Annotated in this window: 51 protein-coding genes (1 of these 51 only partly in view); 35 read left to right on the top strand and 16 right to left on the bottom strand. The window is 51.3% G+C overall.

Annotation, left to right across the window (positions count from 1 at the left end):
- Positions 1-527 precede the first annotated feature (527 nt).
- Positions 528-737, top strand: a complete 210-nt coding sequence (locus tag ACETPC_RS15360; protein ID WP_336142266.1) for a CsbD family protein — start codon at positions 528-530, stop codon at positions 735-737.
- Between the two features lie 139 nt (positions 738-876).
- Here ACETPC_RS15360 and zur read toward each other — a convergent pair whose 3' ends face one another.
- On the bottom strand, positions 877-1,392 hold the full coding sequence (zur, locus tag ACETPC_RS15365; RefSeq protein WP_380182740.1) for a zinc uptake transcriptional repressor Zur: 516 nt from the start codon (positions 1,390-1,392) through the stop codon (positions 877-879).
- 436 nt (positions 1,393-1,828) lie between these two features.
- Between zur and ACETPC_RS15370 the strand changes: the two genes are divergently transcribed.
- The 3 genes from ACETPC_RS15370 (at position 1,829) to pspG (ending at position 4,623) form a co-directional block, all read left to right on the top strand.
- Entirely contained in the window at positions 1,829-3,073 is a 1,245-nt protein-coding gene (locus ACETPC_RS15370; protein WP_380182741.1) for a conjugal transfer protein TraF, read from the top strand.
- A 104-nt stretch (positions 3,074-3,177) separates the two neighbouring features.
- Positions 3,178-4,173 carry a tRNA dihydrouridine(20/20a) synthase DusA gene (gene dusA / locus ACETPC_RS15375; RefSeq protein WP_380182743.1) on the top strand — a complete coding sequence of 332 codons (996 nt, stop codon included), beginning with the start codon at positions 3,178-3,180 and terminating at the stop codon, positions 4,171-4,173.
- 219 nt (positions 4,174-4,392) lie between these two features.
- Positions 4,393-4,623 (top strand): envelope stress response protein PspG, encoded by a 231-nt coding sequence (pspG, locus tag ACETPC_RS15380; RefSeq protein ID WP_380182744.1) that lies wholly within the window; start codon positions 4,393-4,395, stop codon positions 4,621-4,623.
- A gap of 257 nt (positions 4,624-4,880) precedes the next feature.
- Here the strand turns inward: pspG and ACETPC_RS15385 are convergent, their stop codons facing one another.
- Positions 4,881-5,861: a quinone oxidoreductase gene (locus ACETPC_RS15385; RefSeq protein ID WP_380182746.1), complete on the bottom strand. Its 981-nt coding sequence runs from the start codon at positions 5,859-5,861 to the stop codon at positions 4,881-4,883.
- A gap of 92 nt (positions 5,862-5,953) precedes the next feature.
- Between ACETPC_RS15385 and dnaB the strand changes: the two genes are divergently transcribed.
- From dnaB to ACETPC_RS15425, 8 genes are all read left to right on the top strand, one after another.
- Entirely contained in the window at positions 5,954-7,369 is a 1,416-nt protein-coding gene (gene dnaB, locus ACETPC_RS15390; protein WP_336142283.1) for a replicative DNA helicase, read from the top strand.
- An 82-nt stretch (positions 7,370-7,451) separates the two neighbouring features.
- The gene (locus ACETPC_RS15395; protein WP_380182749.1) at positions 7,452-7,949 is read left to right on the top strand and encodes an Lrp/AsnC family transcriptional regulator; all 498 of its coding nucleotides are present in this window, start codon (positions 7,452-7,454) and stop codon (positions 7,947-7,949) included.
- A gap of 197 nt (positions 7,950-8,146) precedes the next feature.
- Positions 8,147-8,761 (top strand): YitT family protein, encoded by a 615-nt coding sequence (locus ACETPC_RS15400; RefSeq protein WP_380182751.1) that lies wholly within the window; start codon positions 8,147-8,149, stop codon positions 8,759-8,761.
- Positions 8,762-8,797: 36 nt separating this feature from the next.
- Positions 8,798-9,991 carry an amino acid aminotransferase gene (locus tag ACETPC_RS15405; RefSeq protein ID WP_380182753.1) on the top strand — a complete coding sequence of 398 codons (1,194 nt, stop codon included), beginning with the start codon at positions 8,798-8,800 and terminating at the stop codon, positions 9,989-9,991.
- Positions 9,992-10,117: 126 nt separating this feature from the next.
- Positions 10,118-10,855 (top strand): AzlC family ABC transporter permease, encoded by a 738-nt coding sequence (locus ACETPC_RS15410; protein WP_380182755.1) that lies wholly within the window; start codon positions 10,118-10,120, stop codon positions 10,853-10,855.
- The gene (locus ACETPC_RS15415; protein WP_380182757.1) at positions 10,852-11,142 is read left to right on the top strand and encodes an AzlD family protein; all 291 of its coding nucleotides are present in this window, start codon (positions 10,852-10,854) and stop codon (positions 11,140-11,142) included. The genes ACETPC_RS15410 and ACETPC_RS15415 overlap by 4 nt, the downstream gene beginning before the upstream one ends.
- An 89-nt stretch (positions 11,143-11,231) precedes the next feature.
- Complete coding sequence (locus ACETPC_RS15420; RefSeq protein WP_380182759.1) at positions 11,232-11,648, top strand: secondary thiamine-phosphate synthase enzyme YjbQ; 417 nt, start codon at positions 11,232-11,234, stop codon at positions 11,646-11,648.
- 1 nt (position 11,649) lies between these two features.
- Positions 11,650-11,979, top strand: coding sequence for an MmcQ/YjbR family DNA-binding protein (locus ACETPC_RS15425; RefSeq protein WP_380182761.1), 330 nt, complete (start codon positions 11,650-11,652; stop codon positions 11,977-11,979).
- Positions 11,980-12,036: 57 nt separating this feature from the next.
- Here ACETPC_RS15425 and ACETPC_RS15430 read toward each other — a convergent pair whose 3' ends face one another.
- A complete protein-coding gene (locus ACETPC_RS15430) occupies positions 12,037-13,089 on the bottom strand; it encodes an NAD(P)-dependent alcohol dehydrogenase (protein ID WP_380182763.1) in 1,053 nt (350 codons plus the stop codon).
- A 254-nt stretch (positions 13,090-13,343) separates the two neighbouring features.
- Entirely contained in the window at positions 13,344-16,175 is a 2,832-nt protein-coding gene (gene uvrA / locus ACETPC_RS15435) for an excinuclease ABC subunit UvrA (RefSeq protein ID WP_380182765.1), read from the bottom strand.
- A 310-nt stretch (positions 16,176-16,485) separates the two neighbouring features.
- Here uvrA and ACETPC_RS15440 point away from each other — a divergent pair, with 310 nt between their 5' ends.
- The 6 genes from ACETPC_RS15440 (at position 16,486) to avs4 (ending at position 27,254) form a co-directional block, all read left to right on the top strand.
- On the top strand, positions 16,486-17,022 hold the full coding sequence (locus ACETPC_RS15440) for a single-stranded DNA-binding protein (RefSeq protein WP_380182767.1): 537 nt from the start codon (positions 16,486-16,488) through the stop codon (positions 17,020-17,022).
- A 158-nt stretch (positions 17,023-17,180) separates the two neighbouring features.
- Positions 17,181-18,428 (top strand): tyrosine-type recombinase/integrase, encoded by a 1,248-nt coding sequence (locus tag ACETPC_RS15445; protein ID WP_380182769.1) that lies wholly within the window; start codon positions 17,181-17,183, stop codon positions 18,426-18,428.
- Positions 18,415-19,953 carry a site-specific integrase gene (locus ACETPC_RS15450; protein WP_380182771.1) on the top strand — a complete coding sequence of 513 codons (1,539 nt, stop codon included), beginning with the start codon at positions 18,415-18,417 and terminating at the stop codon, positions 19,951-19,953. The genes ACETPC_RS15445 and ACETPC_RS15450 overlap by 14 nt, the downstream gene beginning before the upstream one ends.
- 16 nt (positions 19,954-19,969) lie before the next feature.
- Positions 19,970-22,003: an integrase gene (locus tag ACETPC_RS15455; protein ID WP_033544382.1), complete on the top strand. Its 2,034-nt coding sequence runs from the start codon at positions 19,970-19,972 to the stop codon at positions 22,001-22,003.
- A complete protein-coding gene (locus ACETPC_RS15460) occupies positions 21,996-22,415 on the top strand; it encodes a hypothetical protein (protein WP_001062122.1) in 420 nt (139 codons plus the stop codon). Before ACETPC_RS15455 ends, ACETPC_RS15460 begins: the two co-directional genes overlap by 8 nt.
- 75 nt (positions 22,416-22,490) lie before the next feature.
- Positions 22,491-27,254 (top strand): AVAST type 4 anti-phage nuclease Avs4, encoded by a 4,764-nt coding sequence (gene avs4 / locus ACETPC_RS15465; RefSeq protein WP_380182774.1) that lies wholly within the window; start codon positions 22,491-22,493, stop codon positions 27,252-27,254.
- Between the two features lie 538 nt (positions 27,255-27,792).
- Here the strand turns inward: avs4 and ACETPC_RS15470 are convergent.
- A complete protein-coding gene (locus tag ACETPC_RS15470) occupies positions 27,793-28,614 on the bottom strand; it encodes an abortive infection system antitoxin AbiGi family protein (RefSeq protein WP_380182776.1) in 822 nt (273 codons plus the stop codon).
- Between the two features lie 757 nt (positions 28,615-29,371).
- Here ACETPC_RS15470 and ACETPC_RS15475 point away from each other — a divergent pair.
- Complete coding sequence (locus ACETPC_RS15475; protein ID WP_380183045.1) at positions 29,372-30,286, top strand: alpha/beta fold hydrolase; 915 nt, start codon at positions 29,372-29,374, stop codon at positions 30,284-30,286.
- Here the strand turns inward: ACETPC_RS15475 and ACETPC_RS15480 are convergent.
- Positions 30,278-31,036 carry an SDR family NAD(P)-dependent oxidoreductase gene (locus tag ACETPC_RS15480; RefSeq protein WP_380182778.1) on the bottom strand — a complete coding sequence of 253 codons (759 nt, stop codon included), beginning with the start codon at positions 31,034-31,036 and terminating at the stop codon, positions 30,278-30,280. The two genes, ACETPC_RS15475 and ACETPC_RS15480, sit on opposite strands and share 9 nt — an antisense overlap.
- Positions 31,037-31,410: 374 nt before the next feature.
- Between ACETPC_RS15480 and cspA the strand changes: the two genes are divergently transcribed.
- Positions 31,411-31,623 carry an RNA chaperone/antiterminator CspA gene (cspA, locus tag ACETPC_RS15485; protein ID WP_336142317.1) on the top strand — a complete coding sequence of 71 codons (213 nt, stop codon included), beginning with the start codon at positions 31,411-31,413 and terminating at the stop codon, positions 31,621-31,623.
- A gap of 240 nt (positions 31,624-31,863) precedes the next feature.
- Here cspA and ACETPC_RS15490 read toward each other — a convergent pair whose 3' ends face one another.
- Positions 31,864-32,397, bottom strand: coding sequence for a hypothetical protein (locus tag ACETPC_RS15490; RefSeq protein ID WP_380182780.1), 534 nt, complete (start codon positions 32,395-32,397; stop codon positions 31,864-31,866).
- Positions 32,398-32,551: 154 nt separating this feature from the next.
- On the opposite strand from ACETPC_RS15490, the gene ACETPC_RS15495 reads away from it, so the two are divergent.
- Both ACETPC_RS15495 and ACETPC_RS15500 read left to right on the top strand, forming a co-directional pair.
- The gene (locus tag ACETPC_RS15495) at positions 32,552-33,274 is read left to right on the top strand and encodes a response regulator transcription factor (protein ID WP_380182782.1); all 723 of its coding nucleotides are present in this window, start codon (positions 32,552-32,554) and stop codon (positions 33,272-33,274) included.
- The gene (locus tag ACETPC_RS15500; RefSeq protein ID WP_380182784.1) at positions 33,271-34,617 is read left to right on the top strand and encodes an ATP-binding protein; all 1,347 of its coding nucleotides are present in this window, start codon (positions 33,271-33,273) and stop codon (positions 34,615-34,617) included. The genes ACETPC_RS15495 and ACETPC_RS15500 overlap by 4 nt, the downstream gene beginning before the upstream one ends.
- Here ACETPC_RS15500 and ACETPC_RS15505 read toward each other — a convergent pair.
- Complete coding sequence (locus ACETPC_RS15505; RefSeq protein WP_380182786.1) at positions 34,601-36,535, bottom strand: TonB-dependent receptor domain-containing protein; 1,935 nt, start codon at positions 36,533-36,535, stop codon at positions 34,601-34,603. The genes ACETPC_RS15500 and ACETPC_RS15505 overlap by 17 nt on opposite strands.
- Positions 36,536-36,613: 78 nt before the next feature.
- The gene (locus ACETPC_RS15510; protein ID WP_380182788.1) at positions 36,614-37,372 is read right to left on the bottom strand and encodes a class I SAM-dependent methyltransferase; all 759 of its coding nucleotides are present in this window, start codon (positions 37,370-37,372) and stop codon (positions 36,614-36,616) included.
- 96 nt (positions 37,373-37,468) lie between these two features.
- Between ACETPC_RS15510 and ACETPC_RS15515 the strand changes: the two genes are divergently transcribed.
- Complete coding sequence (locus ACETPC_RS15515) at positions 37,469-38,290, top strand: helix-turn-helix transcriptional regulator (RefSeq protein ID WP_380182790.1); 822 nt, start codon at positions 37,469-37,471, stop codon at positions 38,288-38,290.
- Between the two features lie 28 nt (positions 38,291-38,318).
- Here ACETPC_RS15515 and ACETPC_RS15520 read toward each other — a convergent pair whose 3' ends face one another.
- Together ACETPC_RS15520 and ACETPC_RS15525 are read right to left on the bottom strand one after the other, a co-directional pair.
- Positions 38,319-38,699: a DUF4440 domain-containing protein gene (locus tag ACETPC_RS15520; RefSeq protein WP_380182791.1), complete on the bottom strand. Its 381-nt coding sequence runs from the start codon at positions 38,697-38,699 to the stop codon at positions 38,319-38,321.
- On the bottom strand, positions 38,696-40,051 hold the full coding sequence (locus ACETPC_RS15525) for an MFS transporter (protein WP_380182793.1): 1,356 nt from the start codon (positions 40,049-40,051) through the stop codon (positions 38,696-38,698). Before ACETPC_RS15525 ends, ACETPC_RS15520 begins: the two co-directional genes overlap by 4 nt.
- Before the next feature lie 106 nt (positions 40,052-40,157).
- On the opposite strand from ACETPC_RS15525, the gene ACETPC_RS15530 reads away from it, so the two are divergent.
- Positions 40,158-41,045, top strand: a complete 888-nt coding sequence (locus ACETPC_RS15530; RefSeq protein WP_380182795.1) for a LysR family transcriptional regulator — start codon at positions 40,158-40,160, stop codon at positions 41,043-41,045.
- Positions 41,046-41,047: 2 nt separating this feature from the next.
- On the opposite strand, the gene ACETPC_RS15535 is transcribed toward ACETPC_RS15530, so the two are convergent.
- Both ACETPC_RS15535 and gstA read right to left on the bottom strand, forming a co-directional pair.
- Positions 41,048-41,515 carry an OsmC family protein gene (locus ACETPC_RS15535; protein WP_380182797.1) on the bottom strand — a complete coding sequence of 156 codons (468 nt, stop codon included), beginning with the start codon at positions 41,513-41,515 and terminating at the stop codon, positions 41,048-41,050.
- A gap of 253 nt (positions 41,516-41,768) precedes the next feature.
- Positions 41,769-42,371, bottom strand: coding sequence for a glutathione transferase GstA (gene gstA, locus ACETPC_RS15540; protein WP_380182799.1), 603 nt, complete (start codon positions 42,369-42,371; stop codon positions 41,769-41,771).
- A gap of 280 nt (positions 42,372-42,651) precedes the next feature.
- On the opposite strand from gstA, the gene ACETPC_RS15545 reads away from it, so the two are divergent.
- Genes ACETPC_RS15545 through ACETPC_RS15565 form a run of 5 tightly spaced genes read left to right on the top strand, consistent with a single transcriptional unit; the run spans position 42,652 to position 47,942 of the window.
- A complete protein-coding gene (locus tag ACETPC_RS15545) occupies positions 42,652-43,053 on the top strand; it encodes an ExbD/TolR family protein (protein ID WP_380182801.1) in 402 nt (133 codons plus the stop codon).
- 1 nt (position 43,054) lies between these two features.
- Positions 43,055-43,771, top strand: a complete 717-nt coding sequence (locus tag ACETPC_RS15550) for an energy transducer TonB (RefSeq protein ID WP_380182803.1) — start codon at positions 43,055-43,057, stop codon at positions 43,769-43,771.
- Between the two features lie 31 nt (positions 43,772-43,802).
- Positions 43,803-46,046 (top strand): TonB-dependent receptor family protein, encoded by a 2,244-nt coding sequence (locus ACETPC_RS15555; protein WP_380182805.1) that lies wholly within the window; start codon positions 43,803-43,805, stop codon positions 46,044-46,046.
- A 17-nt stretch (positions 46,047-46,063) separates the two neighbouring features.
- On the top strand, positions 46,064-46,702 hold the full coding sequence (locus tag ACETPC_RS15560; RefSeq protein ID WP_380182807.1) for a MotA/TolQ/ExbB proton channel family protein: 639 nt from the start codon (positions 46,064-46,066) through the stop codon (positions 46,700-46,702).
- Positions 46,695-47,942, top strand: a complete 1,248-nt coding sequence (locus ACETPC_RS15565) for a phospholipase D-like domain-containing protein (protein WP_380183047.1) — start codon at positions 46,695-46,697, stop codon at positions 47,940-47,942. The genes ACETPC_RS15560 and ACETPC_RS15565 overlap by 8 nt, the downstream gene beginning before the upstream one ends.
- Before the next feature lie 212 nt (positions 47,943-48,154).
- Here ACETPC_RS15565 and ACETPC_RS15570 read toward each other — a convergent pair whose 3' ends face one another.
- On the bottom strand, positions 48,155-48,364 hold the full coding sequence (locus ACETPC_RS15570; RefSeq protein WP_380182809.1) for a hypothetical protein: 210 nt from the start codon (positions 48,362-48,364) through the stop codon (positions 48,155-48,157).
- A 422-nt stretch (positions 48,365-48,786) separates the two neighbouring features.
- Between ACETPC_RS15570 and ACETPC_RS15575 the strand changes: the two genes are divergently transcribed.
- The 3 genes from ACETPC_RS15575 (at position 48,787) to ACETPC_RS15585 (ending at position 51,032) form a co-directional block, all read left to right on the top strand.
- Positions 48,787-49,719: a carbon-nitrogen hydrolase family protein gene (locus ACETPC_RS15575; protein ID WP_380182811.1), complete on the top strand. Its 933-nt coding sequence runs from the start codon at positions 48,787-48,789 to the stop codon at positions 49,717-49,719.
- A 76-nt stretch (positions 49,720-49,795) separates the two neighbouring features.
- A complete protein-coding gene (locus ACETPC_RS15580) occupies positions 49,796-50,500 on the top strand; it encodes an alpha/beta fold hydrolase (RefSeq protein ID WP_380182813.1) in 705 nt (234 codons plus the stop codon).
- A gap of 100 nt (positions 50,501-50,600) precedes the next feature.
- Positions 50,601-51,032 carry a DUF3828 domain-containing protein gene (locus tag ACETPC_RS15585; RefSeq protein ID WP_380182815.1) on the top strand — a complete coding sequence of 144 codons (432 nt, stop codon included), beginning with the start codon at positions 50,601-50,603 and terminating at the stop codon, positions 51,030-51,032.
- A gap of 42 nt (positions 51,033-51,074) precedes the next feature.
- Here the strand turns inward: ACETPC_RS15585 and ACETPC_RS15590 are convergent, their stop codons facing one another.
- Positions 51,075-52,010, bottom strand: a complete 936-nt coding sequence (locus tag ACETPC_RS15590; protein WP_380182817.1) for a VirK/YbjX family protein — start codon at positions 52,008-52,010, stop codon at positions 51,075-51,077.
- A gap of 1,401 nt (positions 52,011-53,411) precedes the next feature.
- Entirely contained in the window at positions 53,412-53,807 is a 396-nt protein-coding gene (locus tag ACETPC_RS15595) for a transposase (protein WP_380182819.1), read from the bottom strand.
- Positions 53,808-54,348: 541 nt separating this feature from the next.
- Here ACETPC_RS15595 and ACETPC_RS15600 point away from each other — a divergent pair.
- The 3 genes from ACETPC_RS15600 to ACETPC_RS15610 all read left to right on the top strand — a co-directional run.
- Positions 54,349-55,605: a polysaccharide biosynthesis C-terminal domain-containing protein gene (locus ACETPC_RS15600; RefSeq protein WP_380182821.1), complete on the top strand. Its 1,257-nt coding sequence runs from the start codon at positions 54,349-54,351 to the stop codon at positions 55,603-55,605.
- Positions 55,606-55,613: 8 nt separating this feature from the next.
- Positions 55,614-56,564: an ATP-grasp fold amidoligase family protein gene (locus ACETPC_RS15605; protein ID WP_380182823.1), complete on the top strand. Its 951-nt coding sequence runs from the start codon at positions 55,614-55,616 to the stop codon at positions 56,562-56,564.
- A 327-nt stretch (positions 56,565-56,891) separates the two neighbouring features.
- A protein-coding gene (locus tag ACETPC_RS15610) for an ATP-grasp fold amidoligase family protein (RefSeq protein WP_380182824.1) crosses the window boundary here: on the top strand, positions 56,892-57,671 show its 5' portion. 174 nt of this gene lie beyond the right edge of the window; 780 of the gene's 954 nt are visible here — the first part of the coding sequence; it begins with the start codon at positions 56,892-56,894; its stop codon lies beyond the right edge, outside the window.

Here is a 57,671-nt window from a genome sequence, read left to right on the forward strand (position 1 = left end):
CGTCGGCGTAATCCGTAACGGTAGCTGGCTGTAAACAGCGTATTTTTTGCGCCGTCGTTCTGACGGCGCAACCGCTCAAACTTTCTCCGCACACTACCGGCGCTGTTAAAGGTTTTTTGTTCCTTTGGCCTGATGCCTTTCTGTTTATTGCCGCCTCTTATCAGGTACAGGTCAGTCGTTGCAGGTATTTCGCTGCTTCTCAGCGGGCTGAGACAACGCTTTTATGCTGTTGCGTCCGGTGCAGAGCCTTTTATCAGAAATTTCTGGCATAAAGCCGTTTCTCTGTACGGTTAACCTATATAATTTATTGTTTTTTCTAAAAAATATTTTTACCTGCTCGCGATTTTTTCCGTTAAAAAACCGGCACCGCTTCGCTTTTTCCAGAAAAAGCGAAGCGCCGACGTGCAGATTCGCCATCTTCTACTACAATTATCTGTACGTTACGCACTTGAGCAGCGTTTTATATTGCTGCCAGCGGTTCTGCTGTAACGATAAGCTGTTATCACCTAAGGTTAAGGAGAAACAAGATGAATAAAGACGAAGCCGGCGGTAACTGGAAACAGTTAAAGGGTAAAGTGAAAGAGAAATGGGGCAAGTTGACCGACGACGACATGACGGTCGTGGAAGGTAAACGCGATCAGCTGGTCGGTAAAATTCAGGAGCGTTATGGTTACACCAAAGACCAGGCTGAGAAAGAGCTGGGCGACTGGGAAACCACTAATAAGCACCGTTTCTGATCCGTTAGTATTCGGTATAAACAGGCAAGCCGATCCCTGATACCGAAAAGCTATCAACTGCAAAGGCAGCGCAAACCGCGCTGCCTTTGTTTTTTGGGCTTTTGCCACGCCGCTTAAATTTTCTTTAAGCCTGACGACATTAACGCCCGCGCTTTTTGGTGCCGAGCGTATGATCGTGCTGGCACGCATCCTGATGCTGGCAGGCTTCCACTTCTACGCAGTTGCTGCACAGGCCATGCGCCTCGATCACGCTATTGGTCAGCGCAAAACCGCCGCTATGGGCCAGCGATTTTAAAATTGCCTCGACGCCTTCTGCGTGCTGTTCCGCCACGGCACCACAGCGATCGCATATCAGCATTGCTGACGTATGCGACGGCTCTTCAAAGTGATGACAGACCACATAGCTGTTGGTGGACTCGACGCGGTGCACAAACCCTTGTTCCAGCAGGAAATCCAGCGCCCGATAAACGGTCGGCGGTTTGGCCTGCGGCTCGCTGGCGCGCAATAAATCCAGCAGATCGTAAGCGCTAATCGCCCCGTGATGCTCGCTCATCAGGCGCAGTACCTCCAGACGCTGAGGCGTCAGCCTGACGTTGCGCTGCTGGCAGATAGACTCCGCCTGCGACAGAATTTTTTCAGGACTGTGTATATTCATAAGGCTCCCCAGGCTGGCTTAGAGCGTTATATTATCACAGTGCCGATAAAAACGCCGCGCTTCACGTCGATCCTCCCGCGTTCTCTCTTCCTTTGTCAGCCAGCCGGTCTTGCCTTTACGGCAGCAAACGGCAGACTGCATAAATCTCCGCTTTCATTGATGCCGTTTAAAGCTGGACTTTTTAACGAAGCGGGTGGCGATCCAGAGGATTAGAGCTACATTTAGTTAAATATTCGTAATCAATTCTGCGGCAGGCCTTGAAATATCGGCTATTTTTTGACTCCGGCTAACAGATTAAAAGCCGCGCAATGCGCAGAAAAACCCCGTTAATTTGACTTAATTCCGCGCAATGACTTGCTGCCATTCGGCTCATTATAAGGTCATTCGTACCTGGCGCGCGCTGTCGCCGTCTCTTTTGTTAAAGGGTTAGAGTTAAATGGTCAAAAAATTCAAGCTGAACAGATTCACCCGACCGGCGGTTTTTCCCGTACTGTTTTTGGCTCCGTTAAGCGCTCTGGCCGCGGGCAACTACTATGATGCCCGTAATGATGCAATGGGCGGCACGGGCGTAGCCTCTTCAACCTACGGTACAGCGGTGTTAGCTAACCCGGCGTTGATGACTAAAGCGCAGCCGGAAGATAATGTCAGCATTATTCTGCCAGCCGTGGGTGCTCAGCTGTCGGACAAAAACAAGCTGATTGATAAGGTAGATGACCTGACCGATAGCGTTGACCGCTATCAGGATATCGCCCGGCAGGATCCGATCAGCCTGATTACCAACTATCCGCGCGTTCAGGCGGCAGCGGGCGATCTGGCTAACCAACTGCGTGGCATTAAAGGCAGTAAATCCTGGGCCACGGCGGGCGCGGCTGTTGCCGTTACCGTGCCGAATGAAGTCTTACCTTTTGCTTTTGTGGCAAAAGCTTACGGAACCGCGCACGTTACGGCTGACGTCAGCCAGGGCGATATTGATTATCTCCAGGGCATCGCCGACGGCACACGAGTCCCTCTGCCGGGCGATCAGGATAATTTAACATCTGCAGCGCTGGGGCGCGGCGCCATCGTTTATGATTACGGCATCGCCGTAGCGCATGAGTTCAATATTGCTGGTCATCCGGTTTCGTTCGGTATTACGCCAAAGATTCAGAAAACCTATCTCTATAACTACAGCGCCTCTGTTTATAATTACGACAAGTCGGACTTCACTAAAGGACGTTATAAAAACTCTAATACCGGCTTCAATATGGATGCCGGCGCGGCAACCGATCTCAATGATAACTGGACGCTGGGCGTCAGCGCGCAGAACCTGATTGCCCGTGATATCGATACCCGTGAAGTGAACGGTTATAAAGATACTTACCAAATTCGGCCGGTGGTCACGCCTGGCGTTTCTTTCCATACTGAGCGTCTGACGGCAGCGTTGGATGTGGATGCTACGCCAACCAAGCGCTTTAAAACGGTGGAAGATAGCCAGTATGCGGGCATCGGCGCAGAATATCGCGTGCTGAGCTGGCTACAGCTGCGTGCGGGTTATCGTGCCGATATGAAGTCAAACGACACTAATGTTGCCACCGCTGGTTTTGGTCTCTCGCCGTTTAACAAGGTGCACCTGGATCTGGCCGGAATGCGCGGCAATGACAATACCTGGGGTGCCGTAGCCCAGCTGAACTTTACCTTCTAGTTTTCTTTCGGGCGCAGAACCGCTGCGCCCGCTTAATGATTGGCGTTGGGCGTGTTATCATTGCGCACATTATCGTCATTTGTTAATCAGAGCCCGCGCGTTTTATGACTCAAAATTTACCTGCCCATCGTTTTTCCGTTGCCCCTATGCTGGACTGGACCGACCGCCACTGCCGTTATTTTCATCGGCAGCTGACCGGACAGGCTCTGCTGTATACCGAAATGGTGACCACCGGCGCCATTATTCATGGTAAGGGCGATTATCTGGCCTGGAACCAGCAAGAGCAGCCGGTTGCGTTGCAGCTGGGCGGTAGCGATCCTGCTGCGCTGGCGCAGTGTGCCGAACTGGCGCAGGCACGTGGCTACAACGAAATAAATCTTAACGTCGGCTGCCCTTCAGACCGCGTGCAGAATGGCCGCTTTGGTGCCTGCTTAATGGGCGAGGCGGCGCTGGTGGCGGAGGCCGTTAAGGCAATGCGCGAACGCGTCTCTATTCCGGTCACGGTAAAAACCCGCATCGGCATTGATGAGCAGGATAGCTACGAGTTCCTGTGCGATTTTGTTCGTCAGGTGTCGGAGCAGGGCGGCTGCGAGATGTTTATCATTCATGCCCGTAAAGCCTGGCTTTCAGGGTTGAGCCCAAAAGAAAACCGCGAGATCCCGCCGCTGGATTACGAGCGTGTTTATCAGCTGAAGCGAGATTTTCCGCACCTGACGATGTCCATCAACGGCGGCATCAAGTCGCTGGCAGAAGCCAAAGCGCACTTGCAGCATATGGATGGCGTAATGGTGGGCCGCGAAGCCTATCAGAATCCGGGGATGCTGGCGCAGGTTGACCGCGAGCTGTTTGGCAGCGATTTACCTGCCGTGGATCCGGTAGCGGTGGTGCGCTCAATGTATCCGTATATTGAGAGTGAGCTGGCGAAAGGGACTTACCTGGGGCATATCACTCGTCATATGCTTGGGCTGTTCCAGGGGATTCCAGGCGCGCGGCAGTGGCGTCGCTACCTTAGCGAAAACGCCCATAAGGCTGGTGCGAATGTAGAAACCGTAGAGGCGGCGCTGGCGCTGGTGGCGGATAAGGTGCCGACGGCGGTTTAACTAATAGCGGCAGCGTTGGTACGTCAGCGCCTGCCGCATTGCCCATACTGCTAACAAAGCTTTTTATTTGGTCAACTTCACACCATATTATAAGGATATTGACCAGGTCACGCTCGCCTTGCTTTTACCTTTTTTATGTATTTCATTGCGTTACGTTAAAGGAAACTCTGGCACGTATCTTGTAATAGTGCTGCAGCGTTTTTAATGAGGAGTGCGTTAATGGAAATCTTCTTCGTCCTTGGCTTTTTTGTGATGCTGCTGCTGACCGGCGTTTCTTTGCTGGGGATTATTCTGGCGCTGATCGTGGCCAGCATAGTGATGATGTTCGCTGGTTTACTGGTAGTAGTGATTAAAATGCTGCCGTGGCTGGCGCTGGCCGTTGCTGCGGTATGGATTTATCGCGCATACCGCAAGCCGTCGTCAAAAGCAGAACGTTGGCTGTCTCGCTAATATCAGGGGCTTATCGACAGCTTTGCAAAGCGTAATGCGGCGTCGATCACAACCTGGCAGATCGCATAGACAAATTTGCAATTAAACATATTTTTTACTTATAAATTCTGTCAGGATGATTTCCTGAATTGCCAAATTCATCGCCGCTGACCCTACAAACAGCGCGAACTATAAAAAAGAAAAAAGGGCTTCCTCCGGGAAGCCCTGCTTATTTCTGGCGATCCGCTTCTCTGATGTGGCAAGAGACAGCCGTGCTCTCAGGGGATCAGCAGGCAGGAGCCTTGAGTTGCGCGGCTCTCCAATGCTTTATGCGCCTGCTGCGCGTCCGCTAACGCAAACTTCTGCTGTTCCGGCACTTCCACCTTAATCGCGCCGCTGGCAAGCAGCGAAAAGAGTTCGTTACTGGCGTGGGTTAGCGCATCGGCATTGGTGATATAACCGTTTAGCGAAGGGCGCGTAACGTACAGCGAACCTTTCTGGTTAAGGATAGCCAGATTCACGCCGTTTACCGGGCCAGAAGAGTTGCCGAAGCTAACCATCAGGCCGCGCCTTTGCAAACAATCCAGCGAGGCTTCCCAGGTATCTTTACCCACGGAATCGTAGACCACGCGCACTTTTTTGCCCTGGGTCAGATCCAGCACGCGCTTCGCCACATCTTCTTCCCGATAGTTAATGGTCTGCCAGGCCCCGGCTTCTTTCGCTCTGGCAGCTTTCTCTGCCGAACCAACGGTGCCGATTAGGTGCGCGCCCAGCGCTTTTGCCCACTGGCAGGCAATCAATCCCACGCCGCCAGCCGCCGCCTGAAACAGGAAAGTCTCGTCTGGCTGAATCACATAGGTCTGGCGCAGCAGATAGTGTACGGTCAGCCCCTTCAGGAAAGAGGCGGCCGCCTGTTCAAAGGAGATGCTATCGGGCAGCAGCGCCAGCTTGTCTGCCTGAACGGCGTGATATTCGCTGTAGGCGCCGAGCGCCGATTGCGCATAGACCACGCGATCGCCTGCTTTTAGGGTAGTAACGCCTGCACCCACGCTTCTGACTACGCCAGCCGCTTCCGTTCCCAGCCCTGAAGGCAGCGAAGCCGGATAAAGCCCGCTGCGCACATAGGTATCGATATAATTAATGCCGATGGCTTTGTTCTCCACCACCACTTCACCGGCTGCCGGTTCGGGGATCTCTGCCTCAACCACCTGGATAACTTCCGGGCCGCCGTGCTGGCCGATTTGGATGCGTTTTGCCATGAACACTCCTGTTGGATGCGCTTCATTGAAGGAGGACGAAAGGTCGCCAAACGGGTATACTGGCGCGTCCCCACACAAGGTATTACATCACTATGGCAGGAAATAAACCCACCAACAAATCCAATGAAAACCGTGAGCCGCGCGACCGGCAAATGGAAGGGCTGAAGCTGCCGCCCCATTCGCTGGAAGCGGAGCAGTCCGTGTTGGGCGGTCTGATGCTGGATAACGAGCGCTGGGATAACGTCTCCGAACGCGTGGTGGCGCAGGACTTCTTCAGCCGTCCGCACCGGATGATTTTCAGCGAAATGCAGCGCCTGCTGGAGATGGGCAAGCCGATCGACCTGATTACGCTTTCTGAATCGCTGGAAACCAAAGGCGAGCTGAGCATGGTCGGCGGCTTTGCCTATCTTGCCGAGCTGTCCAAAAATACGCCAAGCGCGGCGAACATCGGCGCCTATGCCGATATCGTACGCGAAAGAGCAGTAGTCCGTGAAATGATCGCGGTGGCGAACGAGATCGCCGATGCCGGTTACGATCCGCAGGGCCGCACCAGCGAAGATCTGTTAGATCTGGCCGAGTCCCGCGTTTTCCAGATTGCGGAAAATCGCGCCAATAAGGATGAAGGCCCAAAGAGCGTCGATCAAATCCTTGAGGCGACGATCTCCAGGATCGAATCGCTGTACCAGACGCCGCACGATGGCGTAACCGGCGTTGATACCGGCTATCAGGATCTGAATAAAAAGACGGCAGGCCTGCAGCGCTCGGATCTGATTATCGTGGCGGCGCGTCCATCGATGGGTAAAACCACTTTTGCGATGAACCTTTGCGAAAACGCAGCGATGCTACAGGATAAACCGGTACTGATCTTTAGTCTGGAGATGCCCGGCGAGCAGCTGATGATGCGTATGCTGGCCTCGCTTTCCCGTGTCGATCAGACGCGTATCCGTACCGGCCAGCTTGATGATGAAGACTGGGCGCGTATTTCCAGCACCATGGGCATTCTGCTGGAAAAGAAAAACATGTTTATTGATGACTCTTCCGGCCTGACGCCAACGGAAGTGCGCTCCCGCGCGCGGCGTATCTTCCGCGAGCATGGCGGTTTAAGCCTGATCATGATCGACTACCTACAGCTGATGCGCGTGCCCTCGCTCTCCGATAACCGTACGCTGGAAATTGCCGAAATCTCCCGCTCGCTTAAGGCGCTGGCGAAAGAGCTACAGGTGCCGGTCGTGGCGCTGTCGCAGCTTAACCGCTCGCTGGAGCAGCGCGCCGATAAACGTCCGGTTAACTCGGATCTGCGTGAATCCGGCTCTATCGAGCAGGATGCCGACCTGATCATGTTTATCTATCGTGACGAGGTCTATCACGAGAACAGCGATCTGAAAGGCATTGCCGAAATTATCTTAGGTAAACAGCGTAACGGCCCAATCGGTACGGTGCGTCTGACCTTTAACGGTCAGTGGTCGCGCTTCGATAACTACGCTGGCCCGCAGTACGACGACGAGTAACCAGCGCAAAATAGTATTGGACAACGCAGCGAAAGATACGGTTATCTGTCTGGCCAGGAAATGATGAGCCGCCGGATGGATAATGACCCAGATCGATGATTATGACCTCAAGATACTGACCCTGCTCGAAAGCAATGGCCGCCTGACCAATCAGGAGCTGAGCGATCTGGTTGGGCTTTCCGCTTCGCAGTGTTCCCGACGCCGTATCAACCTTGAACAGGCCGGTTTAATCCTTGGCTACCATGCGCGGCTGTCGCCGGATGCGGTAGGCCTGGGCATGATCGGCCTGATCGAGGTGCGCTTGATTAACCACACGGCGGAGTATGTCGACAGTTTTCACCGTATGGTGGCGGAGCAGTCGGCTATTCTGGATGCTTATAAAACTACGGGCGACGCCGATTATTTACTGAAGGTCGCCGTCGCCAATCTGCCAGCCTTAAGCGCGCTGATTAGCCAGCTGGTAGCAGGGCACCAAAGCGTATCGCATGTAAAAACCTCGGTCGTGCTGAATCGCCTGAAAGAAAACGGCATGATGACGCCGGGTCAGCCATCGCCCTGTTTTGGGGCAGGCTTGACTTGAAGCAGTGCATAAATTTAGTTTTTATGCGTAAATCTCGCGTAGAAAGACCATGATCCGCGTAATTTGCCTGGTATTATCCGGATTTATGCACAAGTTGCTTTTTTAAAGTTGAGGCTAATCAACCAGTTAACCTACTCGTGAAATAAAGTGGTGCGATTCTTGCTGATAAACAGCTTATTTCCAGGAGAATCAACACCATGGATAACGCCGTTCAGCCCGTTAAAATCCCTCATACGTTAATTGAAGACGCGCTGGCGCTGCTGTTTGGCACGCTGATGGTCTCTTTTGGCGTGATGCTGCTGAAAAGTGCCGGAGCTTTGACCGGCAGTACCGCAGGTATCGCTTTCCTTATCAGCTATAAGACGCCTCTTTCCTTTGGCGTCGCCTTCTTCCTGATTAATTTACCTTTTTACTGGCTGGCGGCACGGCGCATGGGCCGGGCTTTTACGCTGAAAACCTTCTCCGCCGTTGGCCTGGTTTCGCTGTTCAGCCAGCTACATCCGCTGTTTATCCACTTTTCCGCGCTGGATCCCTTTTATGCCACACTGTTCGGTAACGTCATCATGGGGATTGGGTTTATAGTATTGTTCCGGCATAAGGCCAGCCTCGGCGGCATTAATATTCTGGCGCTCTGGCTACAGGATCGTTACGGTATACGCGCCGGAAAGCTGCAAATGGCGGTCGATACCTGCGTGGTGCTGGCCTCGCTGTTTGTGGTGTCGCTGCCGATGCTGGCGGCCTCGATTGCGGGCGCGGTTATTCTTAACCTGATTATCGCCATGAACCATCGTCCCGGCCGTTATTTTGTCTGAGCCGTTCTGACCTACCAATTAATGGAGATTTGCACCGTGTTTCAAAACGTTGATGCCTACGCTGGCGATCCGATCCTTTCCCTGATGGAAACCTACAAGCAGGATACGCGTCCGCACAAGGTAAACCTGAGCATCGGGCTTTACTACGACGGCCAGGGCGTAATCCCACAGCTGAAAGCGGTTGCGGCGGCGGAAGCACGCCTGAATGCGCAGGCGCACGATGCTTCTCTCTATCTGCCAATGGAAGGGCTGCCCGCCTACCGTAGCGCGGTGGCGCCGCTGCTGTTTGGCAAAAATCATCCGATGTTGCAGGCTGGCCGCATCGCCACTATCCAGACAGTCGGCGGATCCGGCGCGCTGAAGGTAGGCGCGGATTTCCTTAAGGCTTATTTCCCAGGCTCGCAGGTTTGGGTCAGCAATCCGACCTGGGAAAACCATATCGCTATTTTCTCCGGCGCGGGTTTCCAGGTGAATACCTATCCGTGGTACGACGATGCGACCAACGGCGTGAAATTTGACGAGCTGATCGCCACGCTGAAAACGCTGCCGCCGCAGAGCATAGTGCTGCTGCATCCCTGCTGCCATAACCCGACCGGCGCGGATCTGACTAATGAACAGTGGGATAACGTTACTTCGGTACTGAAAGAGCGAGATCTGATCCCATTCCTGGATATCGCCTATCAGGGCTTTGGCGAAGGGATGGAAGAGGATGCCTACGCCATTCGCGCTATCGCCGCCGCCGGCCTGCCTGCGCTGGTCAGCAACTCTTTCTCGAAAATTTTCTCGCTATATGGCGAACGCGTCGGTGGCCTCTCTGTAGTCTGCGAAGATACGGAAGAAGCTTCCCGCGTGCTGGGCCAGCTAAAAGCCACCGTGCGCCGTAACTACTCCAGCCCGCCGAACTTTGGTGCCCAGGTCGTTTCCTGCGTGCTGAATGATGAAGAGCTGAAAGCGCAGTGGCTGGCAGAAGTCGAAGCGATGCGCGTGCGTATCTCTACTATGCGCCAGACGCTGGTAGATGCGCTGACTACGGCAATGCCGGGCAAAAATTTCGACTACCTGTTAAAGCAGCGCGGTATGTTCAGCTATACCGGCCTGAGCGCGGCGCAGGTCGATCGTCTGCGCGAAGAGTTTGGTATCTACCTGATTGCCAGCGGCCGTATGTGTGTGGCGGGTCTGAACAACGATAACGTGCATCAGGTCGCTAAAGCTTTTGCGGCAGTAATGTAAGCCTTTCCGGCTGCGGTCAAGGTGACCGCAGTCTGTTTCTCCCGCCTGTCGATAAATTTAACTTAATAATAACAACCTTCCGTCATAAGATTTTTATATACTAAACGGCTCATAAGGAGACCGTTTATGTCCAGCAGCAATACTCAGGCGCTGTCCGCTACCTCATTTTCTGAAGAAGCGTGGCGCGGCATACTCGCTACGCTTCCCATTCTTATCGGCATACTGCCCTTTGGGCTGTTGCTCGGTGCCCAGGCGGCGCAGAAAGGCTTTTCAATATTCGACCTGACGTTGATGACCGGGCTCAATTTTGCGGGCGGGTCGGAGTTTGCGGCCGTGGCGCTATGGAGCTGGCCGCCGCATCTTTTAACCATCCTGATGGTCACGCTGCTGGTTAACAGCCGCCATTTATTGATGGGCGCGGCGCTGGCGCCTTCGCTGGCGCATCTGCCGCCGCGTAAAGCGCTATTGGCGCTTTTCGTGATGTGCGACGAAAGCTGGGCGATGGGTGTCGCAGACGTCGCCCGACGCAAAGCGGCTGGGCTTTATCCTTCGTTCAGCACCGGCTTTTATGCTGGCGTAGCGGGTTCCCTTTGGTTTACCTGGGTTGTTGCAACCGGGGCAGGCGTCGTGGTCGGGCCAATCCTGGGCGATATCACGCGCTGGGGCTTCGATATGGCGTTTCCGGCGGTATTTCTGGTGCTGTTAAAAGGCATGTGGAAGGGTTTTCGTTCCGGCCTGCCATGGCTGGTCAGCCTGGTTTGCGCGGGAACAACTTATCACTACTTTCCCGGTGCAGCCTATGTACCGGTCGGCGCAGCCAGCGGTATTCTCACTATCCTTCTGCTGACCAGGAAAGTTGCATGAGTCTGACCATTCTCACCATCGTGCTGATGGCGGCCACCACCTATCTGACGCGTATCGCTGGCTATCTGATCCTGCGCGACAGAATGCTCAGCGCCCGTACCAAAGCCATACTGGAAGCCGCGCCCGGCTGCGTTTTAATCACGGTTATCGCGCCGCACTTTGTTACTACCAATCCGGCGGATCTGCTGGCGTTAGCCATTTCCCTGCTGGCGGCAATGCGCTTTTCCCTGCTGCCGGTAGTAGCGATTAGCGTGATCGTGACCGCTTTATTACGCTATTTGCTGTAAAGCGGTAACACTCTTTTTGCCGTTTCGGGTTTACCTTTTTGCATCCTGCTGCACACTTAACGGGACGCATTCAGCAAAGGAGCATAACGATGTGGTATCAGCAAACCCTTACCCTGGCCCCAAAATCACGCGGCTTTCATCTGGTTACGGATGAGATTGTCGGAGAATTGCGGCGGCTTGGCGACGTGCAGGTTGGGCTGCTGCACCTGCTGCTGCAGCACACTTCCGCTTCGCTGACGCTGAATGAGAACTGCGATCCCACGGTCAGAAGCGATATGGAGAATCATTTTCTGCGCCAGGTGCCGGAAAAAGCGAATTACGAACATGACTACGAAGGCGCGGACGATATGCCTGCGCATATTAAATCTTCCTCGTTGGGCGTGTCGCTGACGCTACCGATTGGCCGCGGAAAGCTGCTGCTGGGCACCTGGCAGGACATCTGGCTGGGCGAGCATCGCAACCACGGCGGCAGCCGCCGCATTATCGCCACGCTACAGGGGGAATAAGATGAACGTATCGGATCTGTTGTCTTACTGCATGGATAAGCCAGGCGCGGAACAGGTTGTGCATAACGACTGGAAAGCGACGCAGATAAAAGTAGACGACGTAATGTTTGCTATGGTGCACGAGCTTGACGGGCATCCTGCCGTAGCGCTAAAAACAACGCCAGCGCTGGCGGAGCTGCTGCGGGAAAAACATGAGGATGTGGTGCCCAGCGCGCATCTGAATAAAACGCACTGGAGCACCGTACTGCTGGACGGCTCGCTGAAGGATTCGCAAATCTATTATCTGATCGACGCCTCGCTACAGCAGGCGCTGGCTGCCAGAACCGCTTAGCAGTAACGGAAAGGCCTCGCAAAGGCCCGCCAGCGACAGCACGGCGGGCCGGAACGCTTAGCCGCGCAGCGTAGCGATATCAATCACAAAGCGGTACTTCACGTCGCTTTTCAGCATGCGCTCGTAGGCTTCGTTGATCTCGTCCATTTTGATCATCTCAATATCTGAAGTGATATTGTGCTTGCCGCAGAAATCCAGCATCTCCTGCGTCTCTTTGATACCGCCGATCAGCGAACCGGAAATGCTGCGGCGCTTGAAGATCAGGTTAAAAACCTGCGGCGACGGGTGATCGTGCTCCGGCGCGCCGACCAGCGTCATATTGCCATCGCGCTTTAGCAGAGTGATGAACGGGTTCAGGTCGTGCGGTGCCGCTACGGTATTGAGGATAAAATCGAAGCTGTTGGCGTGCTGCGCCATCTGCTCTGGATCTTTAGAAATCACCACTTCGTCGGCACCCAGGCGTTTACCATCTTCGACTTTGGAAGGCGAAGTAGTGAACAGCACAACGTGCGCGCCCATCGCGTGCGCGATTTTCACACCCATATGGCCCAGACCGCCCAGGCCGACGATGCCCACTTTTTTGCCCGGACCAGCACCCCAGTGGCTCAGCGGCGAATAAGTGGTGATACCGGCACAGAGCAGCGGTGCGGCACCAGCAGGATCCAGGTTTTCCGGCACGCGCAGCACGAAATCTTCGTTAACGATAACCTGGGTAGAGTAGCCGCCATAGGTGATGTCGCCAGTTTCGCGGTCTTCACCGTTGTAGGTGCCGGTGAAACCGTTTTCGCAGTACTGCTCCAGATCTTCTTTACAGCTATCGCAGGTACGGCAGGAATCGACCAGACAGCCTACGCCGACTAAATCGCCCACTTTGTATTTATGCGTGTGGCCGCCAACGGCGGTGACGCGGCCAACAATTTCATGGCCCGGTACGACGGGAAAAATGGTGTTTTTCCACTCGTTGCGAGCCTGGTGTAAATCGGAATGGCAGACGCCGCAGTAAAGGATTTCAATCTGGACATCGTGCTCACGCAGTTCGCGCGGCTGATATTCAAAAGGCGCGAGCTTAGCATCGGCGCTTTTGGCGGCATAAGCATGGGTGATATTCATGGACTCTCCTGGTAATGGAATGGCGTTTGCCGAAAGGCCCATTAAGGATAGTGGCGTTGTTCGCGTAGAGGTATGCCGAAACCTGTTTAATTCTTGCCTGATCCTGCAAATATCCGCGCGAAATGACAAAAAATTATCAGGAATAAGAAACTTTTATGGCAGAAGCGAAAGAAAAGGGCGGGAAATGGGAAAGCCCCAGGCGCGGCAGAAGATAAAAAAGCGCGAGCAGAAAGCTGCCCGCGCCCGTAAGCGGATTACTTTTTCGCTAACAGCGGCTTAAGGAAGCGCGCCGTATGCGATTCTTTGCATTCCGCTACCGTTTCCGGCGTGCCGGAGACCAGGATCTGGCCGCCGCCGCTGCCGCCTTCCGGCCCCAGATCCACAATCCAGTCGGCGGTTTTGATCACGTCGAGGTTGTGTTCAATCACCACTATGGTATTGCCCTGATCGCGTAGCTGATGCAGCACGGCCAGCAGCTGCTGGATATCGGCAAAGTGCAGGCCCGTGGTCGGCTCATCCAGAATATAGAGCGTCTGGCCGGTGCCGCGCTTGGACAGCTCGCGGGCCAGCTTGACGCGCTGCGCCTCGCCACCCGAAAGCGTGGTAGCCGACTGGCCCAGACGGATATAGGACAGCCCCACATCCATCAGCGTTTGCAGCTTACGCGCCAGCGCAGGCACCGCATCGAAGAACTCGCGCGCTTCTTCGATGGTCATTTCCAGCACCTGGTGAATGCTTTTGCCTTTGTATTTAATCTCCAGCGTCTCGCGGTTATAGCGCTTGCCTTTACACTGGTCGCACGGCACGTAAATATCCGGCAGGAAGTGCATCTCTACCTTGATAACGCCATCGCCCTGACAGGCTTCGCAACGGCCGCCGCGCACGTTAAAGCTGAAACGGCCTGGCGTGTAGCCGCGCGTACGTGACTCTGGCACGCCGGCAAACAGCTCGCGCACCGGCGTAAAAATGCCGGTATAGGTCGCCGGGTTGGAGCGCGGTGTACGGCCGATCGGGCTTTGATCGATATCGATAACCTTATCGAAATGCTCCATGCCGGTGACTTCGCGATACGGCGCAGGCTCGGCGATGGTTGCGCCGTTTAGCTGGCGCTGCGCGATAGGAAACAGCGTATCGTTGATCAGCGTCGATTTACCGGAGCCAGAGACGCCGGTAATGCAGCTAAACAGGCCAACCGGCAACGTCAGCGTCACGTCCTTGAGGTTGTTGCCTTTCGCACCGCTCAGTCTCAGCACCTTGCTGGCATCCGCCTTCACGCGCTCTTCCGGCACCTGAATGCCGCGCTCGCCGCTAAGGTACTGGCCGGTCAGCGACTCCTGCACCGCCATGATATCGTTGACCGTGCCTTCCGCCACAACCTGGCCGCCGTGCACGCCCGCGCCCGGACCGATATCAATGACGTGATCTGCGGCACGGATAGCGTCTTCATCATGCTCGACCACAATCACGGTATTGCCCAGGTCGCGCAGGTGCACCAGCGTCTCCAGCAGGCGCTCGTTATCGCGCTGGTGCAGGCCGATAGACGGCTCATCCAGCACGTACATCACGCCCACCAGACCGGCGCCGATCTGGCTGGCAAGGCGAATACGCTGCGCCTCGCCACCCGACAGCGTCTCTGCGGAGCGGGACATCGACAGATAGTTCAGGCCAACGTTAACCAGGAACTTCAGGCGGTCGCCGATCTCTTTTAATACCTTCTCGGCGATTTTCGCGCGCTGGCCGCTCAGCTTCATGTTCTGGAAAAACTCCATCGCATGGCCGATGCTCATATCAGAGATAGTCGGCAGCGTGGTGTTCTCGACATAGACGTGGCGCGCTTCTCGACGCAGGCGCGTGCCCTCGCAGGTTGCACAGGCGCGGTTGCTGATAAACTTTGCCAGATCCTCGCGCACCGCGTTGGATTCTGTCTCTTTATAGCGGCGCTCCATATTATGCAGCACGCCTTCAAACGGATGGCGGCGCACCGAGGTATCGCCGCGATCGTTAATATATTTGAACTCGATGCTCTCTTTGCCGGAGCCGTACAGAATGATCTTGCGGGCCTTGTCGCTCAGCGAGTCAAACGGCGCTTCGACATCAAATTTAAGGTGCTCGGCCAGCGAGCGCAGCATCTGGAAATAATAAAAGTTGCGGCGATCCCAGCCGCGGATTGCGCCGCCAGCCAGCGACAGTTCCGGGTTCTGCACTACGCGATCCGGATCGAAATATTGCTGTACGCCCAGACCGTCGCAGGTTGGGCAGGCACCTGCCGGATTGTTGAACGAGAACAGGCGCGGTTCCAGTTCCGTCATGCTGTAGCCGCAGATTGGGCAGGCGAAGTTAGCGGAGAAGATCAGCTCTTCCGCCTGTTCATCGTCCATATCGGCGATAACGGCGGTGCCGCCGGAAAGCTCCAGCGCGGTCTCAAAGGATTCCGCCAGGCGCTGTTTGAGATCTTCGCGCACCTTGAAGCGATCCACTACCACTTCGATGGTGTGCTTCTTTTGCAGCTCCAGCTTCGGCGGATCGGAGAGATCGCAGACCTCGCCATCGATGCGCGCGCGGATATAGCCCTGCGAAGCCAGGTTCTCCAGCGTTTTTGTGTGCTCGCCCTTACGCTCTTTGACGATGGGCGCCAGCAGCATCAGACGGCGGCCTTCCGGCTCCGACAACACGTTATCCACCATCTGGCTGACCGTCTGCGCCGCCAGCGTGACGTCGTGATCCGGACAGCGCGGCTCGCCGACGCGGGCAAACAGCAGGCGCAGGTAGTCGTGGATCTCGGTGATGGTGCCGACCGTGGAGCGCGGGTTGTGCGAAGTTGATTTTTGCTCGATCGAAATCGCTGGCGAAAGCCCCTCGATATGATCGACATCTGGCTTTTCCATCAGCGACAGAAACTGGCGCGCGTAGGCGGAAAGGGATTCCACATAGCGGCGCTGACCCTCGGCATAAAGCGTATCAAACGCCAGCGAGGATTTTCCCGATCCCGACAGGCCGGTGACGACGATCAGTTTGTCGCGAGGGATGGTCAGGTTGATATTCTTGAGATTGTGGGTGCGGGCACCCCGTACTTCTATCTTATCCATTCACGCTTCCCGGGTTAACACGGACTCCACCATGCCTGCCCGGCACGGCCAGAATTAAGCCTGTTAGTATGGCACAAAAAAACCTGAATGGATATACAGTGTTTGTGTGTATAATAGGCAATATGATGCTGGCGTAGCCAGCGGCAGGCGCAGATTTTGCGATCCCGCTCTGACTGCCTGATGAAAACCTGTACCTGAAGCAGAGCCTGTACGAGCCGACTCGTAAACGCGGAACCCCAAGGTATAAAGTGCGTCATGGGCGTGTTAGAATTTCATCCTTAAGCTAAGAAAATTTATCGGAGAGACGAACATGGCCAGCAGAGGCGTAAACAAAGTAATTCTGGTGGGAAATCTGGGTCAGGATCCGGAAGTCCGCTATATGCCGAACGGCGGCGCCGTTGCCAACATCACGCTGGCCACGTCCGAAAGCTGGCGTGACAAGCAGACCGGCGAGACCAAAGAGAAAACGGAATGGCACCGTGTAGTGCTGTTCGGCAAGCTGGCGGAAGTAGCGGGCGAATACCTGCGCAAAGGCTCTCAGGTTTATATCGAAGGGGCACTGCAAACACGTAAATGGACTGACCAGGCAGGCGTAGAGAAGTACACCACCGAAGTTGTGGTCAACGTCGGCGGCACCATGCAGATGCTGGGCGGACGCCAGAACGGCGGCGCAGGCGGCGGCCAGAGCCAGGGCAACAACAACGGCTGGGGCCAGCCGCAGCAGCCGCAGGGCGGCAATCAGTTCAGCGGTGGCCAACAGCAGCAGTCCCGTCCGCAGCCGCAGCAGAGCAGCGCGCCAGCAGGCAACGAGCCGCCAATGGATTTCGACGACGATATCCCGTTCTAGAGTTGACTTGTGAGTCATCTGTAAAAAATATATATGCAGGCCCCTGTTAATACAGGGGTTTTTTATTTCTATCGTCGGAAAAAGTGTCTTGTATAAATTGGTGATTTTTCACATAAAGTGTACCTTGTAATTGTGTAATGTTTATGAGGTGTGAGTGCATGGAAAAGAACTACAGAGTTACAACATTTGTCATGGATAGTGGCGAGCGCTATTGCATGGTAGTGGATCGTGCTTCTGGGCTTCCCATGTATTACCCCACTCTGTTTCTAACAACTCAAATCCGCAATAGAGAGGATGCTTTTTCAACGATGTTGGCGGCGGCTAACAACCTGGTTATGTTGTTACGCTTTGTAGAGAGTCGCGACATTGACCTTGAGCAGCGGTTTTTGACCAAAGACTTCTTCAAGCCACATGAGCTGGATGATCTGCGAGATTTTGCTCAGTGCAAACAAAGAAAGGGGCCATTAACTGTGTCCTCTACCTCTTGGTTGGCAGATGCGATGACCGATATCGTTGATAACGGGACACAGCATTCCCGGCTAACAACGTTTGCCAACTATTTACACTGGTATGCGATGCATATCTTAAAGACGACAGAACTGGAAGTTGTCGAAAAGATCAATGCTATGGCGGCGCAGATAAAGACGCGCCGACCATCTAAAAAGCGCAGAAACCACGACTTACAAGACAGGTCATTGAGTGATGTTCAATTGGACGCGCTATTTGAAGTCATCCAGCCTAGATCAGAGTTAAACCCTTTCTCAATAGATGTGCAGCGCCGCAATCGGCTGATGATCTTGCTTCTGTTTTATCTTGGCATCCGAGGTGGTGAATTATTAAATATAAGAATACAGGACATAGATTTTAGCGCTAACAGGATCCGTATCGTTAGGAGAGCAGATGAACAAGCTGACTCTAGAACCAATGAGCCTAATGCTAAAACTAGAGAACGGCTCTTACCGTTGGCTGAGTCCTTAGCTCAAGAACTGCATAGTTATATTCTTCAAGATCGCCGGAAAGTCAGAAATGCGAAGAAAAATGACTATCTGTTTGTAACTTACAAGAGTGGACCAACTCTGGGAAATCCTATCTCCAAGTGGGGATATCATAAAATTTTTTCCGTAGTCAGGTCTATATCACCGCAATTGTATGCAGCGACAGGACATTCGCTCCGCCACACTTGGAATCGCAAGTTTTCAGAAAGAATGGATGCCATGAATGAGCAAGTCAGCGAGGAACGCCAAGAGCAACTTCGTTCGTACTTAATGGGCTGGAGAGATGGCTCGGGAACCGCAGCGACTTACAACAAGCGTTTCATTCGGCAAAAAGGTTTTGAGGCCGCTTTGGCATTACAAGCAGGTAACGGCACTAGCTTGCCAGAGGATTTCAAGGATGACCATGAATAACCTCTTACTTGGGTTAGTACCAGAACGAATCCGTGCCAGGGCCAATGGCTACTCTTTTCTGTTGTATGACACATCGTGGACATTGGATAGAAATATCACTATTAATCTTGCTGATATTCACCATTACTTGTCAGATGGGACGCTAGATGGCTGCCTGCGTACATTGGCGTTTTATGCATCCAATCGTTCTTCTTCTCATACAAAAAATATTCTTGAACGGTTTCAGCACATGCTGCGTGAGACTGACGCGAGAGAAATTACTGATACGGTATTGATTAATTATCGGTCGATGCTGTCGCCTGCAACAGAATGGTATCTAGCAACCATCCGTGGCTTTCTTCGATCCTGGCACGAACTGGGCTATCCCGGCATCAGTAAGGAGGTGAACCGCTTGCTAGATGGCTGGACGCTAAAGGGTAATCGTAAGGGGGATGCGGTTAAGCGCATGGATCCTCAAGAGGGGCCACTGACGGATAATGAGCTGACAGCGTTTAACGAGGGGGCTGTTCGGGCTTATGAAAAGAACTTAATTACTATAGCTGAGTTGGCTATGGCACTTGGCACCAGTCATACAGGACGTCGTCCCATTCAGATCTCGCTGCTTCGTGTGGTCGATGTCCTTTGTGGTAAAAATGAAAAGGGAGAGCCCTTCTATGTGTTGAATGTGCCGCGAGCCAAGCAGCGCAGCAGCTCTTTCCGAATAAACTTCAAACCATTTGCAATATCACTGGAACTATGGGCAATCCTGAGTGCTCAGGCAAGAAATGCGATTGCGCAGGTTGAAAATCGTTTGGGGTTTGAATTGCAGGAAGATGACCGGCAGCAAATCCCTCTTTTTCCTGATCTTGATGTGTTAGATGCCGTCCAATCTCCTTATGAATTCCGCCAACTGCTTGCTACCGACAAACTCCACATTCCCGCCGCAGAGATAACCGACACCCTCCAATACATCGTAGAAAAGTCCGACATCCGGTCGGAACGTACCGGTGAGCTATTACATATCAATGCTCGTCGTTTTCGTTATACCACAGGCACACGAGCTGCCCGGGAAGGCTTTGGCGAGCTGGTGATTGCGGAACTGCTTGACCACGCGGACACCCAAAACGCAGGCGTTTACATCAAGAATATCCCCGAGCATGTGAAAAAGCTTGATGAGGCGGTTGGCTTCCAATTAGCACCATACGCTCAGGCCTTTGTCGGGGCACTTGTCGATTCAGAGAGAGACGCGCATCGAGGTAACGACCCTACCAGTCGTATTCGGACCGAAATGGGTCAGGGTGTTGGTACTTGTGGAGAACATGGCTTTTGTGGTGCCAATGTTCCTATTCCTTGCTACACCTGCATGCATTTCCAGCCTTGGCTGGACGGCCCACATGAAGATGTCTATCAAGGACTGCTCAACGAACGTGAACGGGTGAAAGAGATAACTGGCAACATCCAGATTGCTGCCGTACTTGATCGCAGTATTATCGCGCTGGCAGATGTGATCATGCGTTGTGCAAAACGTCGTGAAGAGCTTAGTTAACAGGGAGCAATAACCAATGGCTGAGATTTTCCTGTTTAAGCCAAAGGCTACGCTGACAGCAGCAGAAAACCTTGAAGCATTCATATCCCAGTGCCGAGATCAATTGACTGTATTCGGCTCTGATCTCACTTGGGAAGATCCTGTTTGGCCAAACATAACTGTATTTGCCAAGTTGGGCATTATTACGAGAAAACCCATACTGGAAGAGACGCAAGACCCTGCTTTCATTGATTTTGCCAAAGCCTATTTCCGTTACCAGCAGGGGCATAGCCTCTCTAGGGCAAAGAATGAAAGTAAAGCCCTCCGTGCGGTTGAGGCGGCTTTGCTTCAAGTAAACGGAAACGCAAATATTGATGGCCTGTCGATTTCTGTGCTGGATGAAGCAGCTGAATTGGCAAAGCATTACTACTCCGATGGCGCCGCATATCATTGTGGCCGTGAGATTGAGCGGCTGGCTAAGTTTGTAGCTGAAAACCAGCTTGTATCAAGTGCTGTACAAAATTGGGTCAATCCAATTAAACGTGCAGAGGATAAGAACAAAACGAGCAGAAAGGCGAAGAAAAATAGGGAAGATAAACTTCCGAGTGATATTGCTCTTAATGCGTTGGCGGAAATTTTTGCCAACGACCCAATTCATGTGCGAGACATATTTACAACATCGGTTTTTGCAATGTTGATGTCGGCACCTTCACGTATTACTGAGGTGTTAGCACTGCCAGTGGATTGCGAGGTTTTTGAAACGGATCGTGAAGGGATAGAACGATATGGTTGGCGTTTTTTTGCGGGGAAAGGCTATGAGGGTGATATCAAATGGATACCCACCGTGATGGTCGGTATAGCTAAGACAGCCGTAGCTAGAGCTAGAGTGCTCTCTGAAAATGCACGACAACTGGCCAAGTGGATCGAGAAACACCCGAATAAGTTTTACCGCCATGCTAACTGTCCCAGTGTAGCCGATGATGAGCCATTGACGATGAAGCAGGCTTGTATGGCGCTCGGTTTTGCACATTACTCTAAAAAGACGTGCAGGTCGTGTCTTGGTAATCGAGGTTTAGCTAAAGAGGATGGTGTACATACTCTAAATAGCCTGTGGCAGCACACAATGGCGCGTTTACCGGATGGCTTTCCGTGGTTTGATAAAGACAAGGGAATTAGGTACAGCAATGCCTTGTTTGTACTGAACGTAAATCAGTTCCACGGGAACAGAGGATGCATACCAGTTGAGTTACATAAGCCAACCAATAATTTCTTCAACAGTGATCTGACGCCTCGTCTGTCCTTGAAAGGAAAACATGCCAGTATCTTTGATCGCCATGGTTACCATGCTGTAAACGGAGAGCCGGTGAAATTAACCTCACATCAGGCTCGACACCTGCTCAACACCATTATCCAGCGCGGTGGCCTGTCAAACTTGGAAATTGCCAAGTGGTCAGGGCGAGCAGATGTGAAACAGAATCGAACTTACAACCACATGACTGAATACGAACTGGTTGGCATTGCTGAACGCCTTGATCCCACAACAGCGCTATTTGGGCCTGCTGGCGAGGTGGCAAAGCATCTGCCCGTGACTATGCAGGAGTTCAATACCTTAGAGCATGCCGCAGTCCATGTGACGGAGTATGGCTACTGTGTGCATGATTACACCATGAGTCCTTGTGAGAAATTCCGAGATTGCGTCAATTGTACCGAACAGGTTTGCATTAAAGGCGATGATGCTGAAAAGTTGGATCGCATTAAGATACGTCTGGAGAAGTTAGAGCGACTGTTTTTTCTTGCTGACGCAGCAGTGGAAAGTGGTGAGATAGGAACTGATCGCTGGTATCAGTACCACAAGAAAACTGTTACCCGGCTTCGTGAACTAGTGGCTATTTTAGAGAATCCAGACATTGAAAATGGTGTCCAGATTAAGCTCCGGGGCAATGATTTCAGCCAGCTTCGCCGTGTTGTCGCAAAGACGTCTATTGTGGCCATCGAGCAAAAAGGCAAAGAAAGTGAAGAAGCTATGATGTTAGATGATTTGACAACTTTGTTAGGAGGTGGCCTTGGCTAAGCATCTGGACAATAGAGACATTAACGCCATCGTAAATCTAATTCGAGGATGGAAGGAACCAAAACTGTCCTGGTCAGCAATTTGTGAGGCGGCAGAACCATTGGTCGGAAAGTTGCCGTCAAGACAGTCCCTTAATGCACATGAGGCAATAGTGACTGCCTATCAAACAAAGAAAGAGGCGCTTAAAGGCCGTGGCCCCAAAAATCCGCGTCCAGCTAGTTTGAACATTGCAGCCGCGAGGATTGTGAATCTTGAAAGCGAAATCGAAGAGCTTAAGGAAGAGAACCGGAGGTACAAACAACAGTTTGTGATCTGGCAATACAATGCATACAAATATGGAATGACAGAACATCAACTTAATGCGCAGCTGACAAAGATTGACCGTGAGCGCTCTGATGGAGAAAGAAGATAGTTGCTGAGTACGATATCGAGGGTACATTTCTCTGTGTAGGGGTAGTTATTTACAAAAAAATAGGAGAATAATTAAATGGTCAAACCAAACTGGGATAACTTTAAAGCTAAATTTAGTGAGAATCCTCAAGGTAATTTTGAGTGGTTTTGCTACTTGTTGTTCTGTCAAGAATTCAAAATGCCCGCAGGTATATTTAGATATAAGAATCAATCTGGTATCGAAACTAATCCAATAACCAAAGATAATGAAATTATCGGTTGGCAATCTAAATTCTATGACACAAAATTGTCGGATAACAAAGCTGATCTTATAGAAATGATTGAGAAAAGCAAAAAGGCTTATCCAGGATTAAGTAAAATCATTTTCTATACTAATCAAGAGTGGGGGCAGGGGAGAAAGTCCCATGAACCTGAAGGCGATAAGAACGCTGATAATTATTTGGAAACTGTCGGAAATAGTAACGATCCCAAAATAAAAATTGAAGTTGATCAGAAAGCATATGAGTCGGGTATCGAAATAGTATGGAGAGTTGCTAGTTTTTTTGAATCACCGTTTGTAATAGTTGAGAATGAAAAGATTGCTAAACATTTCTTCTCCCTTAATGAAAGCATCTTTGATTTATTAGAAGAAAAGCGCAAGCACACAGAAAATGTTTTATATGAAATTCAAACCAATATAGAGTTCAAAGACAGAAATATTGAAATTGACAGACGACATTGCATAGAACTTCTACATGAGAATCTAGTTCAGAAAAAAATTGTCATCGTCAGCGGAGAAGGTGGGGTTGGAAAAACAGCAGTTATCAAAAAAATTTATGAAGCAGAAAAACAATACACTCCTTTCTATGTCTTTAAGGCTAGCGAGTTTAAAAAGGACAGCATTAATGAGCTATTCGGTGCGCATGGCTTAGACGATTTCTCTAATGCTCATCAAGACGAATTACGTAAAGTCATAGTCGTAGATTCTGCTGAAAAGCTTTTAGAACTGACCAATATCGATCCTTTTAAAGAATTCCTGACTGTTTTAATAAAGGATAAATGGCAGGTTGTTTTCACAACCCGTAACAACTACTTGGCAGATCTGAACTATGCTTTCATAGATATTTATAAGATAACTCCTGGAAACTTAGTAATAAAGAACCTTGAACGCGGCGAGCTAATAGAGTTATCTGATAACAATGGATTTAGCCTTCCTCAAGATGTTCGATTATTAGAACTAATCAAAAATCCATTTTATCTAAGTGAATATTTGAGGTTCTATACCGGTGAAAGCATCGATTATGTGAGCTTCAAAGAAAAGCTTTGGAATAAGATTATCGTCAAAAATAAACCTTCTCGGGAGCAGTGTTTCTTAGCGACTGCTTTTCAGCGGGCTAGTGAGGGCCAATTTTTTGTCTCCGCGGCATGTGATACTGGAATTTTAGATGAGTTAGTTAAAGACGGAATTGTCGGCTATGAAGCTGCTGGTTACTTCATTACACATGATATATACGAGGAATGGGCATTAGAAAAGAAAATTTCTGTCGATTATATCCGTAAAGCGAACAATAACGAGTTCTTCGAAAAAATAGGAGAATCACTTCCTGTTCGCCGTAGTTTTCGGAATTGGATATCTGAACGATTGCTTTTAGATGACCAGTCCATAAAGCCTTTTATCGCAGAAATAGTCTGTGGAGAAGGAATATCAAATTTTTGGAAAGACGAGTTATGGGTAGCTGTCCTTCTTTCCGACAATTCAAGCATATTTTTTAATTACTTTAAAAGATATTTACTTAGTAGTGACCAGAATCTATTAAAAAGACTTACTTTCTTATTGAGGCTTGCTTGCAAGGACGTTGATTACGATCTGCTTAAACAGTTAGGTGTAAGTAATTCAGATCTGCTTTCCATTAAATATGTTCTTACTAAGCCTAAGGGAACTGGTTGGCAGAGTGTGATCCAATTTATCTATGAAAACTTAGATGAAATAGGGATCAGAAATATTAATTTTATACTTCCTGTGATTCAGGAGTGGAATCAAAGAAACAAAGTGGGTGAAACGACTCGATTATCTAGTTTGATAGCCCTAAAATATTATCAATGGACTATAGATGAGGATGTCTATTTATCCGGAAGGGATAATGAGAAAAATATTCTGCATACGATTCTTCATGGGGCGGCCATGATTAAACCTGAAATGGAAGAGGTTTTAGTTAAGGTTCTTAAAAATAGGTGGAACGAGCACGGTACCCCATATTTCGACCTTATGACCTTAATCCTTACTGACTTAGATTCATATCCGGTTTGGGCATCTCTCCCGGAATATGTTCTACAATTGGCAGATCTGTTCTGGTATCGGCCACTTAAAGAAACAGGCGAACGTTATCACAGTATGGATATTGAAGATGAGTTCGGTCTATTTAGGTCTCATCACGACTATTATCCAGAAAGTCCATATCAGACTCCTATATATTGGTTACTACAATCACAGTTCAAAAAAACAATAGACTTTATTCTTGATTTTACGAACAAGACAACGATATGTTTTGCCCACTCCCATTTTGCTAAAAACGAAATTGAAGAAGTAGATGTCTTTATTGAAGAAGGAAAGTTTATAAAGCAATATATATGCAATCGTCTGTGGTGCTCATATCGAGGAACACAGGTCTCTACCTACTTACTTTCATCAATTCATATGGCATTGGAAAAGTTTTTTCTTGAGAATTTTAAAAATGCAGATTCGAAAGTGTTGGAAAGTTGGCTTCTTTTCTTGTTAAGAAATACCAAGTCAGCTTCTATTTCTGCAGTAGTTACGAGTATTGTACTTGCATTCCCTGAGAAGACATTCAATGTAGCTAAAGTACTATTCCAAACAAAGGATTTCTTCCGTTTTGATATGAATCGAATGGTTCTAGACAGAACACATAAAAGTTCATTAATCTCCCTCAGGGATGGCTTTGGCGGTACAGATTACAGAAACTCTTTGCACGAAGAAGATAGAATTAAAGCTTGCGATGATGTGCATAGAAATACTTATCTTGAAAATCTTGCCTTGCATTATCAAATTTTCAGGAGTGAAAATATAACGGAGAAAGATGCTATTGAAAGGCAACAAGTGCTCTGGGATATTTTCGACAAATACTATAATCAGCTTCCAGATGAAGCTCAAGAAACTGAAGCCGATAAGACGTGGAGGCTCTGCTTGGCAAGAATGGATCGACGAAAGATGAAAATAACTACCAAGGAGAAAGATGAAGGGATTGAGATATCATTCAATCCTGAGATTGACCCTAAACTAAAGCAATATAGTGAGGAAGCAATAAAGAAAAACTCCGAGCATATGAAGTATGTAACGCTGAAACTATGGGCAAGCTATAAAAGAGAAAAGGATGAACGTTATAAGAATTATGGAATGTATGAGGACAATCCGCAAATTGCTTTACAAGAGACCAAAGAAATAATAAAAAAGCTTAATGAGGAAGGGGGTGAAGATTTCAGACTATTAAATGGTAATATACCAGCAGACGTTTGTTCTGTATTACTGTTAGATTATTTTAATCAGTTGAATAATGAAGAGAGAGAATACTGTAAAGATATTGTTCTAGCGTATTCTAAACTTCCTTTGAAGGAAGGCTATAATTATCAGGTACAAGATGGAACAACCTCGGCAATTTCAGCCTTACCCGTGATTTATCATAATTATCCAATGGAAAGGGAGACTATAAAAACAATATTACTTTTGACACTGTTTAATGACCACTCTATTGGAATGGCAGGTGGGCGCTACTCAGTATTTCCTAGTATGGTGATTCATAAATTATGGCTAGACTATTTTGATGATATGCAGTCCCTATTGTTTGGTTTTTTGATTTTAAAGCCAAAATATGTAATCCTTTCAAGAAAAATCATTCATGAAAGTTATCGTCAAGTAGACTATGACATTAAAAAAATAAATATTAATAAGGTGTTTTTAAATAACTATAAGCATTGCATATCAAATGTCATCGATAATAAAATATCCATAGATGATTTGGGAAGTATGGATAAAGTTGATCTACATATTTTGAACACAGCTTTCCAATTAATTCCAGTTGATACTGTTAATATTGAACATAAGCAATTGGTTTCCTTAATTGTTAAAAGATTTTCTACAAGCCTATTGTCAAGTGTTCGAGAAGATAGAGTTGATTACGCTCTTCGGCAGTCTTTCTTGGAAAGATTTGCCTACTTTACGCTTCATGCGCCCGTGAGCGATATTCCCGATTATATAAAACCTTTTCTTGATGGTTTCAACGGTTCAGAGCCTATTTCAGAGTTATTTAAAAAATTTATTCTCGTCGAAGATAGATTAAATACTTACGCCAAATTTTGGAAGGTTTGGGATTTGTTTTTTGATAAAGTGGTTACTTTGTGCAAGGATGGAGATAGGTATTGGTATGTAGATAAAATTATAAAAAGTTACCTTTTTGCTGAATCTCCATGGAAAGAAAACTCTAATGGTTGGCACACATTTAAAGATAGCAATAGTCAATTCTTTTGCGATGTATCTAGGACTATGGGCCATTGCCCTTCAACTTTATATTCTCTTGCCAAATCTTTGAATAACATTGCCAGTTGCTATCTTAATCAAGGTATAACTTGGCTTTCAGAAATATTGTCGGTTAATAAAAAACTATGGGAAAAGAAATTGGAAAATGATACTGTTTATTATTTAGAATGTTTGGTTAGGCGATATATTAACAATGAGCGTGAGCGAATTAGACGAACCAAACAGTTGAAACAAGAGGTCTTAGTAATATTGGATTTTTTGGTAGAGAAAGGATCGGTTGTTGGTTATATGTCACGGGAAAATATTCTGTGATGTAGTTGAAAATAATAATTTTAATGAGAGCTTTTCCAATTTAGGCTCCAGGGATTGGAGCCTTTTTATTATCGAAAAGATTAATATCTTATAAGTCAATCAGTAAAACGCAGCAAAGCTCGTTGCTCTTGAATGTTCACTCCGTGATAAATTCTTTGATTACCACATAAATAACAAGAACAAGCACAAGGGGTGCAGTAAATTTTCCCTACAACTTTTTCAGTTTTAGCCAACGCAATTCGATATGTTTTTCTCTTAGATTTTAACCGAGATATATGATGACGACGCCATGCCCGATTTCTAACCATTTCCATTCACTCCAATTTTCTACCGCGGTGTTATACCGCGCCCGTATCAATCTTTGGAGTTCGATATCGATCTGACCTTTCATGAATACCTCGGAATTTGTCAATAAAGTGAGTGCTATATCATAGCTTATGGGATGAAAGTTTGATATTTAGCACTTTTCAGCTTTAGGTAAAGCTGTCCTAAATAAAGCTAATTTCTTGTTTATTAATGGAATTTCTATGTGGAAGTGTTAGAAATCCTGTTTTACTTTATCCATCGTTAAAACTTTACTTATTATATAATGATCATAATTTCTTATACTCATAAGGCAAGTTATCAAATTGGAAACGTGGCTATCATCAGGAATAAGTATATATTTAATATCATCGAAAGAAAAACTAATGCCAAATTCAGAGAACTTTTTACTTAAGACGGCCTTTTGGTTAGGTTCCACCACTCGCTCTAAATTTAGGCTAGGCCATAAATCGCCAACAAACGGATGCGGTACATATCTCCATTCTTTTTCGTCAGCGTAGATATAATTCTCAATGGTTTTTTCGTTCGTCCTTTCTAATTTCCCTTTATAATTTTTCATATAGCGTAATAAATTATAAAGGTCAGCGTACTCTTCTTTAAGGCTTTCAAAATACTTACGCTCTTTATTATCAAGAATATGCCTTTTCGACCATAGCGGAATTAACGCATCCTTTAGTTTTCTAATTCTTTTATTATACTTTGAAAATAATTCACTGCCTTGATTCATGTATAGAACGGGATGGAGATCATTTTTCTCAGCCCATTCTTTTGTTAACCCAAATCCAAATTCACCATATTTTCCACTATGATCTTTAATCTGAGAAAGCTTGATGTCACAGAATGAAACCATTGGTACTGCGAAATTTCTTCTTCCTTTTACTCCGACTATGCGTTCACGGGCAAGGAATGGTTTAAAATAGAGTTCTGTTAAAATGCTATAGAATGCCTCTTCATTTTTAGTAAAGTGAAACAACGTTGTTGGATGTAAACTATTAACTTCTTGTATAACTGTTTCTTGGTTTTCTATAGCACTCATATAGTAACTGTTCCATAGTGTAAAACCTGACTTAGCAAAGGTTATCATACTAGTCTTTGTACTGTAAGCACACTTGGTTTAATTCCACGCACTTTTTGAGATTTCCGGTTTTTTGATCTCTTACCAAAATCTATGCCAGATTGAGTCAAAGGTCCGAGCTGGGTCACCAAAAAAAGTAAAATTATGCACTTTGATAGATTATATTTTAACTAAATTCTTTACAGTTAAATCATTTCTTATGTCTTAATTTCTGATAAAAAAGGTTTTTTTTCACGATTTATAAGTATCAGGTTATCTGAACCGTTCTGATTTCCGGAAAAATTCTGGTCTTCAGCTAAAAGTTTGATGACGCCCAACCCAGTGTTTTTACTGGGTTCAAACTGCTGACAAACGTGAAGCAATGGAGGGCCTGTGGCTGGAGCAAAGCATTACGGGCCATGGACGGCAGCCGTCATGGAGGACGTTTTTTGCGTCTTTGCGGAAGACACAGGCCCTCCTGAGCCTGCACCTGCACACTTTGTCATCAAACTCAACCCGGTGTTTTCACTGGGTTTTTTATTTTCTCTTTTTTCGCTTAGCGAGCCGCGGCTAATTTTTCTCGCAAGGTTTTCCCCGGCTTGCATAATAAGCCGTATCGACAGCGCCCCATTTTTTATCTAAACCCAAAATAAATTTTCCCCTCGGACATTCGGTTTCAGCCAGGCTTAGAGTCTGAGTAACGAAGGAACAAGGGGTAAGAGAAAGCATGGGTGAGCAAATCAATGCAGTAATAAATCAGGGCGATTCTCCTTTTATCCCCAGCTGTATCCTTAAAGATGTCACCTTGCCCAACGGTATCCGCCTGCGGGTCGCTATAATGGGCAGCGGCGAGCCTTTGCTGCTGCTACATGGGCATCCGCAAAACCATCTGGCCTGGCGGAAGATTGCGCCTGAGCTAAGCCAGCGCTTTACGGTGGTGATGCCAGACTTACGCGGCTACGGCGACAGCGACAAGCCGGAAGGCGATACCAGCCTCTATAGCAAAAAAGCGATGGCGCAGGATATCGTTCAGCTCATGTCTGCGCTGGGCCATGAGCGCTTCGCTTTTGTTGGCCACGATCGCGGCGGGCGAGTAGGGCATCGGCTGGCACTGGATTATCCTGAAAAGGTCGATCGCTGCGTTTTTATCGATATCGCGCCAACCGCCACTATGTATGCCAAAACCGATAAAGAGTTCGCCACGCGCTACTTCTGGTGGTTCTTCCTGATCCAGCCCGCGCCGCTGCCGGAAAAAATGATCGGCAACGATCCCGCTTTCTTCCTGCAAAAACATATTGAGGGCCAGCTGAAAACGCCTGGCGCGACGGAGCCAGAAATCTTTGCCGACTACCTGCGCTGCTATCGCGATCCAGCGATGATTCATGCAGCCTGTGAGGATTATCGCGCCTCGGCGACTATCGATCTGGAAGATGACGCGGCGGACAGCGATAAGCGCATCGCTTGCCCATTGCTGCTGCTGTGGGGCGAAAAAGGCACGGTCGGCCAGCTTTATGATGTGGTAGCAACCTGGCAGGAAAAAGCAGATAACGTCAGCGGCCAGGCGTTGCCGTGCGGGCATTCGCCGCAGGAAGAGGTGCCGGAAAAGATGCTGGCGGCGCTAATGCCTTTTCTGCAGAAGCCTGACTCAGCTTAGGCGGATGCCCGCATCGATCATAAACTGCGCGCCGGTGCAGCCTCGCGCATCATCAGAGGCGACAAACAACGCCATTGCGGCAACGTCACGGCCCACCAGGGTAATTTTTAACGGCTGCGAGGCCTGAATTTCCGCCTGCGCTTCGGGCGTACGCCACAGCGCCTGCTGTCTGGACGTGGCGATTGCGCCTGGTACCAGGCAGTTAACCCGAATACCATACTGTCCCAGTTCGCGGGCCAGCGTCTGATTTAGCCCCACGATAGCGGCTTTTGCTGTGGTATAACCGACCATGCCCGGCCGTCCTCTCATAAATGAGGTGGAGCTGGTCAGAATGATGTTGCCCGATTTCTGCTGGCGCATGATTTCCGCCGCCGCCTGGCTGGCGAAAAACTGATGATCCAGATTTACCGCCAGCCGATCGCGCCAGTAGTCCGGCTCAACGGCAAAGAGATCGTGACGATCGTCGTTGGCTGCATTGTTGACCAGCACATCCAGAGTACCTTCCTGCGCGGCGATCTTTGCGATCGCCGTACGTAGCGCATCGACATTACGCAGATCGCAATAGTGAAAAGTCGCTCTGAGCTGCTGCGCCAGCTTTTCGCCTTCGCGATCGATATCCAGAAAATGCACGCGGCTTTGCTGCTGAGCGAAAGCGGTGACTAAATCCGCGCCGATACCGCTGGCGCCGCCGGTAATCACTACCGTTTTGTTTTGCAGGCTGGCGTAGCGGGTATAAATTTCCTGCGGCATTAAGCGTTTCTCCTGCGGCTAACCTGAAAACAAAAAAATAAGCGAAGCGGCAACGTTTATGCTGGCGCTTCTATTTAACGCAACTTAGTCAAATCATAGCGTATTTTATCCTTACGTCTTTTAAACAGGCCGCAGAAAAAAGCCGGGTAAATAAAATAATAAAAATAAACATTGCTTAACTGGCTCAGGCATGACTTAATAGCGCCATCGGTTTGGAATACAGACCTTATGAAAGCAGTTTTAGTAAAGCAGTCCTCAGCGCAAGCGTTATCCCAAGATATCCTTCCTTCTGATCTTCTTCTAAGCGCCCCATAAGTTATGCTCTGGAAACAGGCCTTCATGCCCATAAGTGGCTTAAAATTAAGGAAATAAAGATGTCTGGTAAAATGACTGGTTTAGTAAAATGGTTCAACGCGGATAAAGGTTTCGGCTTTATCGCTCCGCAGGACGGCAGCAAAGACGTATTTGTACATTTCTCTGCAATTCAGGGCAATGACTACAAAACGCTGGACGAAGGCCAGAAGGTTGAGTTCACCATTGAAAACGGCGCCAAAGGCCCGTCAGCCGCTAACGTTGTTGCGCTGTAATATTACTAACACAATAACGCGGTAATATTATTCCTGCGCTTACGATAGCGATGAAGGCAACAGCCTGAGCAGTTAAGCGTAAAATAGATTATCGCGATAAAACCCGCCTCGTAGCGGGTTTTTTTATAGCTGAAAATTGTATCCGGTAAAAAACGGTCTTTGACTATTAACATTGCCCTCATCCGCCAATAGTCTTTGCCCCAATCAGAAATAAAAAGCTACCAAGGCAATAATCAGAATTCAGCTACGCCAGCCTAAATTCTCCTCAATGGCCCGGCGATAAGCGGTATCGATCTGTTTCGGTACCCGGCTGAAATAGTCTCTGGCATGCTCACGCTCTTCGCCTTGCAGCCCGTCAAGGTGGGCCAGCGCGGCCTGCAAAGAGGGCACGCGGTTCTCAATATGATTGCAACGCGGCGGCAGACCGGTCCAGACAAGCGCGTCGATATCGCGCCTCTGCGCCCATTTAGCCAGCATGCCGACAGGGCTATGGGTCACTATTAGCGAGCCGATGCCGTCGATACGCTTTTCCGGAATCGCTTCTCGCTCTTTTAATAATTCACAGGCGATTGCCAGATCTTCCGTCGCAAGCCAGGCCCAAAGCACGGGAACGGGCTCGGCATTCAGGCAGATGGCGGTCGCCAGTTCGCCGCCGTCACCGATGCGGGAAAATTCAATGGGTACTGATGGGCCATCCTGATGCCACTCTCCTTTAACCGGCAGCGCGCCGGGCTTCCAGATAAGCGATCCCCAACCCAGACAGGCGATTCTCATTCTTGTCATCCTTAATTAGTCGCGTCCGATAACTATGGCCTGGACTCTGCGTGCCCGCCAGAGCGGCGAAGCCGCAGATGAAAATTGAGGCTAAATGAGATAAATTCTCTTTTAAAAACCATGATGCCGCGCCGCGCCGCAGGACTTTTTCCCAATGACCGATCTTATCCGGCGTATTCTGGTCGTGGATGACCACCGTAAAATCCGCGAGCCGTTAGCGACTTATCTTCGCCGCCATGACTTCTCCGTTGCTACCGCCGAAAGCGCCGATACGCTCTGGCTGATGCTGCGTGAAAAAACTTTCGACCTGATAGTGCTGGATGTGATACTGCCGGACGGCGACGGCATGCAGCTGTGCCACCAGATTCAACGGCGTTATAAAACGCCGGTGATTTTGCTGACTGCCCGCGATGCTATGTCAGATCGGGTCATGGGGCTGGATATGGGCGCAGACGACTATATAGTGAAACCCTTTGAACCTCGCGAGCTGGTAGCGCGCATTCACAGCGTGCTGCGCCGCTACCAGCCGCTGCCGGAAAAGCGGCTGGCGATGCCGCAGGCCTGGGCTTTTTCCGCTCTGCATTTTGTTCCCGCTACCCGGATACTGAGCCATAACAGCGGCGGACAGATGCGGCTGAGTACTATGGAAGGCAAGCTTTTAAGCGCATTTTTGCAGCGGCCTTATACCGTCCTGAGCCGCGAGCAGCTTATCGATCTCTGTATCAGCGAAGGCAACGAAGTTTTTGACCGGGCCATCGATCGCCTGGTGAGCCGCCTGCGCGGCAAGCTGATGCAAATGCTACCGGAAGAGACGCTGCTGGTGACGGTCTGGGGCGAGGGCTACCATCTGGCCGCCGATGTACAGGCGCAGGCATGAAGCGCTTCTGGCCGAAAAAAATGGTTGGGCAACTGGTATTGCTGCTGGTGATGGCTTTGCTGTTGGCGAACCTGGTTGCCTTACTCACGCTGCAACTGGCTGGCTCGCTGCTGCATCCCGAATCGCGGTCGCTGGCGCTGGAGCGATTAGCTTTGGCTTACCGGGCTGGCGACTCGCCGCTGCTCAGCGCCATGCAGGAAGGTGGTGCACGCTTCTGGCAGGACAGGCAGCCGGAAGTTGGGTATTTTCCAATGCGTGAGGAAGAACGCCGTCTTAGCCGCGAGCTGAAAAAGCGGCTGGCTTTGCCGCCTGGGGCGGAGGTTTTGATGCAGCTGGAACGAGCTGACGGCAGCCTGGCGCGTGGCCATCTGTTCAGCGCTTCACGCTGGCAGCCGCTGCGCTTACGCACTACCGTCGCGCTGCCGGATGGAACCTATCTGAACGCCATTCAACCGATGTTTTCTGCTTACGAGTGGAACCGGCTATTGGCTTACGCGCTGCCGGTAGCCAGCGTGCCGCTGCTGCTCAGCCTTTTCTTTATGATCCGCATCGTCAGGCCAATAAAAACGCTGGCGGGCGCGGCTGAGCAAATCAGCCGGGGAGAATGGACGCCGCCGCTGCCGTTGACCGGCCCACAGGAAGCGCGAGAGCTGACCGGCGCTTTTAATCTGATGCAGCTGCGCCTGGCGCGGCACATCGAAAGCCGTACCCGCATGCTGGCGGCAATGAGCCACGATCTTAATACGCCGCTAACCGGTTTGCGGCTACAGGTGGAGCTGCTTGAGCCTGGCCCGGCGCGGGACGATATGCTGGAAAGCCTGAACGACCTGCGAGCGATGGTTAGCGAAACGCTGAATTTTGTGCGCGGCGAGGCCAGCCAGGAGCAGTCGCAGCTCTGCTCGCTGACTTTGCTACTGGACGATTTGGTGCGGCGCTATCGTATGCAGGAAAAAGCTATTGCGTGGCAGGGCGCAGAGGAGATAACCCTCAACTGCCGCCCGGTGGCGCTACGTCGCGCGCTGGGTAACCTGATTGACAACGCGCTGGCCTATGGCGGCGATGCTGAACTCCATCTGTACCAGAATGCACAGGGCGTGCATATCAGAGTACTGGATCATGGGCCAGGGATCGCGCCGGAAAATCTGACGCAGGCGCTGGAGCCTTTTGTGCGCCTGACCGACGCGCCGGGACCCCAGGAAGCAGGCGGCGGGCTGGGGCTGGGATTATCCATTGCCCGCGCCTGTATCCACGCGCACGGCGGCGAGCTGACGCTGGAGAATCGTCCGCCCGCCGGTTTGTGCGCAGTTATCGAACTGCCTGCGGCGATTAAAAGTCGATGCTGACGCCGCCCCAGAAAGTACGGCCATAATTCACCGTACCGTAGGTTTCATCATCCAGCCGCTTGTCGCCGATGTTGTAAACCGCGCCGTTCAGCGTCACGCTACGTGTTAACTGGTGAGAAACGCCAATATCGGCCGTGGTGTAGCCAGGCGCAGCATCCGCCGTGACCGAAGTGCCGTATTCCTTGCCGTAATAAGTTGCGGCGGCCCACAGTTGCGTATCGGCAGTCACATCCCATTCGCTGCGCGCGCTGGCTTTGTGTTTTGGCGTCAGCGCCAGCGGCGCGCCGCGATTGCTGCCGCTCTTCTGTTCGGAATCGGTAAAGGTATAGTTGCCTTTCAGCGACCAGGCTGGCGCGATCTGCCAGCTACCGGTTAGCTCCACGCCTTTGATTACCGCCTTATCTATATTCACGCGATCCATCACGATATAGCCGTTCCAGCGTTCCGTGGTGGTAACGGTAGAAAGCTTGTCTTTGAAATCGTTATAGAAAACGGTGGCGCTGGCCGACAGATCGTCGCGGTTTGACCACATTGCCGATAGCTCGTAGTTAGTACTGGTTTCCGGCTTCAAATCCGGATTGCCCAACATCGCCCAGGTATTGCGGCGAAGCACGGCATAACCATCGATTACCGCACGGATTTCCGGCGCTTTAAACCCACGTGCGATGCCGCCTTTAATCGTCCATTCGTCGGTAGCGAACCAGGTGCCGTACAGACGCGGGCTATAGTGATTACCGTACTGTTCATGATTATCCAGGCGTAGACCGCCAGTCAGCGAGAAGGCTTCGGCCATTCGCCACTCATCCTCTAAAAACAGCGCGCGTTGCAGCACTTTGTAATAGTGGTTCTGCTTTGTTTTGTCGCCCTGGTTCCAGTCTTTAAGCTGGTTCTCCTGCCACTGCGCGCCAGCGGTCGTGGTGTGATAAGTTGTCGGCATCACCAGCTTTGCGTCGAAAACGCTGTTTTTAATGGTAGGCTTGCGGCCCAGCACATCGGTTTGCGTCGGGCTGGCCAGACCTTCACGGCTGGTTTTTTCCTGCGAGAACGAAAGGGTAGACATCGCCCAATCCCACTGGCCTTCGTGGGTAAACGACCAGTGATCGCGGTTGTTTTTCTGCTCGCGCGTCGCCCAGTTGGCGCTGACGCCGTCGCCGTTTTTCAGCCTGCTGGCACCCGCTTCCAGTAAAAAGGTCTGCTTAGCGGTTGGCGTAAAGGCCAGACGCGCAGTGACATCTTTATGATGCGCTTTGGTAAAACCGTTAGTGGTCTCGACATTGTCATCCGCCTGGCGATCCAGATAACGTCCCCAGAGCTGTAAGCCCAGCACGTCCGGCAGTAGCGGGCCGTTAAGATAGAATTGCGTGTTGGCGGCATTGCCCTGATCGCGGTGCTGGCGAGCGGCATAATCGTAAGAAAGCGTGCCGCCCCATTGATGGGAAACTTTGCGGGTAATGATGTTGATCACGCCGCCGATAGCATCGGAGCCATAGAGCGAAGACATCGGCCCACGGATCACCTCGATACGTTCAATAGCGGAAGCGGGCGGTACAAAGCTTTGTTCATAGCCGGAATTACCGTTAACGCGCGAATCGCGGCCGCTCTGGCGTTTGCCATCTACTAAAATCAGCGTGTAATCGGCAGGCATGCCGCGAATAGAAATATCGCTTTCGTTGGCGCTGCCGCTTACGACCACGCCTTCCACATCTTTTACCGCATCGCCCAGGTTTTGAATGGAACGCTTGCGCAGCGATTCGCCGGGGATCACGGTAATGGAGGCTGGCGCATCTTCCAGCCGCTGCTCATAACCGGAAGCGGTCACGACCAGCGTATCGTCATCCGCCAGCGCCAGAGAAGGTGAAAAGAGAGCAAAGCTGACCAATGCGGTCAGCGTACGGATTTTGTAAGAAGGCGTCGTCATGCGTTTTATTCCACAGGTGAAAATAAAAACGCGAATCATACGCATCCGCAATTAAAAAAATTGGACAAAGTAAGACAGTTAGCGCGCCTGAAACATAAGGGTATCGGTGCTGAATGAGCCGTCCGGCTGCACGGCATAATGGCGCTTCACACTCTCCGAAGCCTTTTCCTGCAGCAGACGGATCGCCCCGACCAGCGTCTCCGGTGTTTGCATCCTTTCGATCCAGGAAGTGAATTCCAGATCCAGACGATCTACCGCCAGCCGATCAACGATCAGGCCACTTTCGTTGACCATCTTCAGCCATTCGCCCTGCGAATAGTCGCGCACGTGCGAAGGATCGCGCAGCATCTCTACCGTTTGCAGCCAGACGTCCAGCGCGGGCTGGCCAGGCGAAACGATATCCATCAGGATAAATTTGCCGCCCGGTTTCAGGACGCGTTTGATTTCGCGCAGCGCCAGGCCGACATCGTGCCAGTGATGCGCAGAGTAGCGGCTGATAACCACATCAAAGCTCGCATCGGTAAAAGGCAGCGCTTCCGCCGGGCCGTGAGCGGTGTGCAGATTAGTCAGGCCGCGTTCTTTCGCCGCTTCACGTACCACCTGCAGCATTTTTTCCGACAGATCGTAAGCGGTTACCTGCGCGACCTGGCCGGCAGCGATAAAACTGGCGTGACCCGCGCCGCAGCCGACATCCAGCAGGCTGGCCTGAGCATCGTCGCTTAACCATTCCGTCAGCCTTTGCAGATCGGTTCCCTGCGCATGGACGCTGCTGCTCAGATAAGCCTGTGCCCGATCGCCAAACTGACTTTCAACCAATGCTTCATGACTGTTTTTCATGGGAAACCGCCTTTTTATTGAATAGGCAAAGACTATACGATCGGTTTTAAACAGGTACAATATGGCTGCTTATACTGGTATCAGAGGTTACCACGCATGCCACAAACACTTTTGTCTGGTCCGAAAGCCCTGGGGAATTTTTTGCGCAGCCAGCGGGAGAATACCTCGCCGGAAAAACTCGGCCTGCCAGTCGCGCCAAGAAGAAGAACCAAAGGTCTGCGGCGCGAAGAAGTGGCGCTGCTGAGCGGTATCAGTACCACCTGGTATACGTGGATAGAACAGGGCAGAGAAATAGTAGTATCGGCGCAGACGCTGGCGAACATTGCCGATACGCTGCAAATGAAACCGGTCGAGCGCAATTACCTGTTCCGGCTGGCGCAGCAGAGCGATCCACAGGAAGAAGCGGTGCCGGTGATTGAAAACGCCGTGCTGGCGGCGGTACACCAGGTCAGCAATCCCTGTTATCTGCTGGATTTAACCTGGAATATGCTGGCGTGGAACGAGCCTACGGCCAGGCTGTTTCAGGGCTGGCTGGATGCGGACGAGCAGCCAAATATGATGGCGTTTATGTTTACGCATCCGCTGGCGCAGGCGCTGGTGGAGGATTGGGAAGGGCGGGCCAAAAGAATAGTGGCGGAGCTGCGTGCCGACAGCATGCACTATCCGCACGATCAGACGCTGAACGCTTTTATCAGCAGTATGCAGGAAAACGAACGGTTCAAAACCTTCTGGGCACTACAGCAGGTCATCGTGCGGGAAGGCGGCGAGCGTGCTTTCCGGCATCCACAGCTTGGCGAGCTGCACTATCGTCACCTGAGCTGGCAGCTGACCAGTAACCGTTCACTGAAGATGATTATGCTGATCCCGGAGGGCGATAAAGAGCCCGCGCCACAGGATTTGCCGCCAGCTCACGGCTAACGGCAAGGAAATAACAGCGGAACCGGCTTTAGCCTGGCAGGCGGGTTTCATGCAGATGGCGCCACTGGGGTCTGCCGTCCCGAAGCTCGAACACAGCCGTAGACCAGCGTAAGGTCGTCTCCTCTTCCGGCAGCATCTGGCGCTCGCGGTAGCGAACCACGGCGCCTGCTGGCCATTCGGCCACCAGCGTCATTTCATCCAGCTCAATAATCAGTCCCGGCCTGGCGCCGCGCTGCGCATGAAAAAACTCATGCAGCCCCTGAGCATCCAGAACGCTGCCAGCCAGCGTAATCATGGAATAGTCTGCGCTAAAACGAGCCAGCAGCGCTTGCTCATCGCCAGCGCCTTCGCCGAGCCAGCGCTCAATGGCTACGTGGGCAGCAATAACTTCCTGAAAATAAATATTCATGGTTTCTCCGGATGCGTTAACAGGCGTTTCACCGCCGAATTATTCAAGCCGAGGCTTAGTAAAATCGGCAACAGCGTGATGGCCGCCGCGCTGTAGAACGTTAATTTGTAGGCCAGCGGCCGCGAAAAAAAATGGGTAAATTGATTAAACAACAGTGTCAGCAGCGCTATGCCAAAGCAAAAGCTAAGCTGGCGGTTGATATTCCACAGGGCGCTCGCATCCGACAGCTGGCTGTCGCTGACGGAAAGGAAAGCGCTACTTTGCGCCGCGCTGCTGCACAAGCTGCCGCCAGCGCCCATCAAGGTAAAGGCCGCCATTGGTAAAGAGTGCGCCAGCAGCAAAATTCCTGTTGCCTGGCACAGGCAACCGGCAACGATAAGCGGCCGGGGCCCAAGGCGGTTAAATGTTTTTCCCGTCAGCGAAATGGCTGCAAACGAAGCCATCGCCCAGGGGATCATCAGCGCGCCTGCTTGCGCTGCAGAAAAGCCGGAACCTTGCAGATAAAGCATCGCCAGCAGGCTCACGCCGATAAAAACGCCGGGAACGAACTGATAGACCAGGGACGAAAAAGCCATTAGCGGATCGGCAAGCAGCGACAGCTTTAGTAAAGGCGCGGGATGGCGCAGGCTGCGGCGGGTAAAAAAAATTAGCAGTACCGCGCCTGCCGCCACGTAACATGCCGTAAGCCAGTCCGTACCGGCTTCGCCGAGCCGGGTCATCGCCAGCAGGGTAAAAAACAGGCCACCGCAGCCAGCCAGCAGGCCAACACAATCAAGCGGTCGCTTTTCTGCCGAAGATAGCTGCGGCTTAAGCCACACCAGAGCCAGCAGCAGCGTCGGCAGCGCGACAGCCACGCTGGCAAAAAAGATCCAACGCCAGGAGAAACTTTGCGCCAGCCAGCCGCCCAGCGTGGGCGAAAGGGCCGGAGCCAGCAGCCCGACCAGCATAACGGCAGCGGAAAGCCAGGCGCGTTCGTGCTTTGCGTAGAGTTGCCAGGTCAGCGCCTGGCCGACGGGGATCAGTAAGCCGCCGCCTGCGCCCTGAATCGCTCGCCAGAACAGCAACGAAAAGAGTGAATGGCTCAGGCCGCACTGCAAGGTAGCAAAAATAAACAGGCTTAAAGAGAGCAATAGCAGGCGGCGAGCACCAAGGTGTAACGTCAGCCACGCGCTGAGCGGTATTGCCAGCGTCAGGCCCATAATGTAACCGTTGCCGATCCAGGCCAGCTCCGCTACCGAAGCCTTCAGGCTGTGTCCAATCGCGGGATAGGCCACGCTGGCGATAAACATATTTATCAGGTCGATCAAAAACCCAAGCAGATAGACCGTGGCGACTCTGCTGCGATAACTCATAACCTTCTCCGCTAAAGGCCGCTACTCTACTGCGCCTGCCGCTACCGATAAACGGTGCGGCAGCTGATATACTGTCAAAAAAAATTTGACGATATAGCAGGACAGTATGCTGAATCTGCAAAGAGTCGCGACTTTCACTGCCGTAGTTGAAGCCGGTAGCTTCACCGCAGCGGCAGCTAAGCTGGGGCAGACCAAAGCCGTAGTGAGCTTTCATCTGCGTCAGTTGGAAGCCGAGCTGGGCGTAGCGCTGCTGCTGCGCACTACTCGTCGCCTGGCCTTAACGGAAGCGGGAGAGAATTTTTACCGACGCGGCAAAGCCTTGCTACAGGAGGCTGAAAATATTCTGGAAGACGCACAGCGTCACCATCAGGAATTAACAGGCGAGCTGCGTATTACCAGCACGCCAGAATATGGCGCGGGTTTTGTTGTTCCCGCGCTAGCCGCCTTTAGCCAGAAACATCCACAACTGCGTATACGCCATGTTTCCTCTTCACAACAGGCGGATCTGATTGCCGAAGGGTTTGATATGGGGATCCGGCTGGGAACGCTGGCGGACTCCAGCTACCGGGCCGCACTGATACAGCGTTTCGCTATTTTGCCGGTCGCCGCGCCGGAATGGATCGAGCAGCATCCTGTCGCTTCACTGGAGGCGTTGGCGAAAGCGGAGTGGATTATTCACGAAAGATTACCGACGCCATATCACTGGCAGCTGCAGCACGAAGAGAAGGCGGTCAGCCTGACGCTGGCCAGAAAGGCCAGGCTATCGGCCGACAGCGCCGCCGCACTGCTGGCTTTCGCGCTGGCGGGAAACGGCGTCGCGCTGCTGCCCGACTGGCTGGTGGAACCGGCTTTGCAAAACGGCACGCTGCGTCAGCTACTGCCGGAATATCAGTTTCCTGCCCAGGGCATTTATGCGGTTTATCCCGACACGCGACATCTGCCGGAAAAGGTACGGGCTTTTATTGATTTCCTGCGCGGTTGGGTTGGCGCATAAAATCAGGCGTGTTTGATTTGCGGTTCGCAAAGCACCGGGAAATTCAGCGAATTAGCGATAAAACACTGCTCGTGCGCCTGGTGATGCAGCGCTTTCGCCAGCTCGATATCATCGCCCGCGCGCAGCGTGATCTGCGGCTTCAAAACGATTTGCGTAAAGCGGCCCTGTTTAGCTTCCAGCATGGTGCCTTCCGCCTGGTCGTGGTAGCTCTCCACGCTGATGCCCGCCTCGGCGCACAAATGCAAATACCAGAGTTTATGGCAGGCGCTCGTTGAGGCCAGCAGCATCTCTTCCGGATTCCATCTGGCGGCATCGCCCAAAAAAGCGGGATCGGACGAACCAGCGATATCCGCTTTGCCTGCGGCAGCCACGGTAAATTTGCGCTCATAGGCCCGATAAGTTTCAGTGCCTTTTCCCTTATTACCCGTCCACTCTACGGTAACCTGATAGCGATGCTCGCGATCTGCCATAGCGATGTTCCTGTGATTTTATTTTCAGGCGGCAAAGGTTAACGACTTTTTTGGGTTTTGCCAGATGAAGACTGCAGGCGCGACGGATTTTCAGAAGAATTCGACAGCGAGCCGTAGAAATTTCAGGAAAGAGTAATACTACAGTGGAGGCGTGCACATTTATCTGCTTACACAACAATAGCCGTGATTTTTCATCAGGCAAGCAAGGCGCTGTTGGCATGGGTAGCCTGATACAGCGCCTGTCACCAGAGCGTTAAATCAGGCCTTCCGCTTTCAGCGCGGCCTGTACGGCAGGGCGTTCCGCGATGCCGGCAAAATAGCGCTGAACGGTAGGCCACTCATCCAGGCTGAAATCAACGAACCTGCTCCAGTTGAGCACGGTAAACAGATAGGCGTCCGCGATAGTAAAACTTTTGCCGGTCAGCGTGGTTTTACCTTCGATTTCTTTCGCCAGCCAGTGCAGACGGCGGGACAGTTGCGCAACAATAGCTTTTTTCCATTCGCCCTCTACCGCCGGGTTAAACAGCGCCGCCAGGGTTTTATGCAGCTCGGTAGAGATAAAGCTCATCCACTCCAGCACCTCATAGCGCGCTTCGCCCTGAACTGGCAGCAGGCCGCTTTCCGGCTTTAAATCCGCCAGATACTGTGAAATCACCACGCCTTCGGTAAGCATTTTGCCGTTATCCAGCGCCAGCGCTGGCACATAGCCTTTGCTGTTGATAGTCAGAAAATCTTTGCCGCTGCCGGTAGTTTTATTTTTCAAATCTACCGACTCCAGCTCGTGCGGCAGGCCGGTTTCATGCAGGATAATATGCTGAGTCAGCGAGCAAGCGCCGGGATGATAATAGAGTTTCATATTCGTCCTTAAATGTTAGTAAGTTGCCCGATGACGTTACTCCCTCTGTTAATACAGAACAAGTACTTACCATTTTGTTAGCGATCGGCTGCCGCATTTCCAACGGCCAGAATTTCAAGCCCTGCCGTCTCTTTCGGCGTAAAAATACGCCCGTCTTTTTTAATTTCTCTGCGTAACTAATCTGTAAGTTAATCGTAATGATCCATCTATTTATCTTAAAAGTGTAACCAGAAATAAACATTTCACTTCTATATTGGCCTTCCAAAAAGAGGGGAGTCTGATGCGTAGCTGGAATGAACCTGTCAAAAATAAAGCCCATATCGAACTGATCCCGATGATCGACGTGATGATGTTCCTGCTGGTGTTTTTCGTGCTGATTAGTTTGAACGTGATCCCTTCGCAGGGAATGAAAACTCAGCTACCGGGCGCGGCCAGCGCGCAGCAGCTAAAGCCACAACAGCACGCTATCGTCACGCTGGGCGACAATAATCGTCTGGAACTGGATGGTCAGCCGGTTACGCCGGAAACGCTGGTCGGCCAGCTAAAGTCGCGCGGCGAGCAGAAGACGTCGATTGTACTGAACAGCGATAAGAACGTGCCGGTTGAGCGGCTGATTGCCGTGATGGATAGCCTGCGCCAGGGCGGGTTTACCGCTATCTCTATCGCGACACGGAAGCTGTGATATGTATTCCGTTTACCGCTTTCGCCATATCTTCAGTTGGCTGCCGGTATTGCTGGCGGCTGGCTGGATGCTGATGAATCAGCACGCCACACTTTCAATCAAGCCGCGCTATGACGAATCCACCATGGAGCTGGCGCTGGTAGACCTGACACCGCCTGTAGAAGCTCAGCCGGAAGCGCAGCCCGAGCCTGTGCCTGAGCCTGACCCAGAACCTGAACCAGAGGCAACCGTGCCTTCGCCTGAACCCGTGGCGCCGCCGAAGCCCAAACCTGCGCCAAAGCCGAAAGCAGCGGCAAAACCAAAACCCGTTGCCAGACCTGCCAGCAGGTTTGTGGCCGAGCCAGTACGCCGTCAACCAGCTGTAGCACCAGCCACCGCCGCGCCGAAACCTGCCGCGCCGCGCGTTGACAATGCCTCCATCGAAAACGGCTGGGTAGCAGGCTTGCGTAGCGATCTGGAAGCGCAAAAACGTTATCCCACCGGACGTCAGGCCTCGCTGGAGCGGCCGGAAGGCAGTGTCGAAATCTGGCTGGAAGTCGATCGCAGCGGACGCGTACTGGCTTCCGGCATCAGTAATAAAGCCCGCAGCATGCTGCTTAACCGCGCCGCGCTGGGTAGCTTGCAAAACATCAGGCAGGTGAAGCCGTTCCCGACCGACGCCTTTACCGGACAAAACAGCAGGCGTTTTACCGCCACGCTAAATTATCGGGCGCCGTAATCGCCCAACATCAACACACGGGAAAATAATAATGAAGGTATTTCTACGTTCTGGGGTTTGCCTTGCGGTGATGTCTGCCTTAACGATAGCGGCACAGGCAGCGGAGAGTACGGATGTCGGCGCTATCAATATCAAAGGCGAGTCGCTGGGCGGCGGCATGATGGTGCAGGAGGAGTCGGCGAAAGCGCGCTCCACTATTACCAAAGAGGCAATGCAGAAGCAGGCTGATATGGCAGGCAACGCGCTGGATCGTCTGAAATATACGCCCGGCCTGAACGTCAACAGCAACGATGCCAGCGGCCTGAGCGGCGTGGATTACACCATGCGCGGCATGAACTCCGATCAGATTGGCCTGTCGCTTGACGGCATTCCGATCAACGACTCCGGCAACTACGCGGTTTATCCCAACCTGGTCGGCGATGAAGAAAATATTGAAGAAGTCTTTGTTACCCAGGGATCTTCAGAAGCGGACGGCCCGCATATCGGCTCCAGCGGCGGTAATATCGGCCTGGTTACCAAAAGGCCCGCAAAAGATTTTGGCGGCTTCGTGAAGCAGACGCTGGGCAGTAATAACCTGAGCAAAACCTTTGCCCGTCTGGAGACCGGCGAATACAACGGCTTCAGCAACTGGCTCTCTTATTCGCATACCGAGGCGAAAAAGTGGCGCGGCGAAGGGCGCCTCTATTCCAATAAATTTGAGATGAACTCGCTGTTCGAGGCGGAAAACGGTAACAGCAGCAATCTGGTCATGAAATATAACAGTCAGGAAAACGCTAACTACAACACGCTGAGCAAAGCGCAGTTTGAGCAGGGCGGCCGCTATGGCAACGACTATCCCGATACGCCGCAGTACAACAGCCGTGGGCAGATTTCCAGATACTACAAGCTGAACCGCAACCCGTTTGAAAACTTCACGCTTAGCTTTACGCAAAAACTCCAGCTACAGGATAACCTGTCGCTGACGCTGCAACCTTACTACTACTGGGGCAACGGCGGCAGTTTTACCGGCCAGAGCGCCAGCACGCTGGGGCCAACCTCCGACCAGGCGGGCCAGTACGATCTCAGCAATCTGACCAGCAATACTTACTATCGCCCATCCTGGACACAGACGTGGCGACCGGGCATCACCACCAAACTCAAATGGGATATCAACGAGCAGCACAGTTTGGATCTGGGCTACTGGTATGAACGTGCGCGTCAGCTACAGACGCAACCTTTTATCTCGATCAAAAGCGATGGCAATCCGGCTGATTTGTGGGGCGAGCCTGGCGGTTCCGATCAGGTTAAAGATGCCAACGGCAACACCGTTCAGGGCCGCAATCAGTACACCATTACGCCAGCTCAGAAGATCTGGGTACAGGATAGCTGGTTCGTTTCGCCCGACTGGACGCTGGTCGGCGGCCTGGCCTGGCAGCACGTCGAGCGCCGCGGTGAAAACAAAGGCAGCCTGGAAAGCGCGCCAGAGCATCGTCACGCTACTTATCACAAGTTCCTGCCCAACTTCAGCGCCAGCTACCGTGTTAATCAGGAAAATCAGCTGTTCTACAACCTGACGCGCAATATGCGCACGCCGCAAAACTATGTGCTCTATAACGTCGGCGATTCGATCAACACCAAACCGGAACTGAGCTGGAACCACGAACTGGGCTGGCGCTTCCAGCGTGAAGATATGCTGCTCAGCGCCACGCTGTTCTATCTGCGCTATACCGACCGTCAGATCTCTACCACCAACCCGGATGGCGACTACGAAATGATGAACGTTGGCAAGGTGGAAAACCGTGGACTGGAACTCGAGTGGAGCGGCAAGCTGCCCTACAACTTCAATTACTACACCTCTTACACCTATACCGACTCGGAACAGCAGGACAACGTGACGCAGAAAAATATTCAGTTGCCGACCAGCGGCAAGCAGCTGCCTAATGCGCCGAAAAACCTGCTCAATATGACCTTAGGCTATGACGATGGCCGCTATTACGGCAGCGTCAGCGGCAAATATGTCGGCTCCTTTTACGGCGATATGACCAACGACGAAAAAGTCGGTGGCAGAACGGTTTACGATTTGGCGGCGGGCGTCTATCTGCCGGTGGATAAGAAGATTGTTAAAAGCGCCGCGCTGCGCTTCGGCATTCTGAACCTATTTGATAAAGAATATCTCACCTCTGCGCGCACCACGGTATTCAACGCCGATGCGCGTAACGGCCTTAGTGCCAGCACACCTTACTACAACGTTGGCGTGGAACGTACCTACAGCGTCTCGCTGGAAGCCACCTTTTAACCGTGAGAGTAAAGAAGATGAACGCGACCCTGATGCACGATTTAATCTTTTACGTAATGTACTTCTCGCTGGCGGCGGCGCTGGTGATTATCATTGAGCGCGCTATCTGGTTTGCCTGGACGCAGCGCCAGGCAAAACAACTGGCATGCGTGCTGACGGCGGAAACCCGCACGCTGCCGGATAGCGTGACCCGGCGCAGTAGCGTACCGTTACGCGCCGTCCAGCCTGTGCTGGCGCGTAAAGCGCATGCTTCTGCCGAAGCGCTGAGCGACGAGGTGGACGAACAGTATCTGCTGAGCAAATCCGCTATGACGCGCGGCTTGTGGCTGCTGGAAACGGTAGTCACCGCCGCGCCGCTGCTGGGTCTGCTGGGAACGGTTATGGGGATTATCGATACCTTTAAAGCGCTGGCGGCAGCGGGCGTTTCGGACGCCAGCCAGGTTTCTGCCGGCATGGGTACCGCGCTGTACGCCACTGGTCTGGGCATCGCTATCGCGCTGCTCTGCCTGGTGAGCAATAACTTTTTGCAGAATCGAATGGAGCGCATTAATGAGTTACTCAAGGTGCTGCTGCTGCGGGCGGCTACGCCCGTGCAGCGCGCCGCTGGCAAAGATAACCAGGCGGAGTGGGAAAATGGCGTCCAGCGCTATGCCTGAAGCCGGAAAAGTTTTCCGGCGGATTAAGCAGCTGATCTGCTGCGGGCTGCTGCTGTGCAGCCCGTTCGCCCAGGCGAAGACCCCCGGTTTCGAACTGATTTATGACGCACCAGCGGAAACTACGCTGGCTGCGCCTGATTTACGCCGCAGCAGCGACGTTTGGCAGGAGATGTTTGCCAACGCGCGCGAACAGATCGATATTGCGCAGTTTTACGTAGCCAACGAGCCTGGCTCACGCCTGGATAAAGTAATACAGGCGCTGCGGCAGGCTGGCGAGCGCGGGGTAAAAATCCGTTTTCTGCTGGATAAAAACGGCCTGAAGCTGAGCACGCCGGAAACGCTCGCGCAGCTGCAAGCTATTCCAGGAGTGACGCTGCGGGTGCTCCCTTTCAGCAAGCTGGCTGGCGGCATTATCCACGCGAAATATATTCTGGTAGACGGCAGGCAAAGCTTTGTTGGCAGCCAGAATTTTGACTGGCGGGCGCTGGAACATATTCAGGAAACCGGCCTGCTGATCGGGGATGCCGCCGTCGTTACGCAGATTGCCGCAATCTTCAACCATGACTGGGCCGCACAGCCGCTGTTAGCGGCGGGTGAAAAAGTACCGGAAATCGGAACAGACGCGCGGCCTGAAAATCTTCGGGCTGGAAACTATCTGGTTGCCAGCCCGCGCGCCTGGAATCCGGCGGGCATCGCCGATTCCCAGGCGGTGTTGCCACAGCTGCTGGCTTCCGCCAGAGAAAGCATCAGGGTGCAGGTCATGGAGTATGCGCCGCTCTCGTTCGGCGCTAAAAAAAGCCGGCCTTTTTACGCCGTGATCGACAATGCCCTGCGCGCTGCGGCGGCCCGTGGCGTACAAATCGAGCTGATGGTCGCCAGCTGGAACACAAAGCAGCCCGATATCGCCTGGCTGAAGAGCCTGGCGCTGGTGCCCGGCATCACCATAAAAGTGGTGACGATACCGGAAGCGGGCAGCGGTTTTATTCCCTATGCCCGCGTGGTGCACAGCAAGATCATGACTATCGACGGCGAGCTGGCCTGGGTCGGCACCAGCAACTGGAGCGGCGGCTATTTTGATAACTCGCGCAATCTGGAACTGGTACTGAACGATGCTGCTATGGCGCAGCGGCTAAACGCGCTTTACCAGCAGCTATGGCAGAGCCGTTACGCCGACCCCTTACGCATCGACTTTGATTATCCTGCACCCGATCCTGGTGGCCTGAAAAGGCAGCCGCACTGATGCAGCCGGGAAAGAAAACAGGCGCTGGCCGGTACGCTGTCGATCAAGGTTAACCAGCGCCTGAGAATTTGTCTCCGCTCTCAGGGCTGACCAGGATAAAGCATACGAGAGAGCAGCACGGCGAGGCAATCTGGTTCTGGCGGTATTAGCGCGACCCGGTCAGAGTGGAATGGCCCAGCAGCGTAGTTAAAAAGCCGGGCTCGCGGGCGGCCTCAGAACCAGGCGAACCCTCTGGCTATCAGTACCGCCAGGCCCAGCGTGGCCGTAACGATAGCGCTAAACAACAGCCGGAAATCCGTGCGCGCCTCTTTTTTTATCTCCCGAATATCGCCTTTGATTTCTCCTACGTCGTTCTGAATGTGCCCGACATCCGCTTCCAGTCTTGCTACGCTGGATTCCAGTTTAATGACTCGTAATTCCATCTTTTGTCTCCCTGACTGACTTGCCGTTATGCAAGCCGCCATGATAATCCCAATGAATTGTCGTTTCCGACGGCGCAATAACTTTATAACCGCATTAAGTTCAGGCCTACTCTTTTTGCCATCTGAATATCAGAAATGATTAGGTTTTCGGCACGGCTCGCAATTGTTGCCGCCCGTTGCAGCAAACGGGCCGTTAAGGTGCGGGCGGATACAGTATTAAGGCGGTCTGCTGCGGGCTAAGATCGATTAAGAAAAAATCGCGGTAAAAGGCTCGCGTCTTCTTTTCTATATCGATATCGGCGAAGCGCCCGTCCGTTGATATGAATCAATATCCGGCCATTGCTCATTAATTGCGCATGTGGCATTAGTGGTCGGCGGCGTCACCCGGATGCTGCTAACAGGAAACTACCAAAGGAGATGTTATGCCCCGTTCAGTCGTCGCTGCGCTGCAGCTTGGTTCCTCTCCGGCAGGAAAAGCCGATACGCTGGCGCAGATCCTGAGCTTTTCCGAGGAGATCCGCCGTAAAAACATTGCGCTGGTGGTGATGCCGGAAGCGCTATTGGGCGGCTATCCCAAAGGCAGTAATTTCGGCACCTGGCTGGGATATCGTCAGCCGGAAGGGCGTGAAGAATTCGCCGCTTATTTTGCCGAAGCGATTGACGTGCCGGGTCCGGAAACAGAGGCACTAGCCGATTTAGCCAGCTGCACCGGCGCGGATATTGTTATCGGCGTGATTGAACGCGCGGGCAGCACGCTCTATTGCAGTTCGCTGTTTTTCTCAGCGGAACAGGGGCTGGTAGCGAAGCACCGCAAGCTAATGCCGACCGGTACGGAAAGGCTGATATGGGGCCAGGGAGACGGCTCCACGCTGCCGGTTGTCACCACGAAAGCGGGCAAAGCGGGCAGCGCTATCTGTTGGGAAAACCATATGCCGCTGCTGCGGGCTGCCATGTACGCCAAAGGCGTGGAGATCTGGTGTGCGCCAACCGTGGATGAGCGGGAGATCTGGCAAGCCTCCATGCGGCATATCGCCCATGAAGGGCGCTGCTTCGTTATTACTGCCTGTCAGGTACAGTCCTCGCCCGCCGAGCTGGGTATTGAGATAGCCGGTTGGGAAGCAGAAAGGCCGCTTATTCGCGGCAACAGCATGATCGTCGGGCCGCTGGGCGAGGTGCTGGCCGGTCCGTTCAAAGATGCCGTTGGGCTGTTGACGGCAGAGATAGACACGGACGAGCTAATCCGTGCCAGATACGATTTTGACGTTTCCGGGCACTATTCACGTCCGGATGTTTTTTCGCTTCAGGTGGACGAAAGAGCAAAAAAGACGGTTAATTTTCTCTCAGAGGAGCGTTAAGCGAAAGGCGCAACGGCGCTCAACAGAGTGTTGCAAAAATGTTATGCTTAGCCCGACCGAAAAAAAGGAGCGGGAAATGGCAATGGTGTTACTGCCGGGCGTAATGTGCGATGCCGGGCTATGGCAGGCGATGGCGGCAGATCTGGCGCCGTTCGGCCCGCTGATTTATGGCGATTTGGCTAATGAGAAAGAGCTGGAAGCGATGGCGACCAGCGTATTGCAGCAGGCGCCTGAGCGCTTTACCCTGGTCGGTTTTTCGATGGGTGGTTTCGTCGCGCGCGAAATGATTCGCCAGGCGCCAGAGCGGGTGGAAAAGCTGATTCTGATTGCCACCTCCAGCGAGCAGGACAGTGAGCAAATGCAGGCCTTTAAAGCGGCCACCGCCCGTGCGTTACGGTCGGCAAGCGGCGATTTTCGGGGGCTGGGGCAGAAAAGCATCGCGCTGTCGCTCAGTAAAAAGCATGCGGAGGATGAGCATCTGAAGGCGCAGATTTATCAGATGAGCCTGCGCATGGGCAAAGAGGCGTATTGCCGCCAGCTGCTGATGGCACGCAACAGCGATACCCATTTGCTGGCGCAGATTAAGTGTCCGACGCTGGTTATTGCTGCCGAAGAAGATCGGATGCGCACGGTGCAGGAGTCGCGGACGCTGTGCGAGCATATTCCGCACGCCACGCTGGAGGTCATTGCCGACTCTGGCCACATGCTGCCGCTGGAACAACCCGCCGCGCTGGCGGCAGCAATGAGCCGCTGGCTCCGGTACGGTATAAACATTTACTAAAAAAAATGCAGAAACTGGTTCACTCCGAAAAATGAAAGGGTAAATTAACCGCACAGCGCGGAGCCGCCGCGCCAGAAAGTAACGGGCAGAGATAGCATCGATGAAAAAATGGATACTGGCGCTGGGCATAGCGCTACTGACGTCGCAGGCAGGCGCGGCGGGACAGGATCCGCAAGAGGTAAGCCAGGCGTTTTATAGCTGGTATCTGAAAGCGCTGAGCCAGGATGAAAGCCCGATAGATGAGCACGACCCGGTGCTGAACCAATACGTTACGCCGCAGCTGCTGCAAAAAATCAATGTGCTGATCAAAAGTCCGGACGGCATGGACGACGACTTTTTTTTACAGGATCAGGACTACAGCGACAGCTGGGTGGATCACGTCAGCGTCAGCGGATTTACCATCAACGGCGAGATCGCTTCCGGTGATGTCACCTTAGGCAAAGATTCTGACGATCGTCAGCTGCTGCTGGTGACAATGCGTAAAGATAGTGAAGGCTGGAAGATTGACGATGTGGAAAAGGAAAACCACTAAGGCAATCCGTAGGTATACGGAACGGATCGCCTCCGACAAAAATTATCGCCCGTGCGCAGCGAACTGCAGGGCAAGCGCGTCCAGCAGCTCATAACGTTTGCGGTATTCTGAACGTTTCTTGCTGGCGATTTCTTCCAGCGGCTTACGCGCAAAGGTCATCGGCACGCGATAAAGCGTTGGCGAAAGCGGCGTAGCGTTCAGCGTCTGCCAGAACTCATCATAGCTGGCATGAAACAAGCTCTTCTTTTTCAGGCGATAGCGCCAGCTGCGGAAAATATGACCGCTGTCGCTGACCGCCTGAATCTGCGTAATGCCCGTTGCCTGGCAGAACAGCGTTAGCGCTTCCATCAGCAGACGTTTCGGGAATAACCCGTAACAGGCTTTAGTTGCTGCGCGGATCAACTCGTGCGGCGTGTCGCGGTGCGCGCCCTGAATACCCCCTACCATCGCCACTTTTTCACCATGCTGTTCGGTGACGGCAAATGTCACCATCGCCAGCTTGACCTCATCCTGACTGAAGAAAAGATTTACCTCGCCCTCTCTTTCGCAGCGGCCGGTACAGGCCAGGGTAATAGCGAAACGTTCGCCGCCTTTGCCGGTAAAACGCAACAGCTCCGAACCCTGCTGGCTAAGCAGCGCCTGACGAAAAACAGGCGAGGAAAGATGCCTGGCGAAGCGGTAATGGGCGATGATCGCATCGGCCCGCGCCGACACTGGCATGCCGGTATAAAGGTAAGGACGATGAATCTTGCTCGGTAGCGTGTGCTGAATGGGCAGCATTTCGCGCATCACCGGCTCGCGGATAATAGCATCCGTCATTTTTATGGTCTGACGTGGGCTGATTAGCGAGCGAAACAGGTATTTGATGCGATATTCGCGGTCATACCACAGCTTTCCCGGTTTCAGCTTGCCCGTGACCAGCGACAGGTAAAGGGCCAGGCTGCTCTCCTGAGCAGGCATAAGTGTGATATCGGACATCTTCGGCATTCCAGTGAAAAAAAGCCAGTTGAACACCGGAAACTTCAACGTCGGGTAAATGGTGACAGACGAGTTAACGTCATTTTCAGTTGGTTGAGATAATGTTTAATCTTTGTCTTATTTAAGGCAAATTTATTACATAGAGAGCAAGATGAAGACTGGCATTACGCATCCTGTTATGAGCTTGTTTCGCAAATGCCATGACACACGACGGTGAAAGGTTTTACGCTGAACATCCAGCACTTGTCGCAGGTTTGCCTGCCAGCGCCCGTTTAAGGAGAAGCACGCGCGCCAGCTTTCGCCAGCCTGAACGACTGGCGGACACAGGGCTTTATCCCGCCCTAATCCCCACTATGCTGCATCAAAGGCTAATGAAGTTTCGCTGCTTTCTGACCCACGCATTGGCTTTTATCGTGTCAGAAATGTTCATAAGGCTGTTTTGCTTTTGGCCGGACACGCCGTGCAGATTGGTTAGTCTGCTTCTGATGGCCCACTGATTGTTTTCAAATCAAACCAAAACCGCCTGAAAAGAACGCGTTATCCTGGCAATGCGTACGTTTTACATACGAGGCCGCGCACAGAAAAAACGTTTTTTTGCTTTTCCTTGTTGTTGCTGGCCGCATTGGGGCGAAAATTTGGCTCTATCTGTGATTTTTATCACGTTTTTTCTTGATAGCGGCTAAGAAAAACGGGGCTGGCAGTCTTAGCGGCTATGACATATTCCCTTATTGTTCTGCTATAAGAATAATCGCTAATCTGATTTGTGTATTTTTTAGTACAGTCAATCTTCTCTGTAGATTCATTCCAGCTGATTTTTTGAGACGCTTTTTTTAGAGGCAAACCAATTTTAACTCAAATTATCACCAGCAAAAGAGGCAGGCTGTAGCCTGGCGGCGGAACGAAAACATTAATAAACCACAAGAAAAGTTAAGCTATAGTCATGTTTTAAGAGGTTGTTGAGCAGGAATCTTAAGCATTTTTGCATAATTACTGGCATTTAAAGCGGTGCGTTAGAGCGGGGTTGGGCATCTTGTCAGGGTTTTTCGGGTTCACCAGCGGGTTTAGTGTCAAGAAACAATGAGATTTATAAACCATTTGTAAACGGCAAAGTGTTACCGTAACTAAAGTAGAAAGGCGGTTTTGCGGGCGATGGGTAAGCGGGATTTATGTCATAGCTGGCGCATTTATCTTTGACGGCAAAGATAAATGCGCTCGTAACTATATGAAAATCAGAGTTTTTTTCTGGTGACGATCAATTGCAGCAGCCCGGCAGGCGATGTATCCAGGAATAAACTCATCACCAAAACAGGTCGCCATAAAAAGGCAGATGACTTTTTAATAAAGGATCGGAATATTTTAATTTGGTCCTGGTTAATAAAAAAAATGTGTATTGCGTCTCAATTACTGATTTTCACAGTTGTATGGGTAGTGATAAACGCTACGGCTAATATCGAGTAATCGACAGCTACGGCGCGTACCGATATCAAAAGTATCCTGCAAAAAATTAACTGCCTGACGCTTATCATTGGTCGTGAAGAAGTTCTTCAGGACGCTTTGCAGCATCTCTTTGTCAGAAGAAAGCATATTCAGCTCACGCTCCATACTGTGCACTCTTTCTTCCAATTCCTTGATTTTTCTGCCTTCTTCAGAGAAAAGGCCAGCATATTTCTTTTTCCAACTATAGAAAGTGGCCTCGGAAATCCCCAGCTCTTCACAAATCTCCTTAACCTTTACGCCGCATTCAGATGCTTTAATGGCACTGGTGATTTGCTCTTCTGTATATCGTGACTTTCTCATAGATGCTATTACCTTTCTTAACTATAAAATGATGAGAACGGTCGTACTAATGAATGGATCTAATTTATCCATTAATCAGGGCGACGCCGTTAAGTACGCGATTCGAATTGCAGGCTTTAAGTTAAGGGATTATGAATAAATATCATCATGGGATTTCTCCTATTTTATTTGCAAAGTCCCTGGTGAGCTTTCGATAAACGGCTTTTTGTTATAAATTCGATTCATGCCATTAACAAGGCCAGCAGGTAATTCAGAATGATCCAGCATGCGACGATAAAAATCTGTGCCAGGATATTCTTCAGCGGGGTGCCTGCTGACATGAATCGCATGCCCGTTATCAAGTCCAGGAAAAATCAGACGCTTCGTTAAAAAAACGATCTGATAAAAATAAATCTTTTAAATAAGAGCGGCTTCCCATTGTCCGTAAAATAATATTCCGGATGTTAATTTTGCCAGGCGCGCCCAGGCTGTACTTTCTCTGTTGTAGACAAGGATGTATTGACTTTCGTTATAAGTTATTAGTTCTACGAAGGAAGCTTCAATGAAACACAGTGTCGTCTCTAACGCTGCCTGGATGATGTCAGAGAAGGTAGTCTCGGTATTTGGTGTAATTTTTGTTACATCCTATGTTGCAAAATCTTTTGGGCCTTCTGTTTTTGGGCAAATCGCATTTTCTGCATCCATTTTTTCAATTGTTCAGACCATAGCCATTTTTGGTACGGAAACCATTCTGTTCAAAAGTATCAGCAAAAGCGCGGCTAAAGGCCTTCGCCTGATGGCCGTAGCAAAGCAGCTACGTATGGCGCTGCTGCTGCTGCTCTCCCTACCGGTGCTGGCATGGGTCTGGCTGGAGATGCGCGAGAACTTTCTGATTTTTGCCGTAGCATCGTTCTTATCAGCTATTTTTGTCACTCAGGATATTTTTAGCGTTTACAACAATGCGCGGTTGGAGTCACGGATGAACACTGTCGCTAATGCGACGGGAATGATTATCAGTTTCGCGATCAGTTTCGCTATCGCATGGTTCAAACTCAATCCGCTACTGCTGTCGTTCTCTATCGTCGCGGTGACGCTGGTGCCTTATCTGATCAAGCGTACAATGTTTTTTCAGACGAACAGCATCAGCCCGCCGCCAAAGCGCAAGCACCGTAATTATCTGCGCTATCTGTTCCACGCGGGGCTGCCGCTGGCTATATCCAGCGTATTTATCTCTATCCAGGTGAAGCTGGCGCAGTTTTTCCTGGTAGGCGTTGGGTCAGCACACGACCTGGGTCTGTTTACTGCAGCTAATACGATATCAGCCTCGTGGATATTTATTCCGGTGGCGATTATTACCTCCAGCTTTTCTGAGATTTTCAGGGAACGCTCAGAGGTGGCGCTGAAGCTGGCCGCCAGGCTCAGCGGCTACGTGATGGGTGTATCGCTGCTGATGCTGTTGATAGTGGGATTGTTTGGGGAAAAAATAGTCAGCCTGCTCTACGGGCACGACTACCAGCAATCAGGCAACCTGGTCACTTTGCTTTCCCTGGCGACCTGTTTTTCGGCAATGGGCACCGTGGCCTATCGCTATATGGTAAAAGAGGGCGGCTTTAATTATCTGCTGGTGAAAATCATTGTACTGGTAGCGGTCAGCATTATAACTAACTGGTTTTTCATTCGTTTCTGGGGACTAACAGGCGCGGCCTGGAGCGTACTGGCGACGGAGCTGTTATCCCTGACGCTGATGAATTATTTCTTTAAGAATGGCGTCATTCTTAGAATGCAGCTTTCCTCACTCAACTACAAAACCTATAAGTGAGTAAGAAAATGGTAAACGCAAAACGAGAGATCAAAAAGGCCGCGTTGAACTGCATCCGAATTATGCCGTGGTCTTGCCAGGACAGATTATATTATTTTCATCGGTTTAAACGTCTGCCGCACATTCGTCATCCTGAATCTTTTAATGAAAAGGTATTATTTCGTAAGTTTATTAAAGGAGATTACGATTGTTACGCGGCGTTATCAGATAAAATCCAGGTACGGGATTATATTGCCCATACAATTGGTAAGGAATATTTAATCCCCTTGCTGCATACCACGGATAATCCTGAAACCTTATTCGAACTTGAAACGTTAAAAGATACCGTTATCAAGCCGAACCACGGTTCGGGTATGGTCAACGTTTTCATGGAAGAGCCGGATTTTGTTGAAAAATACAGGCTTATCGAGCGCTGTGCTGAATGGCTTGCCAAAGACTATTCGCACGAAGCGCGCGAAATACACTATCGCTATATTAAGCCGCAAATCATGGTGGAGCAGCGCGTAGGCGACGGCAAATCTACCGCCATTGATTACAAGTTTCATATGTTCAACAAGCAGGACGGAAACTTCGAGTACGTGCTGCAGGTAGTATTTAACCGTAACGACAACCAGCCGCTGTCGATGCTGTTCTATGTCAACAACCTGGATAGCTGCTTCTACCGGCGCTTTGACACCGGGCTGGATATCAGCGCTAACCGGGAAGGGCTGGAGAAAGCGCTGGCGTTAAGCAAGAAGCTGGCCAGCGACTTCGACTATGTCCGCGTCGACTGGTATATCAGCCAGGGCGACGTCTACTTTGGCGAACTGACCTTTACGCCAGGCGCTGGTTTGATGCCGGTACTGAAACATGGTCTGGATGAAATGATGGGCAAAATGTGGCAGCAGGATGGCAAAACGGCCTCCCTGCCGGCACAGCAGAGCTGCACGCCGTCTACGGCATGGAAAAAAACGCCATAAAAACGACGGGCGTCCGCGATAGCTGTTTAATCCGCTAAAAAGGGCGTCCCGTTAAGAACTATCTCGTAAGCGCAGCATCGGCTTACCGGATCCTGAAGGGATCTTTTCGTCAGTGAGTTTTTCTCTCTCTTCCGGCGCTGGGGGCATGAACCCGACGCGGTACTTCAGGAAGCAGAGACCCTAAGCAAAAACGGGGGTAACAACTGACGGATTTTGTGTGTCTGCCGGGGAAAATGAGACGGGTGTGTCGCAGATTCTGACGATAAAAGAATCGCTTACCGGGCAATTTTCCCCACAAAACTATAAAGCCTGCAAATGAGGTCGAAAATGCCAAAGCTCAAGGCAGAATTAAGAAAAGGGTTTATGTTCCTTTTCAGGAAAATGCCCTGGTCTTACCAGGACAGAATCTATTACCTGTGTAAATTTAAAAGATTGCCTAACATACACCAGCCAAAATTGTTCAATGAGAAGGTGCTGTACCGCAAATTTGTGACGGGCGACTACCTTCGCTACGGTCTGCTTTCCGACAAGCTGCTGGTACGCGATTATATTTCGCAGACGATCGGCGAAGAATATCTGATCCCGCTGGTCCATGAAACGGCAGATCCCATCACGCTGCTGGGGCTAGGCTCGCTGAAAAATACCGTGGTGAAGCCAAATCATGGTTCAGGCATGGTAGAAATTCTGCTGGAAGAGCCGGATTGTCTGCAAAAGCAGCTGTTGATCAAACGCTGCGAAGAGTGGCTGAGCCGCGATTTTTCGCATGAAGCCCGCGAAATACATTACCGCTATATCAAGCCACGCATCCTGGTTGAACAGTATGTGGGCGATGGAAAATTTGCTGCCGTTGACTACAAGTTCCACATGTTCAACAAAAAAGACGGCACTTTTGAGTACGTTCTGCAAATTATCTATAACCGCTGCGGTAACGCGCCTTTGTCGATGAATTTCTATGTCAACACGCTCAAGACGTGCTTCTATAAAATTCGCGATACGGGTCTGGATATCAGCAGCGAGATGGAAACGCTTGAAAAAGCGCTGGCGCTGAGCAAAAAACTGGCCAGCGATTTCGACTACGTGCGTGTTGACTGGTATATCAGCGAAGGG

Origin of the sequence: Pantoea sp. sgz302252 (assembly GCF_042610525.1) — a bacterium.
Taxonomy (GTDB): Bacteria; Pseudomonadota; Gammaproteobacteria; order Enterobacterales; family Enterobacteriaceae; genus Erwinia.

Coding starts and splice junctions, on each gene's coding strand:
- ACETPC_RS15450 (WP_380182771.1), top strand. CDS start 18,415: ATGACCATGAATAACCTCTTACTTGGGTTAGTACCAGAACGAATCCGT.
- ACETPC_RS15575 (WP_380182811.1), top strand. CDS start 48,787: ATGCCCCGTTCAGTCGTCGCTGCGCTGCAGCTTGGTTCCTCTCCGGCA.
- ACETPC_RS15370 (WP_380182741.1), top strand. CDS start 1,829: ATGGTCAAAAAATTCAAGCTGAACAGATTCACCCGACCGGCGGTTTTT.
- ACETPC_RS15470 (WP_380182776.1), bottom strand. CDS start 28,614: ATGAGTGCTATAGAAAACCAAGAAACAGTTATACAAGAAGTTAATAGT.
- uvrA (WP_380182765.1), bottom strand. CDS start 16,175: ATGGATAAGATAGAAGTACGGGGTGCCCGCACCCACAATCTCAAGAAT.
- ACETPC_RS15415 (WP_380182757.1), top strand. CDS start 10,852: ATGAGTCTGACCATTCTCACCATCGTGCTGATGGCGGCCACCACCTAT.
- avs4 (WP_380182774.1), top strand. CDS start 22,491: ATGGTCAAACCAAACTGGGATAACTTTAAAGCTAAATTTAGTGAGAAT.
- ACETPC_RS15530 (WP_380182795.1), top strand. CDS start 40,158: ATGCTGAATCTGCAAAGAGTCGCGACTTTCACTGCCGTAGTTGAAGCC.
- ACETPC_RS15400 (WP_380182751.1), top strand. CDS start 8,147: ATGGATAACGCCGTTCAGCCCGTTAAAATCCCTCATACGTTAATTGAA.
- ACETPC_RS15555 (WP_380182805.1), top strand. CDS start 43,803: ATGAAGGTATTTCTACGTTCTGGGGTTTGCCTTGCGGTGATGTCTGCC.
- ACETPC_RS15550 (WP_380182803.1), top strand. CDS start 43,055: ATGTATTCCGTTTACCGCTTTCGCCATATCTTCAGTTGGCTGCCGGTA.
- ACETPC_RS15440 (WP_380182767.1), top strand. CDS start 16,486: ATGGCCAGCAGAGGCGTAAACAAAGTAATTCTGGTGGGAAATCTGGGT.
- ACETPC_RS15360 (WP_336142266.1), top strand. CDS start 528: ATGAATAAAGACGAAGCCGGCGGTAACTGGAAACAGTTAAAGGGTAAA.
- ACETPC_RS15535 (WP_380182797.1), bottom strand. CDS start 41,515: ATGGCAGATCGCGAGCATCGCTATCAGGTTACCGTAGAGTGGACGGGT.
- ACETPC_RS15430 (WP_380182763.1), bottom strand. CDS start 13,089: ATGAATATCACCCATGCTTATGCCGCCAAAAGCGCCGATGCTAAGCTC.
- ACETPC_RS15545 (WP_380182801.1), top strand. CDS start 42,652: ATGCGTAGCTGGAATGAACCTGTCAAAAATAAAGCCCATATCGAACTG.
- ACETPC_RS15480 (WP_380182778.1), bottom strand. CDS start 31,036: ATGCCGCAGGAAATTTATACCCGCTACGCCAGCCTGCAAAACAAAACG.
- gstA (WP_380182799.1), bottom strand. CDS start 42,371: ATGAAACTCTATTATCATCCCGGCGCTTGCTCGCTGACTCAGCATATT.
- ACETPC_RS15395 (WP_380182749.1), top strand. CDS start 7,452: ATGACCCAGATCGATGATTATGACCTCAAGATACTGACCCTGCTCGAA.
- ACETPC_RS15455 (WP_033544382.1), top strand. CDS start 19,970: ATGGCTGAGATTTTCCTGTTTAAGCCAAAGGCTACGCTGACAGCAGCA.
- ACETPC_RS15495 (WP_380182782.1), top strand. CDS start 32,552: ATGACCGATCTTATCCGGCGTATTCTGGTCGTGGATGACCACCGTAAA.
- pspG (WP_380182744.1), top strand. CDS start 4,393: ATGGAAATCTTCTTCGTCCTTGGCTTTTTTGTGATGCTGCTGCTGACC.
- ACETPC_RS15525 (WP_380182793.1), bottom strand. CDS start 40,051: ATGAGTTATCGCAGCAGAGTCGCCACGGTCTATCTGCTTGGGTTTTTG.
- ACETPC_RS15490 (WP_380182780.1), bottom strand. CDS start 32,397: ATGAGAATCGCCTGTCTGGGTTGGGGATCGCTTATCTGGAAGCCCGGC.
- ACETPC_RS15425 (WP_380182761.1), top strand. CDS start 11,650: ATGAACGTATCGGATCTGTTGTCTTACTGCATGGATAAGCCAGGCGCG.
- ACETPC_RS15515 (WP_380182790.1), top strand. CDS start 37,469: ATGCCACAAACACTTTTGTCTGGTCCGAAAGCCCTGGGGAATTTTTTG.
- ACETPC_RS15445 (WP_380182769.1), top strand. CDS start 17,181: ATGGAAAAGAACTACAGAGTTACAACATTTGTCATGGATAGTGGCGAG.
- dnaB (WP_336142283.1), top strand. CDS start 5,954: ATGGCAGGAAATAAACCCACCAACAAATCCAATGAAAACCGTGAGCCG.
- ACETPC_RS15520 (WP_380182791.1), bottom strand. CDS start 38,699: ATGAATATTTATTTTCAGGAAGTTATTGCTGCCCACGTAGCCATTGAG.
- ACETPC_RS15585 (WP_380182815.1), top strand. CDS start 50,601: ATGAAAAAATGGATACTGGCGCTGGGCATAGCGCTACTGACGTCGCAG.
- ACETPC_RS15420 (WP_380182759.1), top strand. CDS start 11,232: ATGTGGTATCAGCAAACCCTTACCCTGGCCCCAAAATCACGCGGCTTT.
- ACETPC_RS15600 (WP_380182821.1), top strand. CDS start 54,349: ATGAAACACAGTGTCGTCTCTAACGCTGCCTGGATGATGTCAGAGAAG.
- ACETPC_RS15570 (WP_380182809.1), bottom strand. CDS start 48,364: ATGGAATTACGAGTCATTAAACTGGAATCCAGCGTAGCAAGACTGGAA.
- dusA (WP_380182743.1), top strand. CDS start 3,178: ATGACTCAAAATTTACCTGCCCATCGTTTTTCCGTTGCCCCTATGCTG.
- ACETPC_RS15510 (WP_380182788.1), bottom strand. CDS start 37,372: ATGAAAAACAGTCATGAAGCATTGGTTGAAAGTCAGTTTGGCGATCGG.
- ACETPC_RS15560 (WP_380182807.1), top strand. CDS start 46,064: ATGAACGCGACCCTGATGCACGATTTAATCTTTTACGTAATGTACTTC.
- zur (WP_380182740.1), bottom strand. CDS start 1,392: ATGAATATACACAGTCCTGAAAAAATTCTGTCGCAGGCGGAGTCTATC.
- ACETPC_RS15595 (WP_380182819.1), bottom strand. CDS start 53,807: ATGAGAAAGTCACGATATACAGAAGAGCAAATCACCAGTGCCATTAAA.
- ACETPC_RS15500 (WP_380182784.1), top strand. CDS start 33,271: ATGAAGCGCTTCTGGCCGAAAAAAATGGTTGGGCAACTGGTATTGCTG.
- ACETPC_RS15410 (WP_380182755.1), top strand. CDS start 10,118: ATGTCCAGCAGCAATACTCAGGCGCTGTCCGCTACCTCATTTTCTGAA.
- ACETPC_RS15605 (WP_380182823.1), top strand. CDS start 55,614: ATGGTAAACGCAAAACGAGAGATCAAAAAGGCCGCGTTGAACTGCATC.
- ACETPC_RS15505 (WP_380182786.1), bottom strand. CDS start 36,535: ATGACGACGCCTTCTTACAAAATCCGTACGCTGACCGCATTGGTCAGC.
- ACETPC_RS15590 (WP_380182817.1), bottom strand. CDS start 52,010: ATGTCCGATATCACACTTATGCCTGCTCAGGAGAGCAGCCTGGCCCTT.
- cspA (WP_336142317.1), top strand. CDS start 31,411: ATGTCTGGTAAAATGACTGGTTTAGTAAAATGGTTCAACGCGGATAAA.
- ACETPC_RS15580 (WP_380182813.1), top strand. CDS start 49,796: ATGGCAATGGTGTTACTGCCGGGCGTAATGTGCGATGCCGGGCTATGG.
- ACETPC_RS15565 (WP_380183047.1), top strand. CDS start 46,695: ATGCCTGAAGCCGGAAAAGTTTTCCGGCGGATTAAGCAGCTGATCTGC.
- ACETPC_RS15385 (WP_380182746.1), bottom strand. CDS start 5,861: ATGGCAAAACGCATCCAAATCGGCCAGCACGGCGGCCCGGAAGTTATC.